The organism is Pseudomonas fluorescens, from assembly GCF_002022275.1.
In the GTDB taxonomy this organism is placed as follows: domain Bacteria; phylum Pseudomonadota; class Gammaproteobacteria; order Pseudomonadales; family Pseudomonadaceae; genus Aquipseudomonas; species Aquipseudomonas fluorescens_AJ.
On the sequence record NZ_MSDF01000027.1, the window covers coordinates 56,368 to 104,863 of the forward strand.

Here is a 48,496-nt window from a genome sequence, read left to right on the forward strand (position 1 = left end):
CGCTTCCACCAACGCCGGGATGAACTCGCCGAAGGTGAGCATCATCAAGGTAAAGCTGGCGTCCAGTTGGCCCAGCGCCTCGTCACCACCGTCCTGTTCCGCCTGATCCTGCAGCAGGTCTTCGAACTTCAGGCGCTTGACGGTCATCTTGTCGTCAAGCATGAAGGACAGCTTGTCCTGCCAGGCCAGCGACAGCTGAGTCACGACTTTGCCAGTGGTCAGGTGCAGCTGGATTTCTTCGCCGGTCAGGTCCTGGCGCTTGCAACGCACGATGCCGCCGTCTTCGTGGGTGTCACGCAGCTCGCACTCGTCGAGGACGAAGAAGTCATCGGCCGGTTTCTGGGTGGTGACCCAGTCGGTCATGATGGCGGTTGGCGCGGTTTTTACGGTGAGTGGGCGTACCGGCAAGGTGCCGATCACTTCACGCAGGGTGGAGAGCAGGTCTTCAGCGCGTTTCGGGCTGGCCGAGTTCACCAGGATCAGGCCCTGTTTCGGCGCGATGGCGGCGAAGGTCGAGGAGCGACGGATAAACGCGCGGGGCAGGAAGGCCTGGATGATTTCATCCTTGATCTGGTCGCGTTCTTTTTTATAGACCTTGCGCATTTGCTCGGCCTCAATCTCTTCGACTTTCTCTTTCAGTGCGTCACGCACCACGCTACCCGGCAGGATGCGTTCTTCCTTGCGCGCGGCGATCAGCAGGAAGTCGCCGCTGACGTGAACCAGGGGAGCGTCTTCACCTTTACCAAAAGGCGCGACGAAACCGTAAGTGGTCAACTCCTGGCTGGCACAAGGGCGCGCCAGTTTGGTGGCCATGGCCGCTTCCAACGCCTCGGCATCAACAGGCAGATCTTGGGTCAGGCGATAGATAAGCAGGTTCTTGAACCACATGGGGTGAGTCTCTCCTTTATACAAAGGGGGGCATTATTCTCTTGATCCGGGCTGAGGCCAACCCTGCCTAAGCCATTGGAAGGCCTCAAAAAAAAGATTTAAGAAAGTGCTTGCCAGACTTCAGGTCGCTCCGTAGAATGCGCGCCACACCGAAACGAAGGGTGATTAGCTCAGCTGGGAGAGCGTCTGCCTTACAAGCAGAATGTCGGCGGTTCGATCCCGTCATCACCCACCATTCGCTTCATGTGTTACGCGCAGCGGTAGTTCAGTCGGTTAGAATACCGGCCTGTCACGCCGGGGGTCGCGGGTTCGAGTCCCGTCCGCTGCGCCATATTCGGTAACCTGGAACACTGAACGCCAGGTCACCACAGAAAGCCCGCTCATCGAGCGGGCTTTTTTTCGTCTGCGATTTGTCGGTTTATCTTTTTCTTGCGGGGCTGGCGCGCCGCCAAGTGCTCGAAGCAGAACGAGGCGGTGCCGAACACGGCAATGATGGTCAGAACGAGCATGCCGAGCGTTGAACTCTCCACGGTGACTTCCTGCGCAGTGATGGGGTAGGCAGTCACGTTAGAGGCGGGGCGCAGGCCGCTCAATAGACCCGACGCGATCCTTACGGCGGCGGGTCTGTTTTTACGGACTCTTTATGGTGTGTTGCGGCTGTGCCGGTAATCGCTGACGGCTTCATACACGGCTTTGCGCAGCCGGTTGATGCCGCCAATCGGTCGATGCGCTTCCAGCCCGAACCAGGGGTTGAACGACTGGTTGTCGCACGCCAGGTTCAAGGCCGGGGTGTCGAAATCCTGGGCCGGAATTTTTACCTTGGCCACGGTTTCATACGGCGCATCGCTTTCCTTCCACTCAATGCTGGTGTCTTCGATCGGCATGAATTTTTGCGGGTTCTGGCGCTGAATCTGCAATACGAAACACGCCGGTACACGGTCAGTGGACAGTTGCTGGTTCAGGGCGCTGCGCAGGAAATTCGGCAGGTCTTCGTTCTGTTTGGGCAGCGCATATTCCGGGCAGCTCTGCGGGTCCGGGGCGACGCGGAACTTGGCGTTGGCCGTGCCGAACTTGTAGGGCGACACTGAGAAATAGGTCGTCTGCGTCGGACTGGCAGGGGCCGGTGCCAGGGTCGCCAGCGCAATAAACAAATGACGCACCTGCCAACTGCGCGGGTCAGCCTTGGGGAAGAACGCCAGGACTTTTTTGCCGTCTGCCTGTGCGCCAATGTTCTGCGCGTACTCCGCCACATCGCTGACAAAGAAGTTCGGATGGCTGAACATCACGAAGTCCTGCTCCGTGCGCGTCTGCTGGTCGGCCATTAGTTGCTTGTCCGGTACATCCAGCAGCTTGATCGCCATGCCGCGTGCATCGCGGATGCTGTCGAACTGCGGGTAGGCATTGCCGTTGGACAGCCGCATCATCGCCTGCCAGGTCTTGCCCGGCTCGGCGAACACGCCCTGGCGCAGAGCCGGGTCGAGGTCGGCCAGCACGCTGACCTCGGCTTTCACGCAGCCGTGGGCCTTGGCGTGGGCGTCGCGCAGGTAACGCGTGCCTTCACGGTGCTGATCGACGATGCGCACTGCCGTCTGGATGATGCCCTGGGTCATCGCCGATTCACCGGGCGGGATCTGTTCGTTCGGCGACACCGGGCCGCTGTGCTGCCAGGCGAACCACGCGCTGGCCGCGAGCCATCCCAGTAAACCCAGGCCTGCCAGCCACAGCAACGTCTTGCCGAGAAACTTGCCCAGGCCCAGCCAGAAGCGTGCGAGGAGGGAGCGTTCGTTGTATCGGGAACGGATAATCATGGCAGTTGTTGCTCCAGCGGGCCGCCCAGCACTTTGAGGTATTCCAGCAGCGCCCAGCGTTCCTGCGGCAGCAAGCTGCGGCCGATCACGCCATTGCCACGCTTGCCGGCACGGAATTCGTGGCCGCTGTTGTGGTTGCCGGTGATTGTGGTATCGAACAAAAAGGCGTTCTTGAACGCGACGCTCTGGAAGCCCAGGTGGCGCGGGTCGTAGTCGAAGGTGCCTTTGTAGAAGGTGGTGCTGCGCTCGTCTTGGGGCGAGAGCAGTTGGTAGAGTGTCGGCACCGAACCGTTGTGCAAGAACGGCGGAGTAGCCCAGATGCCGGCCAGTGGCCGCGCCTTATAGGCGCGCAGTTCGCGTACGCCGATGGGCAAGCCATAGCCGTCCAGGCGCGGACGTTCAGCCGGGGTGACGCCGGCGGCGCGGTAGGCGTGTTCTTCCACGAATGCGGTGACGTAAGCCAGGCCCTTGGCCACCGACATTTTCTTCAGGTCCAGAGGTTCGGTGGGCGTCGGGTGCAGTTCGACGTTGAGTTTGGCCAACTCGGCCGGGTCCCACTGCAGGGCGCTCAGGTCATAACGCTGGTCGGCGATGTTGCTGGCGGCATTGGGGTCGGTGCCGATGTAGTCCACCGGAAGCATTTTCAGTTGCTGCACCGGGCGGCCGTTTTCCTGGGTGACGCTGGGTACGTGGCAGCCGGCGCAGTTCTCGGCAAATAACGCGCGGCCTCTGGCGGCGAGGGGTTTATCGACGGCGCCGAACAGGTCTTCGGGCCAGGTCGGCGGTTTGAGGCGTTGCAGGGTTTCTTCGATCAGGTTGAGGTCACGCACGCGCACGCTGGACGGGTAGCGCGCGTCGCCTTGCAGGGGCTGGCCGGCGCTGTCGAAGAAGACCAGCGTGGCGCCGACGCCGAGGGCTTCGCCGATGTTGCGCGCCATGGGTTGCTGCGCCGAGCCGTTCCATTGCACCCAGTCGAAGGTCCAGATATCCCACAGCTGCGGGTAGTCCACCGGTGCATTGGCGACGCGATAATTGTCCGGGGAGATCGCGTCGCCGAAGCTGGCGTTGGCGATGCGGCCGAATGCGTCGGTGCGGCCCGGGCCTTCTTCGGTGGGGTAGAGGCCGCGGTGGGTGTCGTTCCAGGCGACTTTGAGGAATTGGTTCAGCGACTGCTTGAAGTCCTGGCGCAGTTGACTGTGTTCGGCATCGTAGCGATCGCCGAGGACCTCACGCGCGAAGCGCTCGAATTTCCACGGGTTGTAGTAGGTGGCGGCAAGGCTGGCGACTAACGCCTGGCCGAAACTGCCGCCGCGCAGCGTGGGCACGCTGGAAGGCAGCACATGCTGGGCCGAGCCGCCGTCGATGCGCAGGGCCTGACCTTTGAAATGCAACTCGCCGGTGTGGCAGGCGGCGCAGGTGATGTCGAGGTATTCGACCGGGCTGCCGGCATTCTGATGCCGTGCGAAACCTACGGGCAGGTTACCGGGGTTTTGCGTGGTGGGGACTTGCTTGGGATCGACCAGGAAACCGAAGCGTGCGAGGTATTCCGGCGTGGCGAAACGCTGCTCGGAAAACGGCAGCTCCAGGTTGGTAAACCAGTCGTAATGCAGGCCTTTTACCTGAGTGCCTTGGGGCGTGAAGTAATAGGTCTGGCGGTCGGCGGCACTCCATTGATCCTGGTAATGCACCTGCTCTACCGGTACGTAGTCCGGCAGCTTGGGGTTGAGGGTGTAATAGAGCACAACGGCCAGAAGCAGGCCCAGGGCTATGAGTATCAGCAGTAATACACGGGAAAAAATACGCAAGATGGCTATCCTTGTCTCGGCCTTGTCGAGTTGTTGCATTCTTATGCCATTGCGCCACAGGTGCGGCAAGTGGCCAGTAAGTGGGTGGTAAGAGGTCCCGCGATCCGTCGCGGGCCCCCATCATGAATGAAATTGCTTTTAAACACGTGAACTTATCAGAAGTTTCCCCCTCAGATGCCGGTAGCCATTGGTCGTGGCCGCCTGATAAGCTCGCGACTTTACTCGAATGCCCTTTTGGCGCACGAACAAGGAAATAGCATGAAACAGCATCGGTTGGCGGCGGCGGTGGCCCTGGTTAGCCTGGTACTTGCGGGTTGTGATTCGCAAACCAGCGTAGAGCTGAAAACCCCGGCGCAGAAAGCTTCCTACGGCATTGGCCTGAACATGGGCAAAAGCCTGGCTCAGGAAGGCATGGATGACCTGGACTCCAAAGCGGTAGCCCAAGGCATCGAAGATGCCGTCGGCAAGAAAGAACAGAAGCTGAAAGACGACGAGTTGGTTGAAGCGTTTGCCGCACTGCAGAAGCGTGCAGAAGAACGCATGACCAAAATGAGCGAAGAGTCGGCAACCGCCGGCAAGAAATTCCTCGAAGACAACGCCAAGAAAGACGGCGTAGTCACCACTGCTTCCGGTCTGCAGTACAAGATCGTGAAGAAAGCCGACGGCGCTCAGCCCAAGCCTACCGACGTAGTGACTGTTCACTACACCGGCAAGCTCACCAACGGCACCACCTTTGACAGCTCCGTGGATCGCGGTAGCCCGATTGACCTGCCGGTCAGCGGCGTGATTCCGGGTTGGGTCGAAGGCCTGCAACTGATGCACGTTGGCGAGAAGGTAGAGTTGTACATCCCGTCCGACCTGGCCTACGGCGCGCAGAGCCCGAGCCCGGCGATTCCAGCCAACTCCGTGCTGGTATTCGACCTGGAACTGCTGGCGATCAAGGACCCGGCCAAGGCTGAAGCCCCTGACGCACCGGCTGCACCTGCTGCCAAGAAGTAATCAGCGTCTGAACACACACACAACGCCCCGTTTCGACGGGGCGTTGTTGTTTCTGCATCTTTCAGATTGTGGCCTTGGCAAATCCGATCGAACATCCCCAGCCTGCCACAGTCTGATATAACACCTGAGTACGGGTAGCCGCACATCCACGCCAAGTCAATGAAATCTTGGGTTTTTTTTATGTGCGCAAAAAATGCCCGATCTGACTGCAAGCCTTGTAGTCCGTGGCTTTCAGCCATGAAAAAAGGCTCTGTTCACAAGGTTATCCACAATTTGTGTGGATAACCTTTCTGTCGTATGGAACTGGAGTGACGAATGAAACCACCCTTCAATTTCACCCGTTTCCTGCCCATGGCCGCGCGCTTGCTCGGCCGTGGCCGTTTGCCAACATTGTTGTTCGCCGTCGCTGCCAAAGGCTCAAGCCAGGGCAACCGCCTGGGCAAACTCAAGGATGATCTCAAATTGCTCCAGGCCCTGTGCCTGGCCTACTGGCGCGGAGAGTACCGGGCGATCAGTCCCAAGGCGTTGATTTCGGTAGTGGCGGGGCTCATGTACTTTCTGAGCCCGATCGACGCGATCCCGGACTTTATTCCCGTGTTCGGCATGCTCGATGACATCGCCGTACTGGCATGGGTCATGAAGACCCTGGACGGCGAGCTGAGCGCCTTTCGCGCCTGGCGCGACGCCCAACGCCCGGAAAAACTCGCAGTGGTTGAGCGGCTGCCAGCGACGCCTGCATTGCTGGCTGAGGAAAACCCGCAAAAAAACTGATCACACGTATATCCCCCTGCGACCTTTGTGGCTGTTAGGATTACACTTCTAAGGAAAGAACTTACTTAGTAAGTGTTGTTATCCTACGGGGCAGACATGGATATTCAGATCATTTCACGCGATGGCGAACCCGAGTACGCGGTGTTGCCATGGGACCAGTACCAGGCGCTACTAAAAGCAGCCGGTCAGCAGCAGCCCACTCTTGCACCTTCTCCCGCCGTCACTGCCGCCCCTGAACAAGGTTTGCGCCCGCTCGCAGACCTGCGCGGCCTGCGCGAGGCCAAGGGCCTGGCCATCGAGACCCTGGCCCGCACCGTGGGCATCAGCCCCTCGTATCTTGGATTGATCGAAAGTGGTGAGCGCCAGCCGGATGCCGCGATACGCCGCAGCCTGGCCTGGGAATTGGGCGTGGCAGGTTGGAGGGATGAATCTTGAGCCTACGTATCAGCCGTCAACATTGGGATGGGTTAATCAACGAATTGGACCAGGCGCGCCGCCAGCGCCATCTGCTGACCTACCGTGCGCTGCTGGAGCGCCTGCAATTTCCCACGCCGGCGATGCAGACCCTGGCCGCCGCGCTTGAACACTTGGCTGCGCTTGACGCCAAGGCCGAGCAGCCGTTGCGCAGCTCGCTGGTGATCAGCCAAGGCGCGAGCCGCTTGCCGCGTACCGGTTTTTTTGAGTGTGTGGAGCGCCTTGGGCGCTTCAGCGGGCCGTCCGATGGCGTGGCCGCCGCGTCCTGGCATGCTTCGGAAGTGGTGCGGGTGTTCGAATACGAGTACCCGGAATCAGCCGAGGCTTAAAGCGCCTGGGACAGCATGTCCATGCTGTCGATCACATGGATGCTATAGCCGGCGACGTCCTTGGCATGATGCTTGGCCTGCGAGGCCAATTCGGCCAGCTGGCTGGCGTCGAGTTGTCCACAGGCCTGTGGATATAAATGCACCACGCCAATCGACAGCGACAGCAGCGCAAACTCCTGACGCACGCCCTGGCGGTTCAACGCCACGAAACAGCCGGCATCGAGGTGTTCGGCGCGGTAGAAGCGTCGGCATTGGGTGTGGAAATCATCGAGTAACTGGTTGAGACGCTTGCGCCAGTCTTGCGGGCCGAGCACCAGTAAAAAGTCATCACCGCCGATGTGCCCGACGAAGTCGCGGCTGGGATCGACCCGATCGTTCAGGCACTGCGCCAGACACAGCAACACCTCATCCCCACGGCCATAGCCGTAGATATCGTTGAATGGCTTGAAGCTGTCGATATCCACATAGCAGATCACCGACTCGCGCTGTTGCTGCAACAACCGCGTCAGGCACTGCTGGATCGGCACGTTGCCCGGTAGCAAGGTCAGCGGATTGGCATAGCGCGCCTGTTGGATTTTCAGCTCGGTGATCAGCTTGAGCACGTCGATTACCCGGCCCAGTCCCAAATAATCGCCGTTGAGCGTAATGATGAAGTCTTCCTCGATCCGCTGCCGCGCCCGGCTGGTCAGCAGGCGACTGACTTGCTGCAGCGACTGGCTCAACTCCACGGCCAGGAAGTCATCACTCATCAAGCGGCTGATCGGCTTGCGCGCGAACAAATCCGTGGCAAATGGCTTGAGCAGCGCATCGGACAACGAATGCCGATGCACAATGCCCACGGGGTGGCCGCGCCTATCCAGCACCGCCAGCGAGTTGAGGTTGGCCTGGCGGCGAAACGATTCCAGCACCTGGGCGGTGGCAGTGTCCTGGTCCACCGCCGGTTGTTCGTTGAGCAGAGCGCTGAGGTCGCTGGCTTCTTCATTGAGGGCGATGTTGGCGTTGTCCGGTTTGGGCAGCATCAGGCGTGCTTCCTGCGGCGGCTGTTCCTGCGGGCGACACAGCAAGTAACCCTGAACCAGATCGACGCCCATCTCCGTCAACACCGCCAGCTCTTCCGGCAGTTCGATGCCCTCCGCAATCACCTGCGCCCGGGAGGCCTTGGCGATTTGCAGGATCGAGCCGACGAATTCGCGCTTGAGCGCATCCTGATGGATGCCATCGATAAAGTGTCGGTCGATCTTCACGTAATCCGGGCGTAGCTCCGACCATAACCGCAAGCTGGAATAACCGGCGCCCAAGTCGTCCAGTGCGATGGCGAAACCCATGTCGCGGTAGTGGTGCAGGGCTGTTTGCAGCAGGTCAAAATCATCGGTGGGGGTTTGCTCGGTGAGTTCGATCACCACCTGGCTCGGCGGAATGCCGAAGTCGCGCAGCAGTTGCAGGGTGCGCCCCGGTTGGTGCGCGGTCTCCATCAGGGATTCCGGCGAGATATTCAGAAAGAGTTTGCCCGGCAATTTCTGTTCGCTGAAGCGTCGGCATGCGCTCTCGCGGCAGGCCATTTCCAGCTCGCTGAGGCGCCCGGCGTGGCTGGCTACGGAAAACAGGGCGACGGGGGAGTGCAGCGGGCTGTTGGAGGGCCCACGGCTTAAGGCTTCGTAGCCGAGGATGCGCCGTTCGGACAGGCAAATGATCGGTTGGAACAGGCTGTGCAAACTGCCTTGAGCCAGGATTGAGCCCAATGCATTCAGCTGTTCGGTCATGGTCATGGCGATCTCGATCGAAAAAAAAGGACCGCAGGCGGTGAGCCTGCGGTCCTTCATTTCACGACAGAATGATGTCTATATGATGACACTCTGGGGAGTGATCACATTAAATTGCCATCATTTACTGCTTGGCCACCTGCTTGCTGATTTTCAGGTAGTCCAGCAGCGTGCGGCCTGTTTCAGCCAGGTAAGCGTCGTCTTCCGGTTTGACTTTTTCCGGTTCGGCCGCCAGTGCATCGTCGTCTTCTTTCTTCAGTTCCTTGAGTGGATCTTCGCCCTTGGCTTTGCGGCGAATATTTTCCAGCACCAGTTGCTGATTCTCGATATCGGCGTGCTGCTTACGGCGATCCGCTTCGTTGAGACTGACGGTTTTCTCTTCCATCAGCTTCTTGGCCAGGGCCAGCTTGTCGCGGATAAACACGAACTCGGCATCCTTGGCGGAGCGAGCATCATGGTCAGCCTTCAGCTGTGCCAGGAACGGCTTGAACGGATCCGACGCAGGCTTGATCGCAGGGCGGATGGTGTCCCACGGCATGGCTTCCGGCAGGGCGCTCTCGCCGATTTCCTTGGTGTCGATGATCGACGGGAAGTCGACATCCGGCAGCACGCCCTGGTGTTGGGTGCTCTGCCCGGAAACCCGATAGAACTTGGCGATGGTCAGCTTCAGTTCGCCATGGTTCAGCGGCTGAATGGTCTGCACGGTGCCTTTACCGAAGGTCTGGCCGCCGATGATCAACGCGCGGTGGTAGTCCTGCATGGCGCCGGCGAAAATCTCCGAGGCCGACGCCGAGAGGCGGTTGACCAGCAATGCCATTGGCCCTTTATAGAAAGCCCCCGGGTTTTCGTCTTCCAGCACGTCGACACGGCCGTCAGCGTTGCGTACCAACACGGTCGGGCCTTTGTCGATAAACAGGCTGGTCAGCTCGGTGGCTTCCTGCAGGGAACCGCCGCCGTTGTTGCGCAGGTCGATGACCACGCCGTCAACTTTGTCTTTCTGCAGCTCGGTCAGGATTTTCTTGACGTCACGGGTGGTGGACTTGTAGTCCGGATCACCGGCACGGAACGCCTTGAAGTCCAGATAGAAAGCCGGGATGACAACAACGCCCAGCTTGTAGTCCTTGCCATCCTGCTTGAGGTTGAGGATCTGCTTCTGCACGGCCTGATCTTCAAGCTTCACCGCTTCGCGAGTAATCGAAACGATTTTGCTGGTCTGATCGTTCGGTGCGTTGGTGTGCGGAATCACTTCCAGGCGCACCACACTGCCTTTCGGGCCGCGGATCAGCTTGACCACTTCGTCCAGGCGCCAGCCGACGACATCGACCATCTCTTTGTCGCCCTGGGCCACGCCGATGATCTTGTCAGCCGGAGCAACCTGCTTGGTCTTGTCTGCCGGACCTGCCGGCACCAGACGCACGATCTTCACCTGGTCGTTGTCGCTTTGCAGGACGGCACCGATGCCTTCCAGCGACAGACTCATGTTGATATCAAAGTTTTCCGCGTTATCCGGCGACAGATAATTGGTGTGCGGGTCGTAGGACATCGCGAAGGTGTTGATGTAAGCCTGGAAGATATCTTCGGCACGGGTCTGATCCAGACGTGCCAGCTGATTCTTGTAGCGCTTGGTCAGCAGTTCTTGAATGGCCTTCGGCTCTTTGCCGGCGATCTTCAAGCGCAGCACTTCGTCCTTGACGCGTTTGCGCCACAGGTCGTCGAGCGCGGCGGTGCTGGTCAGCCAAGGCGCGTCCTTGCGGTCCACCAGAAGGGTTTCCTTCTGGGTGAAGTCGAGCTTGTCGACGCCTTTGTCCAGCTCACCCAGGGCGAAGTCCAGACGCGCTTTGACGCGGTCCAGGTAACGCTTGTAGATGGTGAAAGCGGGCTGCAGGTCGCCGCTTTTAAGGAAGTCGTCGAACTGGGTCTTCCACTTGTCGAACTCAGCGATATCGCTGGCCAGGAAGTAGCTGCGCGACGGATCCAGCAGCTTGAGGTAGCTGTCGTAGATGATCACCGAGCGCGCGTCGTCCAGCGGCGGCTTGCTGTAGTGATGGCGCTTGAGCAACTCGACAACGTTAAGGCTGGCAATCACCTCATCGCGATCAGGCTGAAGGTTGTCCCAGCTGTTGGCTGCGAACGTATTGGTCGACGTCGACGCGAAGCCGAGACCAATGAAAAGAGCGAGGGCGGTGCTTGGGAACAAATGCTTCATGCTGATTCGACGCGGGGGCAATTGATAACGCATATTAGGCCGTCTTTGAGGGAGCCGGTTCCATATGGTCCGGTCGCATAATGCAAAAAGCCCGGCGCTACAGCTACGGGCTCAGTCCAGACTCACTATGGAGGCACTGTGAAAGCATTGCAAGGCGTTGACGGTCACGTGGAGTGGTTGGATGAAACCCGTCCTACCTGCGATGTAGGCCAAGTTCGCATTCGTGTGGCGGCAGCCGGCCTCAATCGCGCCGATTTATTGCAACGTTCGGGGCTCTATCCGCCACCGCCGGGCGCCAGCCAGGTGCTGGGGCTGGAGTGCTCGGGCGTGATCAGCGAGGTCGGCGCGGGTTCGTCCTGGCAAGTCGGCGATCGGGTCTGCGCGCTGCTCGCCGGTGGCGGCATGGCCGAAGAAGTGGTGGTGGACGCGCGCCACGTGCTGCCCGTGCCGGAAGGCTTGTCGCTGATTGAAGCGGCAGCATTGCCTGAGGTGTACAGCACCGCGTGGCTCAACCTGTTCCAACTGGCAGGTCTCAAACCCGGTGAGAAGGTGTTGCTGCATGCCGGCGCCAGCGGCGTCGGGTCGGCGGCGATCCAGTTGTGCAAGGCGTTTGGCAGCCCGTGCTGGGTCAGCGTCGGTTCGGCGGAACGCCTGGTGTACTGCGAAGCGCTGGGCGCGCAAGGCGGCGTGGTACGCACTGACGGCATCGAAGGGTTGCGCGATTTCGGCCCGTTCGATGTGATCCTCGACCCGGTGGGTGGCAACTACGCGGCCCTGGACCTCAAGCTGTTGGCCCTGGATGGACGCTGGGTGTTGATCGGTTTGATGGGCGGGCGCGATGCGCAACTGGATCTGGCGCAGGTGTTGGGCAAGCGCATTCAACTACTGGGTTCAACCCTGCGCAGCCGCAGTGATCAGTTCAAGGCGGACTTGTTCAGTGATCTGAGCCAGCATGTGTGGCCGCTGTTTGTCGAAGGACGCTTGAGCCCGCAATTGGCCAAGACCTTCCCGATCAAGGATGCCGAGGCAGCGTTTGCCGAGCTGGCGACCAACCAGATTTCCGGGAAGCTGGTGTTGGTGATTGACGAGAGCCTGGTCTGATCTCAAGTTGAAATGCAGTCAATGTGGGAGCTGGCTTGCCTGCGATGGCAGTGTATCAGTGAAGAATGTTTCATCTGAAACATCGCCATCGCAGGCAAGCCAGCTCCCACATTTTTGATCTCTGTTGAATCAGGTCCAGTGGTGGATCGGCCAACCGGCCTGTTCTGCGTGGGCACGCAGCACGGGATCGGGATTTACCACCTGCGGATGATCCACCTTCAGCAGCAACGGCAAATCATTGCGCGAATCCGAGTAGAAATACGCACCTTCCAGCGTTTCGACTTCCTGCTCCAGCCACGCCAGCAAGCGTGTGATCTTGCCTTCGCGATATGTCAGTACACCCACGGTATGCCCGCTGTATACGCCATGACTGACGTCCAGATCAATTCCCAGCACCTCATCGATACCGATGCGCGCCGCAATCGGCTTGACCAAATGTGTGCCCGACGCAGAAATCACCAGAATCCGGTCGCCGTTCGCGCGATGTCGGGCGATGGTTTTGGTCGCGTCGCTGTAGATCAGCGGCTCAATCACGTCCTCTACCCACGGTTCTACCAAGTGTTCGATTTCTTCCGGCGTACGGCCGATCATCGGCTCCAGGCTGAAGTCCATGAAGTCTTCCATGGCCAGCTTGCCCTGGCTGTAAGCCGCCATCAGCTCATCGTTCTTGCGCATGAAGGACTCGCCATCCACCCAGCCCAGGCGACCCATTTGCTCGCTCCACAGGGTGGCGCAGTCGCCGTGAATCAGGGTGTCGTCCAGATCAAAAATTACCAGTGCCATCAGTCATATGTCCTCTATATACACAGCGGCCTCAGGCTACTTCACACAGGGCGCTGGGGTCGATGGAAAGTGCCAGGCGTTGGCCGTCCGGGTGCAAATCGTCGGCCGAGCGGTTGAGCACATCGACCACCAGTTCCACGCCGCGTGCTTCGATGCGGTAGCGAATCACGTTGCCCAGCAGGCTGTGGCTGCGCACCACTGCGTCGAGGTCGCCGCTGCGGCTCAGTTCGATGGCTTCCGGGCGAATCGCGATACGCCCGCTGATCGGGCGTTGCAGCAGTTGAGTGGCCTTGTCGGCGTCGAGCAGGTTGTAGTTGCCGATAAAGCCCGCGGCAAACACATCCACCGGCGCGGTGTAGAGCGTTTCGGCATCGCCACTCTGCACGATCTTGCCCTGATTCATCAGGAAGATGCGGTCCGACATGGTCAGCGCTTCTTCCTGGTCATGGGTCACGAAAATCGTGGTCAGCCCCAGCTCGCGCTGGATCTGGCGGATCTGTTCGCGCAGGTGTTTGCGAATCCGTGCATCCAGCGCCGACAGCGGCTCATCGAGCAGCAACAGGCGCGGGCGGGTCACCAGGGAGCGGGCAAGCGCCACGCGCTGGCACTGGCCGCCGGACATCTGGTGCGGATAGCGCCCGGCCAGGTCCTTGAGTTCCACCAGTTGCAGCACTTCCTGCACGCGCTTGTGACTGTCGTCGGCATTGACCTTTTGCATGCGCAGGCCGAAGGCAACGTTCTGTTCAACGGTCATGTTGGGGAACAGCGCGTAGCTCTGGAACACCATGCCGATGTGACGCTTCTGCGGGCTCAGCGGGACAATGTCCTGCCCGTCCAGAAGAATTTTCCCACTGTCCACCGGCGTCAGGCCGGCGATGCAGCGCAGCAGCGTGGACTTGCCGCAACCGGACGGGCCGAGCAGGGTGACGAATTCGCCCTTGGCGATCTCGCAGTTGATGTCACTGAACACCGGGGTGCCGGCGTAGCCTTTTTGCAGGTGTTGGACGCTGACGAAGCTCATTGGCTTTTGTCCTTGTTCAAGATGTTGGCGGCCCAGGTCAGCACCAGCACAAAGAAGAAATAGGAAATCACGATGGCACTGGTGAAGTGGCCACTCGTGTTGCGCATGTTGTTGAGGTACACCTGCAGGGTTTCGTAGCGAGTGCCCACCAGGATGTTGGCGAATACAAACTCGCCGAACAGGAACGAGAACGACAGCAGCAGCGCCACCATCAGGCCTTTGCGCAGGTTGGGCAGCACCACGAAGATTGCCGCCTGCCAGGTACTGGCGCCGAGCAGCTGTGAGGCGTCCATCAAGTCACGCAGGTTGATGGCTTGCAGGTTGTTGGTGATCGCGCGGTACATGAACGGCAGCGCCACGGTGAAGTAGCAGCCGATCAAAATCCACGGCGTGCCCACCATCGCCAGTGGCCCGGAACCGTAGAGTTGCAGCAAACCCACCGACGACACCACCGGCGGCACCGCGAAGGGCAGCAGGATCAGAATGTTCATCAGCGCATCGAGCCGTGGGAAGTGGTAATGCACCACGAACAGCAGCGGCAGGATCAACACCACCGACAGGATCAGCGCACCCACGCACACCAGCAGCGATTGGCCGAACGCCGCGAGAAAACGCGGGTCGCTCCACAGCTGCACATACCATTTCACGGTAAACCCGGCTGGCAGCACAGTGGCCGACCAACTGCTGGCAATGGAGTAGACAAAGGTGCCGACCAGCGGCAATACCAAAATCGCAAACAACAGATACACCACTACCCGATGGTAGAGGGAGGCCGGGCCGGCTTCAGCGCGAGACATGGTAGCTCCTCTTGAGCAGCAGTTGATGGACCACGGTGACCACGGTCATCAGCGCCACCAGCACCACGGCCAGGGCACTGGCCATGTTCGGGTCCAGGGAAATGTCGCCGGAGACCATCGCCGCGATACGAATCGGCAGCACGTTGAAGTTGCCGGTCGTCAGCGCGTACACCGTGGCGTAGGCGCCGAGGGCGTTGGCCAGCAGGATGACGAAGGTGCCGAGCAGCGCAGGGGTGAGCACCGGCAGGCCGATGTGCCGCCAGAACTGCCAACCGTTGGCGCCGAGCAGCGAGGCCGATTCTCGCCAGTCTTCACGCAGCGCGTCGAAGGCGGGGTAGAGCAGCAGCACGCCCAACGGGATCTGGAAGTAGGTGTAGAGAATGATCAGGCCGGTCTTGGAGTACAGGTTGAAGTCCTGAATGATCCCGGCCTGCTTGAGCATGATCGTGATGCTGCCGTTGAAGCCCAGCAGGATGATGAATGCGAAGGCCAAAGGCACGCCGGCAAAGTTGCTGGTCATGTTGGCAAACGCGGTCACGAAATTGCGCAATCGCCCATCCACGCGGCGCAGCGAATAGCTGCCGAGCACCGAGATGATGATCCCGAACACGCTGGAATAGAAGCTGATCTCCAGGCTGTACTGGATGGCCTGCAAGTAGAACTTCGAGCTGAAGATCTTGGTGAAGTTGGCCACGCCCCAGCCGGCATCTTCCGATTGCAGGCTATTGATCAGCACCCACACCAGTGGGGCGATTTCAAACACGATAAAGAACAGCGCAAAGGGCACCAGGCACAAAATCGCCAGCCACTTGCCACGGGTTAAGGAATTCACTTCAACAGCTCCCGGCATACAGGTTTGTCGTGGGGCACACCGAGCAGTTCGCAGACGGTGCCGCACAGTTGGGTTTGCTCAGGTCTGGCAGAAGGATCGAAGCTGAAGGCCGAACCCAACACGAACAGCGGCACTTCGCGTTCTTCCGGCAGCACGCCGTTGTGCGAGCGATCGTTGTTCATGCCGTGGTCGGCGGTCACCAGCACCTGGTAACCGGCGTCGAGCCAGCCTTGCAGGTAGTCGGCGAGGATGATGTCGGCCGAACGCGCGCTGTTGCGGTATTGCGGCGTGTCGAGGCCATGCTTGTGGCCGGCGTCATCGATGTTCATCGGGTGCACCACCAGAAAATTCGGCGCGTGTTTGCGGCGCAGGCTTTCGGCGTCGGCAAACAGGTGGGAATCGGGGTAGTGGTCATTCCAGTAGAAATGCCCGTGCTGGATCGGCAGCGCCTTGTCGTCGGTATGACGATCTCGCGCGGCTATAAAGGGCGTGCGGTTATACAACTCGCTGACCCAGTGATAAGCCGCCGCCGCAGTGGTGAGACCTGCGTCGGTGGCGTAATGGAAAATGCTGCGCTGATTGGACAGGCGCGAGACATTGTTGTGGACGATGCCGCTGTCGATCGGTGGCACGCCGGTGAGGATGCATTCATACAAAGGCCGCGAGAGGGATGGCAGTTCACAGTCCAGTTTGTAAAGCGCTGCGCGTCCTGCGCCGATGTAGGCCTGGAGATGGCCCATGGCATGCCGGGCAACCTCGTAGTTCAGGCCGTCGAGCACCACAAGGATGACGTTGTGCTTCATAGGGGCTGGGGCTCCGCAGCAAATGGGCTTGACACATTTATTTGGTTGAAACGGGACCAACTGTGGGAGCTGGCTTGCCTGCGATAGCTGTGTAACAGAGACATATCTGTTGAATGTCAGACCGCTATCGCAGGCAAGCCAGCTCCCACACTGACCGCGTTCCACTTAAACAGGCGTGTTAAGCCTTACTGCATATTGATGATGACTTCTTCCTGCCACTTCTGCGGCAGCGCCTTGGAAGTCTTCTCCCAAGCATCGGCATCCTTGATCGGCGTTACTTTTTTGTACTGCTCGTTCGGCAGCAGCTTGGCCTGTACATCCGCCGGCAGGGTCAGGTGCTCGGCACGAATCGGACGGGCGTTGCCGCGCGCCAGGTTGGTCTGGCCAGCGTCGCTGAAGATGTATTCACGGGTCAGCTTGGCGGCGTTCGGGTGCTTGGCGTATTTGTTGATGATGGTGGTGTAACCGGAAATCACCGAACCGTCCGACGGGATCAGCACCACGTAGTCATCCGGGTTGGCCATCTTGGCTTTGTAGCTCAGACCGTTGAAGTCCCAGACCACGCCCACTTCGACTTCGCCTTTTTCCATGGTGGCGATGGTCGGGTTGGCCAGCGACAGGCGACCTTGTTTGGCGATCTCGGCAAACATCAGCAGCGCAGGCTGGATGTTTTTCTCGTCGCCACCGTTGGCGAGGGCAGCAGCCAGCACGCCGTTGGCGGCTTGGGCGGCGGTGCTCACGTCACCAATCGAGACTTTGTATTTGCCGGTTTTCAGGTCAGCCCAGCTTTTTGGGGCTTCGGAGCCGTGGAGCAGCTTTTTGTTGACGATGAAAGCGATGGTGCCGGTGTAGGCCAGGGCCCAGTTGCCTTCTTTGTCTTTCGCCCAATCCGGCACTTGTGCCCAGGTGGTCGGCTTGTACGGTTGGGCAACACCCTGTTTCACCGCAATCGGGCCGAAGGCTGCACCGACGTCACCGATGTCGGCGCTGGCATTATCTTTCTCGGCGGCGAACTTGGCGATTTCCTGCGCCGAGCTCATGTCGGTGTCGATGTGCTTGAGGCCGTAGGTCTTGGCCAGGTCATCCCAGGTGCCTTTCCAGTTGGCCCAGTCATCGGGCATGCCGACGCTGTTGACGGCGCCTTCCGCTTTCGCGGCGGCTTCCAGCGTTTTCAAATCGGTATCAGCGGCCATGGCGGCGGTGCACATGGCAATGGTCGAGCCTAACAGTGATGCCAGGAAAAGCTGTTTCATCCGAAGCTCCTTTGGGCGTTTTCAACGCTGCGTTTTTATCGACGATTGCGGTGGTGTTGGTCTAGGTCAGCAATACCTGAGCCAATTTAGGCCAGGTGGATGACAGTTTCATGTCGATGTCGTTTTTAAATCGCTTTTGTCGCTCAGTTCAGACTCAGCGTAGACCATGCCCAAGTGCCCGCAGCAACTGGACTTGGCCGATGTATTGCAGGGTGTGGTGAGCGGGGTGAAGAGGGACTGTCATCTGTCGGTCATCTGTAATGCCTAGGCTGGCATGTAGCAGCGGACGCCCAAATAGCGCGCGGTTTGTGCACCTGAACGGTGCTGGTCTAGTCCAGATAGGTAACGTTGATGCGGGATGAGGCAATCAAGGCGGTGACCTCCATCGGCCTGGCGCTGCAAGAGCAGATCGACCACGGCCTGTTGCCGCCTGCGAGTAAATTGCCCGCCGAGCGCAAGCTCAGCGAGTTGTTTGGTACCACTCGCATTACGGTGCGGGAAGCCTTGTTACAACTGGAGGCCCAGGGGCAGATTTATCGCGAAGAGCGCCGCGGCTGGTTTGTTTCGCCGCCACGGCTGGCCTACAACCTGATGCAGCGCAGCCATTTTCACGCGATGGTCAGCGAGCAGGGGCGGGTGGCCGTGACCGAGGTGATTTCTGCGCGGCTGCAACCAGCGTCAGCTGCCGTGTGTGCATGGTTGCAGTTGCCTGCGCTGTCGAGCGTGATTCAGATTTGCCGGGGCCGGCGCATTGATGGGCGATTGGTGCTGTATGTAGAGCACTACCTGAACCCGCAGTATTTCCCGGGGATTCTGGAGTGTGACCTGAACCAGTCAATCACCGAGCTGTATGCCCGCAAGTACGATCTGCATTACGGGCGGGTGCGCTTTGAAATTGTGCCGACGTCATTGCCGGTGGAAGCTGCCGCCGCGTTGCGCGTGTCGGTGGGCAGCCCGGGCTTGCGTATCGCTCGGGTCAATTATGACCAGCACCAGCGGTTGATCGACTGCGACCTGGAGTTCTGGCGGCACGATGCGATTCATGTCGGTGTGGATGTGGTGTGACAGGCGGGTATGGACACATTGAGCTGAAATTTACCGGATGTTACTCAATTCAAAATGTGGGAGCTGGCTTGCCTGCGATGCGGTCACCTCGGTTCATCAGGCATATCGAGGTGATGCCATCGCAGGCAAGCCAGCTCCCACATTTGCACAGCGCAACGCCTACAGAGTGAGTACCTTGATCACCTGATCCACATTGGTTTCCAGCTCTGTCACCGGGTCGGCGCCGTCGACATTCAACACCAACAACTTCGCACCACCTGCCGCCACCGCCGCTTTCACCGCATCACTCGGCTGACGATGATGCAGCACCACCGCCACGTCACTGTCTTTCAACTCGGCACTCAATGCCTGCAAGGCTTCGGGCGTCCAGTCGGCGTCCGGTCGTGCATCGGTGCTGACCACTTCCAGGTTCAAACTGCTGACCAGGTACGCGAAGTGATCGCTCAAGCTGACCACACTCAGGTTATCCGCCTTGGCCAGCCTTGCTTCGCTGTCGGCGGAGAGCTTGAGCAGGCGCTGCTTGAGAGCGGCGAGGTTGGCGTCGATCTTCGGTTTGGCAGCCGGTGCCAAGCGGCTCAGGTCTGCGGCCATCACGTCGGCCATGCGTCCCATATTGTTGCTGGACTGCCACGGCTGGCTGTTCAGGCCATCGGCCGTGCCGGGTTGCACGGCAATCCCCGGTAGGCCGCCGTCCACAGGGCGCGCGGCGTCCACTTCGACGATGCGAATATTCGCGCGGCGGGCAACGGGATACAGCGGATCATCGGCCCAGAGGGAGCGCAGGCCGATGGCTGCGTCGGCGTCCTGGGCAAGGGTATTCAGCGCAGGCGCACCGCGACCGGTGAAATAGGCCACCTGCCGCGAGCCGGGCAGATTCGCCGGTGCCGCGCGCTCAAGCTGTACGTCCGTGCCTTTGAGCAGCACTTCGGCCAGGCCGTAGGTGATTGGCAGTGAGGCCAGCACTTTGACCGATTTCGCTGAATGAACCGCTGGTTTTACGGCTTCAGCCGCTATTAACGGCGTCGTAACCAAACAGGCGATGGCCAGGGCGAGAGGATGAAGAACAGAACGCATTATCCAAGATTCCCTTTAAGACTGGGCACGGTACCGCGCGCGATGGCGGCGCAGGCGAAGGCGATACCGGCCATCAGAATGATCGCGGCGCCGGACGGGATGGGCAGGTCGAACATGATCGGCAGCAAAATGCCGCACAGGGTGCTGACGGTGGCGATCACCACCGAGACCCAGAAGAACCCTTTGAGCGACTGGCTCAGCAAGCGCGCCGCCGCCGCTGGAATTACCAGCAACGCCCCCACCAGAATCGCGCCAATCACCTTGACCGCCGCGACGGTGATCAACGTCACCAGAATCACGAACAGGTAATCCAGGGTTTTCACCGCCACACCGCGCACCGCCGCCAGTTGCGGGTTGAAGCTGGCAAGCATGATGCGGTTGTACAGCGGCAGCGCGAGGGCCATCACCAGTGAACCGACAATCGCCAGCACCAGCAGGTCATTGCCGTTCACCGTCAGCACCGAGCCGAACAGTACGTTCTCCAGAATGTGCACGTTGATCTTGCCCGCCAGAATCAACAGCAGGCTTGCGCCCAACGCCAAAGACACCGAGAGAAACACGCCGATCAACGTATCCGGCGCCAACCCGGTGCGGTTGCGCAGGTAGTTGAGCAGGATGCCGAACAGCAGGCAGTAACCGAACAATGCGCCGTACGGCCCGGTGTAGGGTTCACCGAGCAAAATACCCACGGCCACACCGGTGAGCGCCGCGTGGCCGACCGCTTCAGAGAAAAATGCAAAGCGCTTGACCACCACCAGCGTGCCCAGCCCGCCCAGCACCGGGCCGATCAGCAGCCCGGCAAGCAAAGCGTTGACCACAAAACCATAGGCCAGCGCTTCCGGCAGGTACCCGGAAGACGCCCAACCCTGGACCATCAGTCGAAAGGCTTCATAACTCATTGCGCCGCGCTCCGAGGGTGGGTGGAGAACAGGGTCAGCAGGCGATCCGGGGTCAGCGCTTCTTTGGGCATGGCGTCGAACAGCACACGACGGTTCAGGCCGGTGACGCGATCCGCCAGACGACCCACGGCTTCCAGGTCGTGCTCGATCCACAGCACGGTGATACCGGCCAGGCGCCAGTCATTCAGCAAGCGTTCGAATACTTGAATGCCCGCTTCATCGAGGGCTGACATCGGTTCATCCAGCACCAGCAGTTGCGGTGCGGGAATCAAGCCTTGGGCGAGCAGCACACGCTGACGCTCACCCCCCGACAGCGCGCCCATGCGCCGCTTGCGTTTGTCCTGCATGCCGACGCGCTCGAGGGCCTCGCCAATCGCGGCGGCGTAATGTTTGGACAACCCGAGAAACGCCGGGCGCCGCTGACACATGGCGGCCATGAAATCGTCGACGGTCATCGGCAAGCCCCGGTCGAATTCCAGTGCCTGGGGCACATAACCGACGGTGCCCACAGCGTTCGGCCAGTGCAGGCGCAGTTGCCCCTGGTGCGGGGTTTGCCCCAGCAGAGTCTTGATCAGCGAGCTTTTGCCGCCGCCGTTCGGGCCGACCAGTGCGTGGATGGTGCCCGGCTGCACGTTGAAGCTCACGTTATCCAGAATCACCGTGCGGCCCAGGGTCAGCGAGACCTTGTCGAAGTCGAGGGTGGGGCCGAAGCAGGCGACTTTCAGTTGTTCGGCTGCCGTCATGCGCCCGACTCCTGTATCGCTCGCACCACCGTGTTGAGGTTGCCGGTCATTTCCACTTCGTATTTTTCAGGGGTGTATTCGCCATAGGAAATATGCGACAGCGGATACAGCTTGACCCCGGACTCACGCTGAATGGTCTCGACATAGGTCGAGGGGAAGTCCATCTCCGAGAAGATCACTTTCACATCCAGAGCGCGTAACTCGTCGATGGTCTTTTTCAACTGGCTAGGGCTGGGTTCGATGCCATGAGCGGGTTCGACCACGGCCGTCACTTCCAGGCCGAATTCGCGCAGCAGGTAGTCGTAAGCCGCGTGCACGGTGGCCACGCGCAGGTCCGGGTTGGGTGCGCTGGTCAGCTTGGCCAGGGCGTCGGCGCGCATCTGGCGCAGGCGTTTGCCGTAGGCGCGGGCGTTCTGGGTGTAGGTCTTGGCGTTGTCCGGGTCGAGCTTGCCCAGCTCGCGGGCGATGTTGTTGACCTGGGCAATCGATGCGCTGATCGACAGGAAGGTGTGCGGGTTGACCACCTTGCCCGCACCGCGCGCGGCGTTGCCGGTGGCGGCGAGCAGCGGCACGTTGGCATTCGCCTCGATCACCGGAATGTCCGGGCGCTCGCTGGTGGCGATCATGCGGTCGGCAAAATCGTCATGGCCGACGCCATTGAGCACGATCACGTCCAGGGTGCCGATGCGCTTGATGTCTTCGGCGCGCGGCTCATAGGCGTGGGGGTTGAAACCGGCGGGAATCAGCGGCACCACCTCGGCTTTGTCGCCGACGATATTGGCGACGTAGCTGTAATAAGGGTGCAGGGTGATGCCGATGCGCAGGCGTTTAGCCGCCTCGGCGTTCGCCAAGGGGGCGAGCATCAGGCTGAACAGGCTGACCAGTAACAGGCGCAACAGGGGAGATGAAATAGACATGGGCAATCGGTCTTCTCGTTCAGTGACGGTGCTGGCGGGTCACGCCGGCATCGAATTGCGTGACCACCTGCTGCCAACCGGCTGCGATCAGCGCCGGGTCAGTCAGGTCGGAAGGCGGCGCGAGGTTGGCCTGACGGTTGAGCCAGATGTCCGGCTCGGCACCGTGCACACGCATCAGCAGCGAGCCGCTGGTCGCCGGCGTCTGGCTCAAGCCCAGGTAGGCCGAAGGCTCGAGCACCTGCCAGCGGTGGTCGCCACGGCTGACTGAACTCGCGTCCTGAGCAAATGGCGCGAAGCCTTCTTCGGCGAGTTGTTCAGACGTTGGCAGGGTGGTTTGCTCCTGCTGCAACAGCTGGATTTCATCCAGTGTCACGCGCAAATCGGCGTAGATGCCTTGCTCGGCGGCGCTCAGGTCGCGGCGCGCATCCAGTTGATGGCTGGGCACGGCGGCAACTTCCTGGGTTTCACCGTGCAAGGCCACCACCGTGCCAGCCACCGCAAGGATGATCAGGCACAGCAGCAGGACGTAAAGGGTTTCATGGCCGGCACCGGCGGGGCGTACAACCTGTGTGGTAGTCATTGAGGCTGGATATCCGCTTGGTCGATTTCCACCACGTGGCCGGGGCCTGCATCAAACAGCACGTAGAACTCGGCGGACGGCTTCTTGAAGGTCAACTTCGAATCCTCGCCGAGCTTGCCCGGCAGCAGGATGGTTTCGTCGTAGCCGATCACATCCAGGGTTACACCGGGAGCGCCGCTGCCGTCGGAAAAACCGCCGGTGCACTGGATCTGTTCACCCGCGATCTCTTTGCATTCGCACATCGGGTTGTGGGCCAGGGCCACTGAACTGAAACCGCTACACAGCAACAGTGCAGCACCGGCGCGGGTCAGGCGCGTCAACGTCATGGTTTAACTCCTTGCGTGTTCAGCCAGGCAATGGTGGCAGGCGAGGCCTGGCTCAGCGGGATGGAACCCTGGTGCATGCTGCCGTCCCAGCCTTCCATGGTGATCCACAGTTCGGCGTCGGCAGGCGTGCGTTCCGGGACGGGTAACGCGGCGCCCATGCGGTACGGTGTACCAAAGAAGATCACCCCGGCGGCCCGCAGGCTGCGCGGTTTGCCGATGCGCAGGTAAGTGGCCTTGACCTGTTCGGCACAGGTGTCGCACAGGGCGGCGTTGAAGAATTTCATCGGTCCGGCCGGGTCCGGGCGCGGGCCTTCGTTGCGGAACTCGGCGAGTTTCAGGCTCCAAGGCCCGACCTGCACGTCGCCAACAACGCGCTCGCCGATGCCGGTATCACCGCGAAACAGCGCGGCGTCGGCAAAGTACTTGGGCATGAACCCCAGTGGCACCAGCAACAACAGCACATTGATATGAAAGCGCCATTTCAGCCAAAAGGCCCGCAACGGCGTAGGGGGTACAGCAGCAGCCTTGCTCATTATTTGGCCTCCGACGTTTCAGCCTGCAACGCCTGGATGGCAGCGGGCTGGCGCTGCGTCTTGGCTTCACGCTTGAGCGCATTGAGGGTGGCCAGCGCGGTCCGTTTGGTCCAGATCAACAGGCCGCTCAGCACCATCATGCTCAGCACCAGGCCGAAGAAGGCCCAGATGAGTTTGATCCAGATCCCGCCAAAATCGCCGGTGTGCAACGGGCGCATGGATTCGGTGACAAACTCCAGTTTGGAGCGATCGGACAGCAGGTGCGACGAGGCGATTTCACCGTCATACGGGTTGATTTGTGCGGTCTGGAACATCAGCGGGTACCAGCCCCGGCCAGCGATCTGCAGGTGGCTGTAGGCATTGAGCGGCAGGCTGACAAAACTCGCTTCCAGCCCCGGGATACGCTGGGTGGCGATCTCGATGGCCTCGTCCACGGGAATCATCGGCGCCGGTACACCGGGCGCCGACGTGGGGACTTTCTCCCGCGCAATCACCGGCACGATGGGCTCGCTGGAGATGGAAATCTGGTTGTCGCCCAGGATCGCCTGGATCAGGAACCAGGTGCCGGTGATGGAAATCACCGCGATAAACCAGATCGACCAGATACCGCTCAGGCGGTGGAAGTCGCCCCAGAAGATCCGCGCGCCGTGGCGAATACGCAGGGTCGGCCTGAAAAAGCCCTTCCAGAAACGCTTGTACACCACCAGCCCGGTGACCAGCGACGCCAGCAACGGCAGGCCGAGCAGCGACACCAGATACCAGCCCCAACTGAAGCCATTGGTGAAGGGCACCAGCCACCAGCCGTGCAGCGCGCGGGTGAACTGGCGGAAATTGAACGCGGGGCTGATGCCCTGGATCGCCCCGGTGTACGGGTTGACGTAGACCTCCACCGAACGGCCGTCGGGGTAGCTGAGGTCGACACTCAGGGCAAAGTGCGACTCATCCGGACGGCTGAGGGACTGCACGATCACCTGGGGTTCGGCGCGCTTGATGGCGCTTATCACCTGGTCATAGCTCAGCGGTTCGGCGTCATCCGAGGGTTTGCTGGCGCGGATATCCGGGTTGGCCAGCCAGACGATTTCCTGGCTGACCACCGCCAGGGTGCCGGTGACGCAGACGATCAGTACAAAAAACCAGATGGGCAATGCCAGCCAGCTGTGTACGAGAAACCAGAGTTTTGAGCGAGACTTCTTCGACATGTGAATGCGGGTCTTGATCGGGAAAGGGCGCAGGAAGCCCGGGAAAAGGCCAGTCGTAGCTTTTGCTGACGCGACGGGCTGTATCTAAGTTAAGACGGATGAGGTTCACAAATCCCCAAGCCGGATATGAAAGAAAATGTTTCGAGTTCACATTCGCGCGGTTTTAAAGCCGGGATCGAACACGAAACATGTTCCAAGCCATCACCCGGGCGCCATTGATGGGGCCGGGTGGCTGCGTAGGATGGAGCCATATCGTGAAGTGAGCCCTAAAAAAAATGACTGCCAGAACCCTCTACGACAAGCACATCGATTCCCACACCGTGTGCCCCCTGGACGACCAGGGCCATGTCCTGCTGTATATCGACCGCCAAGTGATCAACGAATACACCAGCCCCCAGGCGTTCAGCGGCCTGCGTGAAGCCGGGCGAAGCGTGTGGCGCCCCGGCACGGCGTTGGCGGTGGTTGACCATGTCAATCCGACTACGCCTAAACGCATCGCGACCATGCCTGACGCGGGCGGCGCGCGGCAGGTGTCATACCTGGCGGAAAACTGCCGGGACTTCGGCATCGAGCTGCTGGATATCCTCGACAAGCGCCAAGGCATCGAACACGTGATCGCCCCCGAGCAGGGCTTTATCCTGCCGGGCATGGTGATTGCCGCCGGGGACAGCCACACCACCACCTACGGTGCCCTGGGCGCTTTTGGTTTCGGCATCGGCACTTCGGAAATCGAGCACCTGCTGGCTTCGCAGACCCTGGTGTACAAGCGTCTTAAAAGCATGCGCGTGAGCGTCGATGGCGAGTTGGCTCCGGGCTTGACCTCCAAAGACGTGATCATGGCGTTGATCGGCAAGATCGGCGCGTCAGGTGCCACCGGCTATGCCATCGAATTCCGGGGTTCGACCATTGATGCGCTGAGCGTCGAAGCGCGCATGACCATCTGCAACATGGCCGTGGAAGCGGGCGCACGCGGTGCCTTTATGGCGCCGGACGAAAAAGTCTTCACCTACCTCAAAGGCAAACCGCGCGCGCCGCAAGGCGAGCTGTGGGAACAGGCACTGGCAGGCTGGCGCCACCTGCATTCGGACGCCGATGCGGTGTTTGACCAGGAAGTGCAACTCGACGCCAGCACGCTGGAACCCATGGTCACCTGGGGCACCAGCCCCGACCAGGCCGCGCCCATCGGCGGCCGCGTGCCCGACCCGCAAGACGTCAGCGACCTTATTCTGCGTCAGGACATGCGCCGCGCCCTCAACTACATGGGCCTGGAAGCCGGCATGCCGCTGAGTGATATCGTCATCAGCCACGCGTTTATCGGTTCTTGCACCAACGCGCGCATCGAAGACCTGCGCGACGCGGCCAGCGTGGTGCGTGGCAAACACGTGGCAGAGCATGTGCGGGCGATGATTGTGCCCGGTTCTACCGAAGTACGAGACAAGGCCGAAGCCGAAGGGCTGGCGGCGATCTTTATCGACGCCGGTTTTGAGTGGCGCCAGTCGGGTTGCTCGATGTGCCTGGCGATGAACGACGACGTGCTGGCCCCCGGCGACCGCTGCGCCTCCAGCACCAACCGCAACTTCGAGGGCCGCCAGGGCGCGGGCGCACGCACCCACCTGATGAGCCCGGCGATGGTCGCTGCGGCTGCGATCACCGGCCGCCTCACTGATATTCGCCACTTTGGAGACCGCGCATGAGCCTGCAACCTTTCACCCTGGTCACCGGCAAGGCCGCACCGATGCTGGCGGCGAATATCGACACTGACGTGATCATGCCCAAGCAGTTTCTCAAGGGCATCGACCGCAGCGGCCTCGACCGCGGGCTGTTCTTCGACCTGCGCTTTCTGGCGTCCGGCGAGCTGAACCCTGAATTCGTGCTGAACCAGCCGGCCTGGCAGGGCGCGAGCTTCATGGTGGTGGGGCCGAACTTCGGCTGTGGTTCCAGCCGCGAACACGCGGTGTGGGGCTTGAAGCAGACCGGTATCCGTGCGCTGATCGGCAGCAGTTTTGCCGGGATTTTTTACGATAACTGCCAGCGTAACGGGGTGTTATTGATCACGCTGGAAGAGGCTGTGTTGCAGAAGCTGGGGCAGACCGTAAGTCAGCCCGAGCAGGCGCAGATCAGCGTGGATCTGGAGGCGCAGGAAATTCACTTGGCGGATGGGCAGGTGATCCCGTTCCAGATTGATACGTTGCGCAAGACGGCATTGTTGCTGGGGTTGGATGCGATTGGCAGTACGTTGCAGCGCAGTGAAGAGATCAAGGCCTTCGAACAGCGACACCTCGCGGCCAACCCCTGGCTCAACTGACACACTCGGGTTCAACCTGTGGGAGCTGGCTTGCCTGCGATAGCGGTGTATCAGTAACAGAAATGTGAGCTGACCCACCGCAATCGCAGGCAAGCCAGCTCCCACAGGTGATCGGGTTTACACATCTAGATAGACAGCCCCTTGAAGTGCTCCTGCAAAAACTCCACACACGCTCTTAACTTGCCGGAATACGCCAACCGCGTCGGGTACACCGCCCACACATTCGCGCTCTGGGTATAGTCGTGCAGCACCTGCACCAGCTTGCCTTGCTCCAGCAGCGGCTTCACATCCCACATCGAGCGCAGCAAAACCCCGCGCCCATCCAACGCCCACTGCAACACAATCTCGCCGTTGTTCGATGACAACGGCCCGCGCACGCGCACGCTTTCGGGGGTGCCGTCGCGTTCCAGGTTCCAGATGCCAAAGGCGTTGTCGCGTTCCTTGAGCACCAGGCAGTCGTGCTGTTCCAGGTCGCTCAGCTGTTGCGGCGTGCCCCGGCGCTCGAGGTAAGTGGGCGCGGCGCACAGCACGCGGCGGTTGCTCACCAGCCGGCGGCCGATGTGCTGGCCGGGAATGTCATCGCCCACGCGAATCTCCAGGTCGAAACCTTCGCTGACGATGTCCACCACGCGGTCGAACAGGTCGAGGCGGATTTCCAGGTCCGGATACTGTTCCGCCAGCAATGACAGGGCTGGCGCCACATGGTTACGGCCGAAACCGAAGCTGCTGCACAAGTGCAGGTGGCCGCGCGGGCTGTCATGGGCGTCGGAAAGTTCGTCGGAGAGTTGCTGGAAATCTTCCAGGATGCGCACGGCCCAGCGCTGCACGCGTTCGCCGTCTTCGGTCAGGGCGATGCGGCGGCTGGTGCGGTGCAGCAGGCGGGTGGCGAGGGTAGTTTCAAGGATCTGGATGCGTTTGCTGACGTAGGCCGGTGACAAGCCCAGCTCATCGGCGGCGGCAGCGAAGCCCGCCTTGCGGATCACGGTCAGGAACACCCGCAGGTCTTCGGGTAAGGGCACGGTATCTTTCTTATGAGTCATCAGAAACAGACGTGGCGGCATGAGCCGCCAGAATAGCACCGGTTGGGGGTGCCTTCCGGCACACCCCGGCGTATTCGTTTACTCGGTGGCGATCTTCGCCTTGGCGGCAGCCCGCGCATGGCGGCCATGCTTGAGGGCGATCGGGGCCATTTTTTCGCGGTCCAGTTCACCTTCCCAGGCTGCCACCACCAGCGCAGCCACGGCATTGCCGATGATATTGGTCAGCGAGCGGCATTCGGCCATGAAGCGGTCGACCCCCAGAATCAACACCATCGCCGCCACCGGCACCGTCGGCACCACCGCCAGGCTTGCGGCCAGTGCCACAAAGCCCGCACCGACTACCGCACCGGCGCCTTTGGAGGTGAGCATCGCCACCGCCAACAACGTCAGCTGTTGTTCCAGCGGCAAGTGAGTATTGGTCGCTTGTGCCAGGAACAGCACCGCCAGGGTCATATAGATGTTGGTGCCGTCGAGGTTAAAGGTGTAACCGGTCGGCACCACGATGCCCACCACGCCTTTGGAGGCGCCGAGGCTTTCCAGCTTCTGGATCAATTGCGGCAGTGCCGACTCCGAGGAACTGGTGCCCAACACGATCAGCAGTTCGGACTTGATATAGCCCATCAACTTGAAAATGCTGAAACCCGCGTAGCGCGCGATGCTGCCCAGCACCACGGCGACAAAGAAAAATGCGGTGATATAGAAGGTGCCCACCAGCTTCAGCAGCGGCAGCAACGAGCCCACGCCGTATTTACCGATGGTGAAGGCAATCGCACCAAAGGCTCCGATCGGCGCCACCCGGCTGATCATGCCGACGATACGGAAGAACACTTCACTCGCCTGGTTGATCACGCCCACCAGTGGCCGCGCCTTTTCGCCGACCATGACCAGCCCGAGGCCGAACAGCACGGAAATAAACAGCACGGGCAGGATTTCACCCTTGGCGAACGCATCGAAAAAGGTGCCGGGGATGATGTTAAGCAGGAAACCGGTCACGCCTTCACTGTGCTGCGCCTGGCCGACAAAACCGGCGATGGCCGAGCCGTCGAGGGTCTTTACATCGATGTTGAAGCCCACGCCCGGGTGCAGCAGGTGCGCGGAGAGAATGCCGATCAGCAAAGCGATGGTGGAGACGATCTCGAAGTACAGCAGCGCCTTGCCGCCCACCCGGCCCACCTGCTTCACGTCGTGCATGCTGGTGATGCCGGACACCACCGTGCAGAAGATGATCGGGCCGATGATCATCTTGATCAGTTTGATAAACCCGTCGCCCAACGGCTTGAGGTCAATGCCGACTTGCGGCCACTCATGGCCGATCAACACACCCAGCGCGATAGCGATGAGCACCTGCACATACAGGGTTCCCAGCAGTTTTCTGATTGTCATTGTTATTATCTCAATCGTTTTTTGGGGCCAAGCAAACCCGTCGCAGGCCGTTGGCAGCCTGCGAGGCGAGTCCATCAGGTCACGGGGTTACAGCATTCAGCGAAGGAAGGTCAGGACTTCGCCGAGCAACAACTCTGGGGCTTCTTCAGCGATGTAATGGCCGGCCGGCAGGGCCTTGCCACGTACGTCGGTGGCGACTTTCTGCCACTCCTTGAGCGGCTCGAAACAGCGGCCGACAGTGCCTTCGGCGCCCCACATCACCAACAACGGCAGGTTGAGGTAGTTGCCTGCGTCGATATCTTTCTGGTCATGCTCAAGGTCGATACCGGCGGCAGCACGGTAATCCTCGCAAATGCCGGTGGCGGTGCCTGGCAGTGACAGGCAGCGCAGGTATTCGGCGAAGGCCTCGTCGGTGAAGGGTTTGAGCCCGGCACTGCGGCTGCCCATCACACTGCGCAGGTACAGCTCGGGTTTGCTTTCGATCAGCGCTTCGGGCAATGGCGCCGGACGGATCAGGAAGAACCAGTGCCAGTAGGCGCGGGCGAAAGCTTCGTCGGTCTGGGCGTACATCGACAGGGTAGGCGCGACGTCCAGCAGGACCATACGTTGCACGGCTTGCGGGTGGTCCAGCGCCAGGCGATGGGCCACGCGGGCACCACGGTCGTGGGCGAGCACCGAGAAGGTGTCGAAGCCCAGGGCGTGCATCAGCTCGACGCCGTCGCGGGCCATTTCGCGTTTTGAATAGCTTGTATGGTTTTCATTGGCCGGTGGCTTGCTGCTGTCGCCGTAGCCGCGCAGGTCGGCGGCGACCACGGTGAAATGCTCGGCCAGCTGTTCGGCGATTTTGTGCCAGATGACATGGGTTTGCGGGTGCCCGTGCAGCAGGAGCAGACCGGGACCTGTACCGCCTTTGCGGTAGCTGATGTCCACGCCATTGACGTGGCACCTGTCTTTTTGGAAACCGGCGAACATGGGATGACTCCTCTTTATTAGTGCTTGCATCCTGGAATCACACGGCGTTCGGGGCAAGGGGGAAAGCGTGGAGGGGTTGTTCATGAAGTGTGTAGGAGCGCGGTCTCACCAATCAATGAGCATTTCTGTGGGAGCTGGCTTGTGTGGGAGCTGGCTTGCCTGCGATAGCGGTGCAACTGACACACCGCGGTGCCTGCATCGCAGGCAGCCAGCTCCCACAAGGGACCTCAGCCTTGTTGGAACATCTCCATGGCACGCTGACGAATCTGCTCTTCGGTCAAATCCTCCTTGTGCGTGGCCAAAAACCACACATGGCCGAACGGATCCTTCAACGTGCCGGTACGGTCGCCATAGAACTGGTCCTTCGGTTCGGATATCGGCGTGCCGCCGGCGGCGATCGCTTGCGTGTATTGGGCATCAACATCGTTCACATACAAATGAATGCCCACGCTGGTGTGGCCGTCACGCGGGCTGCCGAACGGGCTTTCGTCGCACGGCGAACCGAGCATGATCGGCGAGTCGCCAATACGCAGTTCGGCGTGGCCGACCTTGCCGTCGGGCATGTCCAGGCGCATGACTTGGGTGGCGTTGAAGGCTTTTTTGTAGAACTCGATGGCTTCGGCAGCTTTGTCGACGCCCAGGTAAGGCGTGAGGCTGTGAAAACCTTCTGGAATGGGTTTGACGCTCATGGCGTTCTCCTTGTTTGAGGTGATGGAGGCACGGCCTTTTCACTATAGGCCGCGTTCCGTCCGGGCTGCGGGCAGCCGACGAGGTGTTCGCCAGGCAACAGTGAACCGGCAGATTGCTGCGCAACAAGCGGGTTTGGATCCATTTTTATCGCCAAACCGCCGGTTTCAGGCCCCGGCACAGAAGCTGCAATGCCCCTGGCAAACCATTCGCCCGAGAGCGTTGTATGTCTGTACCTTCTGTATCTGCCGATTACCCGATTCACACGCCCCATGCCGATTTGATTCGCGACGAAGCCCAGGCGATTGCCGCTGCCCACCGTGTTGCAGCGGTTCTGCTGGAGCAGGATGCCGAGCGTGACCGCGCCCGCCATGTGCCCGCTGAGGTGGTGGACCTGTATTCCAACAGTGGCCTATGGGGCATCAGCGTGCCGCGCGAGTTTGGTGGGGCGCAGGTGTCTTACGCGGTGCTGGCCCAAGTGATTGCGATTATCTCGGCGGCCGATCCCTCCCTGGGGCAGATCCCGCAGAACCACTATTGCCTGCTGGAAGATATCCGCCTGCAAGGCACGCCGGAGCAACAGGCGCATTTCTTCGGCCTGGCGTTGCAGGGTCATCGATTTGCCAATGCGCTGTCGGAAACCGGCGGGAAGAATGTGCAGGACATCCAGGCGACCATCCGCCGCGAAGGCGACGGCTATGTGATCAACGGCCGCAAGGGCTATTGCACCGGTTCGCTGTACGCCCACTGGCTGGCCGTGCTGGCGCTGGATGAGCAGCAAAATGCGCAGTTGGCCTTCGTGAAGCGTGGCACCCAAGGATTGGTGGTGGTGGATGACTGGGACAGCATGGGCCAGCGCACCACGTCCAGCGGCACGGTGCTGGCAGAGAACCTTCGGGTGCCAGCGTTCAACCTGTTTCCTACGCACAAATCCTACGATTCGCCGACCCTGGCCGGCCCTTTCGCACAGCTGACCACCGCCGCCATCGACGCCGGTATCGCCCGCGCCGCGCTGCGTGACACCGTGCAATTCGTGCAGCAATTTGCGCGGCCGTGGATTGATGCCGGAGTTGAAAAAGCCAGCGAAGACCCGCTGACCATTATTCAAGTCGGTGCTCTGGACATTCGTCTGGAAGCCGCCGAGGCCTTGCTCGAGCGTGCCGGTTTGGCGCTGGATGCCGCGCGCCCGGCGCCGAATGAAGACACCGTCGCCCACGCTTCGCTGGCCGTGGCCCGGGCCAAGGTGCTGACCACCGAAATCGCCATCGACGCCAGCAACAAGCTCTTCGAACTCGGCGGCACTCGCTCGACCCTCAAGAAACACAACTTAGACCGCCACTGGCGCAACGCCCGGGTGCACACCCTGCACGACCCGGTGCGCTGGAAATACCACGTGGTGGGCAACTGGTTGCTCAATGGCACCAAGCCGCCACGTCACGATTGGTCTTAAGCCATGGCCGAGTGGTTTAAACATATCTACTGGGCCGACATCGGCCAAGCGTGCCTTGAAACCCTGAGCATGCTCGCCGCTGCCCTGGGTTTTACCGTACTGCTGGGATTACCGCTGGGCGTGCTGTTGTTTCTCACAGGCAAGCGTCAGTTGCACGAGGCGTTGGTGGTGTATCGGCTGCTCTCGGTGGTGGTCAACGTGCTGCGGTCGCTGCCGTTCATCATCTTGCTGATTGTGTTGATCCCGCTGACCACCTTGCTGGTGGGCACTTCCCTGGGCGTACCGGGCACCATCCCGCCGTTGGTGGTGGGGTGCACGCCGTTTTTTGCGCGGCTGGTGGAAACCGCGCTGCGCGAAGTCGACCGCGGCGTGGTGGAGGCCACCCAATCCATGGGCGCCAGTACCTGGCAGGTAATTCGTCACACGCTGTTGCCGGAGGCCCGCGGTGGGCTGTTGGCGGCGGTGACCGTCACCGCGATTGTGTTGGTGGATTACACCGCCATGGCCGGGGTGATTGGTGGCGGTGGCCTCGGTGACCTGGCGATTCGTTATGGCTACCAGCGGTTCCAGACCGACGTGATGGTGGTCACCGTTCTGCTGTTGCTGGTGCTGGTGCAGGCCCTGCAGATGACCGGTGACCGTTTGGTGGCGCGTTATAGCCGCCGTTAATTCTTATAAAGCTACTCTCGGAGCATTCATGAAAAAGTCCCTGGCCGTTTTGGCCGCTGTCCTGTCGTTCAACGCGTTTGCCAACGAAACATTGGTAGTCGGCGCCACGCCCGTGCCCCATGCGGAAATCCTCGAGTTTGTGAAGCCAGTACTGGCCAAGGAGGGTGTGGACCTGCAGATCAAGGTTTTCACTGACTTCATCCAGCCCAACCAACAGCTGGCGTTGAAAAACATCGACGCCAACTATTACCAGTACCGCCCGTTCCTTGACGACTACAACAAGACCCGCCACACCGACCTGGTGCCGGTGGTGGGCGTGCATATCGAACCCTTCGGGGCGTATTCGACGCGTATCAAGAACCTCTCGGAACTGAAGGATGGCGCTACCGTGTCGATCCCCAACGACCCGGTCAACACCGGCCGCGCGCTGGTGCTGCTGGATGAAGCGGGGCTGATCAAACTCAAGGACCCGAGCAATACCCTCAGCACGCCACGGGAAATCGTCGAAAACCCCAAGCACCTGAAAATCCGTGAGCTGGAAGGCGCTTTGCTGGCTCGCTCGGTAAGCCAGGTGGATTTGGCCTTCGTGTTTGCCAACTACGCGCTGGAAGCGGGGATTGACACCAACAGCGCGTTGATCGTGGAGAAGGGCAAATCGCTGTATGTGGAGTACCTGGTAGCGCGGCCGGATAACATCAACGACCCGCGCATTCAGAAGCTGGCCAAGGCGTTGAATTCCGATGAAGTGCGCCAGTTCATTCTGACGCGCTACAAGGGCCAGATTGCGCCTGGTTTCTGAATTCAACAAACATCAACTGTGGGAGCTGGCTTGCCTGCGATAGCATCACCTCGGTGTTGTAGAAAGACCGAGTTGTCTGCATCGCAGGCAAGCCTGCTCCCACATGAACAGCATTGTCAGTTCAGGATTGTGTGGTGGGCTCCAGAAGCTGAGCCCCGGGCCCATGCTCACCCAATTGATCATCCTGATTACGCAACGGGCACGCCTCCAGCGACAAACACCCACACCCGATACAGCCACTGAGCTTGTCGCGCAGCAGCATCAGCTTGCTGATGCGCTCATCCAGGTCTTCGCGCCACAGCGCCGATAAACGCTCCCAATCTGCAGTCGTCGGTGTGCGCCCATCGGGCAATGTCTGCAACGCTTGCCCAATCGTCGCCAGCGGAATCCCCAAACGCTGCGCGATCTTGATCACCACCACCCGGCGCAACACATCCCGTGGATAGCGGCGCTGGTTGCCGGCGTTACGGTTGCTTTTGATCAACCCTTTGGATTCGTAGAAATGCAGCGCGGTGACCGCGACGCCACTGCGCGCAGCCAGTTGGCCGACGGTGAGTTCCTTGTTGAGCATAAACACTCCAAACAGCGCTTGACCTTGACTTAACTAGAGGTTTTACCCTGCGTGGCATCGAATCGCAAGATTTTGCCTACAAAGAGAGGGGAGTGTTCATGCAGGTATCAGAGAAGAATCGCAGCTTCACTCAATTGATCGAATTCCAGATTGAGCCCCAGCAGCAAGTCGCCCTGGTGGCGGCCCTGTCCATCCAAAGCGAGCGCCTGGCACAGGGCCATGGCGGTTTTCTGAGTGCCAGCGTGCAGGTCAGCGATGACGGGCGGCGCGTGCTCAATTACCTGCAATGGCAATCGCGTGAGGATGGCGAGGCGGCATTCCAGCGCTTTGAGAGAGGCGAGGATGATTTCTGGACGCTGATTCGCGCCCATCAGGCTACGGCCGTGAGCTTCGGTTCGTTTCAGGTGCTGCGCAGTTTTGAGCGCAGCCATGACGATGCGCTGCACTGTCGCCTAAATGGATAGATGCAGCATGCGTTCGCCCTGCACGTTTTCCCCTGGGCGGCGCTTGTTCACCGCCAGCTCGCCGATCTTGATCAGGCGCGTACGCGTGACGTTGCGGCTCAAGCCCAGCAGGTTGGCGGTGTGCACCTGGTTGTAATGGCTGAAGCGGTAGGCGGCGCGCAATAACGCGTCCTCGACTTTTTCATGCAGGGCGCCGGCCTGTTCCTCGAACAGCTTTTGAAACGCCCGCGCCAGCAGGGCTTCGGCGCTGTTGTCGGTACCGTGCTGGCTGTCGTCCTGACGCTCGATGCGCATGTTCGACAGGCGCAAATCATCGCGCTCGATCACGCCGTTACGGCAGATCAGCAGGGTGTGGTGGATCACGTTTTCCAGCTCGCGGATATTGCCCGGCCAGCTGTAGCTCTTGAGTTTGTGCTCGGCGTCGCGGCTGATGGTGATCGAGCCGTAACCGAGGCGCTGGCTGTAGGCTTCGATAAAGTGGCGGGTCAGCGGCAGGATATCGCCCGGCCGGTCGCGCAGCGGGCTGAGCTCCAAACTGACCACGTCGAGGCGGTAGTAGAGGTCTTCGCGAAAATGCCCGGCGTTGATGGCTTTTTCCAGCTGCACATTGGTCGCGGCGAGTACCCGCACATCAATCGGAATGCTTTTGCGCGAGCCGAGGCGTACTACTTCGCGTTCCTGCAGGACGCGCAGCAGTTTGACCTGAATGGCCATCGGCAGATCGCCGATTTCGTCGAGGAACAAGGTGCCACCGTCGGCCTCCTCGAACCAGCCAGCCTTGGCGCTGAGGGCGCCGGTGAAGGCGCCTTTTTCATGGCCAAACAGTTCGGCTTCCACCAGCGATTCAGAGAACGCGCCGCAGTTCACCGCCACGAACGGCCGGTTGCGCCGTGCGCTGAGGTTGTGGATATGCCGCGCCACCAGCTCTTTGCCGGTACCGGTTTCGCCGATGATCAGCACGCTGGCTTCGCTGGGTGCGACTTGCTGGATGTGGTCGAGCAGCGCTTGGGATTTGGGGTCTTCGAAGACCTGGGCCGTGGCGCGAATCGAAGTCGCAAGGGCGGGCGAGGGCGGTAGGGTCAAAAGCTGCATGGGCACCTCTCTCAGGAGTAGAACGTAGGAATGGGCAGGGATTGGTTCAACGCCCAGTCCCCCAGTTCGTGGAGCTTGTAGTCCACCGGGTCGTGCAGGGTTTGTGTGCGCAGGTTGCGCCAGTGGCGGTCCAGGCGCAGCGAGGCGTGGGTGGAGCGCGCGCCGGTGACTTCAAACAGGCGGCTGCACAGGTCCAGGCCCTGCCGGGTGGCGGCAACCTTGGCGGTCGCGATGGCAATGGCCAGTTGGCCGCGTTCGTGTTCGGTCAGCTTGGGGCCTTTGGCCCACGCCTGATCGAGTAATTCCGCGGCGTGTTCAACCAGTAAGCGCACGCCTTCGAGCGCGACCCAGAATTCGCCGTAGTGGTGCAGCACGTACGGGTCTTGGCGCACGTCCCCAGTCGTGGACTTATGCCACGCACGGGTTTCGGTGAGGGTGTAATTGCGCGCTTCTTCAAAGGCGCCTTCGGCAATCCCGAGGAACATATGCGTGAACGTCAGCTGGGCGATCAGCGGGCGCAAGCAAGCGAAAGGCGTGCTCAGCGGGCCGGGGTCGAGCAGCAATTCCGACTCTTCGACGCGCACCCGCTCGAAGCTGGCGCTGCCGCTGTCGGTCTGGCGCTGGCCGATATTGTTCCAGTCGTTATGTAACGTGATACCGCTGCGCCCGCTCGGGATGGCGGCGATCAGCAGCTTGCCGCCGGCGCTTTCATCCACGGCCGAGGCGATCAGCATTTCCGAGTCGCTGGCACCGGAGCAGAAGCTTTTTTTGCCGGAGAACTCACGCCAGCCGCCGAAATCCTTGACCACCGTGCGCGTGTCCAGCGGGTTGAGGGCGTTGCCCCAGAACCAGTTTTTGCGCGCGGTTTGTTCAAACCAGGGCTGCCATTGGTCCGGTCGCGAAAACAGACGCACGGTGGCGAGCATCAAGTGGTGGAAGCCGAAGACGTGGGCGATGGAGCTGTCGACCTTGGCGAACTCGCGCACGATGCTCAGGGTTTCACTCCAGTGCGCGCCGAGGCCGCCGTATTGCGTGGGAATGCTCAGGGCCAGCAGGCCGCTGCGGCGCAAGGCGTCACGTTCGGTTTTTGGCGTGCCACCGCGCTCATCGCGTTCAACGGCGGTGAGGGCGAATTCGGCGGCCAGCAGTTTGGCGGTCTGCAGGGGGGAGGGCAGGACGCTGTGGGGTTTGGCTGTCACACGGGGTTCCTCAATAAGGTCAAACGCCGAGCGCTATCTATCTGGCGATGCGGTTCAAATGTGGGAGCTGGCTTGCCTGCGATAGCATCACCTCGGGGTAACTGATACCCCTCAGCGCCTGCATCGCGGGCAAGCCCGGCTCCCACAGAAAAGCAATGTCCGCACCCAGCAGATCGCATCACTTTCAGGCCTTTGTTTTAGGCAACACATCATTGGCAATCATTTCGCCAAACGGCCCCGTGAGGTTGGTGACGCCGCGCCCGGCGAGGCTTGCGTAGGGTTCCGGCAGCAACGGGAACACCAGCTCGGCAAACCGATAGGCCTCTTCCAGGTGCGGGTAGCCGGAGAAAATGAAGCTCTCGATGCCAAGGTCCGCGTATTCCTTGATGCGTTCGGCCACTTGCTGCGGGTTGCCCACCAGCGCAGTACCGGCGCCACCACGCACCAGGCCGACACCGGCCCACAGGTTGGGGGCAATTTCCAGGTTGTCACGGCGCCCGTCATGCAAGGCAGCCATACGGCGCTGACCTTCGGAATCAAAGCGCGAGAAGGATTTTTGCGCAGCGGCGATGGTTTCGTCGCTGATGTGCTCAATCAGTTTGTCGGCGGCTTTCCAGGCCTCCTCTTCGGTTTCGCGCACAATCACATGCAAGCGAATGCCGAATTTCACCGTGCGGCCGTGGCGTGCGGCGCGCTCACGCACGTCTGCGAGTTTTTCCGCGACAGCAGCAGGCGGCTCGCCCCAGGTCAGGTACACATCGACTTGTTCAGCGGCGAGGTCGTGGGCGGCGTCCGAGGAACCACCGAAATACAGCGGTGGATAAGGCTTCTGCACCGGTGGGTAAAGTGCCTTGGCGTTTTGTACGCGCAGGTGTTTGCCTTCGAAATTTACCGATTCGCCCTGCAGCACGCGACGCCAGATTTGCAGGAATTCGTCGGAAACTTCATAGCGTTCACTGTGATCGAGGAAGCTGCCGTCGCCACGGTTTTCGTCGGGGTCGCCGCCGGTTACCACGTTGATCAGCAGGCGGCCGTTGGAAAGGCGATCCAGGGTCGCCGCCATGCGTGCGGAAACCGTGGGCGAAATAATGCCGGGGCGAATCGCTACCAGATAGCGCAGGCGCTCGGTCAGCGGCACCAGTGCCGAAGCGATCACCCAGGAGTCTTCGCACGAGCGTCCGGTAGGAATCAACACGCCGTGGTAACCCAGGCTGTCAGCCGCTTGGGCAACTTGCTTCAGGTAATTGAGCGTGACCGGCCGTGCACCCTGAGTGGTGCCCAGGTAATGACCGTCGCCGTGGGTGGGCAGAAACCAGAAAACATCCATGACAAATCCTTACGCGATTTTCAGCAGAGAAGGGGAGTGCGCGGCAAACAAGGGCGCCGCGCGTTCTGCGGCCAGTTGAATTCGGGCTTTTAATAAGTCGCTGGTGATTTGGTAATCGGTGAAGTCGGCTTCGGTGGCGTACACGCCGATTGGCAAGGTCAGTGCCTGGAAGAAGCTGAACAGCGGGCGCAACTGGTGATCGAGGACCAGCGCGTGACGTTCGCTGCCGCCAGTCGCCGCGAGCAGGATCGGCGTGTTGACCAGCGCGTTGAGGCCGATCAGATCAAACAGATGCTTGAGCAGGCCCGGGTATGAGCCGCGATAGACCGGTGCGGCAACAACCAGTAAATCGGCCTGTTCGATGGCCAACAGTTGGGATTCGACCTCGGCGGGCAATTCATCACGGGACAGCGCGCCGCCCAGGGGCCGGGCAATGTCGCCCAGTTCAATCAGGGTGGTCTCGATCGGCAGCAGGGTGGCCAGTTCGGCCAGCACGGCTTGAGTCAGCACCAGGGTACGGGACGGGCGCCAGGTTCCGCCGGAGAGGGCAACGACATTCAGGGGACGGGTCATGAACAGTTCCTTATTCAACAGTGGTTCATAGCAAGTGAAGTAACCCGACTTGAGCAAGAGCTGTACCAACGGCTGAAAGCCTTGGTGGACAAGGCCTGCGGGCCATCTGCTGAAAAATTAAGCTGTTGGGTACCTGGTGTTTTGTTGAATGGCTGTTGCCCTGGCAACAGTTGCGTGGCGAACAGTGTTGATTCGGTGTGCAGCCATTTATAGAAGGTTACTTTTATTCCGTAAACGAACGTATTTCCATATTTATAGGTCTTTTAGGAATATGAGGGGTGGCTATCGAAGGTGCCTGAACGGTTGATAGCGACTATCACGGACGATGATTTTTCGATGTGAAGGGGCGGGAGTAGCCTGTGTTCATTGACTTGAAACCTCCTTCGCAGGGCCACCGCCATGAACCGTTTTCTCGCTGTTTCGCTGTTGATTGTCAGCTCCGTCCTCGCCGGGTGTGCGACTCATCCCTCTCCAGAGTTGCGCCCTTACACGGCCGAAGAAACCAAACAGCTGGCGCTGGAAGCGTTGAGCCGTCGTGGGTTGTCGTTCGATGAGTATCAACAGCAACGTGCTGCACTGATTGGCCAGCCACAGAAGCCCTTCGGTTTTGATCGCCAGGGCGAAATGAACGCCGAACGCAGCGTGGTCCTGCATGGCCGTCCCAGTTGAGCTGGCGCCGAATGGCAAAAAGCCCGAGATTTCCACAAGGAATCTCGGGCTTTTTGTTTGCCATGGCGCCACTTCAGCCTGTTAAGCTGAAATTCAGGAGCGTTCCTACGCACATTTACATAAAGTGGCCCTTCTTTAATGGCATTCGACTGGTTAAACCTGACAACCTCTGTCCCGGTCGATGCCCCTGAGACGCCTTTCTCGGGAACACGCTCTGCGAGTCTTTAACGTTATGAATAAACGTCCGTTGTATTTCGATTACGCCGCCACCACGCCAGTGGATGAGCGGGTCATCCAGGTGATGGTCGAGTGTTTGGGCTTCAATGCCAATTTCGGTAACCCGGCGTCCAGTTCCCATGCGTTCGGCCAAGCGGCTCGGCAAACGGTTGAGCAGGCGCGTGCTCAAGTGGCTGCACTCGTCGGTGCGAGCCCCGAGCAGATCGTCTGGACTTCCGGCGCTACCGAGTCCAACAACCTTGCGATTAAGGGCGTCGCCCAGGCGCGTGGTGTGGCGGGCGGGCATATCATCACCAGCCAGATCGAGCACAAGGCCACGCTGGATACCGCGCGGCAGTTGCAGGAAACCGGAGTGGCGGTGACCTATCTGGTGCCGGATGCCGAAGGCTTGATCAGCGCCGAGGCGGTCAGTGAAGCCTTGCGTGAAGACACTTTTCTGGTGTCGTTGATGCTGGTGAATAACGAACTGGGCACCCTGAACGACATCCCCGCCATTGGCGCGCGGGTGCGCGAGCATGGCGCGTTGCTGCATGTGGACGCTGCGCAAGGCGCGGGCAAGGTGGCGATCAATCTGGCTGAGTGGCCAGTGGATTTGATGTCGTTTTCCGCGCACAAGCTGTACGGGCCCAAAGGTATCGGTGCGCTGTACGTCGGCCCACGGGCGCAGCAGAAAGTGTTGGCGCAGATTCACGGCGGCGGTCATGAAGGCGGCCTGCGCTCCGGCACGCTGGCGACTCATCAGATCGCGGGCATGGGCACCGCATTTGCGCTGGCGGCAGAATCCTTTGTTGAAGAGAAGGCGAAGATTGCGAGTTTGCGTCAGCGCCTGCTGGATCAACTGATGTCGGTTGCGGGTGTGCGTCTGAATGGCAGCCTTACGCAGCGTATTCCCCATACCCTGAGCCTGACGTTTGGCGAGGGCGAATTCAATTCCGCCGCGCTGAGCGCCGGTATCGCATTTTCAGCGACCTCTGCCTGCAACTCGGCAAGCAATGCGCCGTCCCACGTGCTTCTGGCCTTGGGCCATGATGCTCGCAGCGCCGGTCGCACCATTCGCCTGAGCCTGGGCCGGTTTACCACCGAGCAGGATATCGACGAGGCCGTGCGCCTGATCAAGGCGGCATCTGCCAGCGCTCCGGCGTTCTGGGCGGTCTGATTTTTCATTTGCAGCACATAACAATTATTAGTGGTTAGCAGGAGACACAATGAGTACGCAGCCTTTGACCCATGGAACGGTTCCCCAGCGCCTGGCGCATACCCGCGAACTGATGAGCCGCGAGGGCATTCATGCCCTGCTGGTGCCGTCGGCCGACCCGCATTTGTCCGAGTACTTGCCGGGTTACTGGCAGGGGCGGCAATGGTTGTCGGGGTTTCACGGGTCGGTGGGTACGCTGATTGTCACTGCGGATTTCGCTGGTGTGTGGGCCGACAGCCGTTACTGGGAACAGGCGACCAAGGAACTCAAAGGCAGCGGTATCGAACTGGTGAAATTGCAGCCTGGCCAACCCGGCCCGCTGGAATGGCTGGCCGAGCAAACGCCGCAAGGCGCTGTGGTGGCAGTGGATGGCGCGGTGATGGCTGTGGCTTCGGCGCGTACCCTCGGCGCCAAGCTGGAAGAACGCGGCGCACGTCTGCGTACCGATATCGACCTGCTCAATGAAGTCTGGCAAGACCGCCCGACGCTACCGAACCAGCCGATCTATCAACACTTGCCGCCACAGGCGACTGTCAGCCGTGGCGACAAACTCGCCGCACTGCGCGCCAGCCTGAAAGAGAAGGGCGCCGACTGGCATTTCATCGCCACCCTGGATGACATCGCCTGGTTGTTTAACCTGCGCGGCGGTGACGTGTCGTTCAACCCGGTGTTTGTGTCCTTCGCGCTGATCAATCAACAGCAGGCCACTTTGTTTGTGGCACTGAGCAAGGTCCATGCAGAGCTGGCTGCTGTGCTGGAACAAGACGGCGTGACCTTGCGCGATTACAGCGAAGTGGCGGATGCGCTGCGTGCCGTGCCGTCGGGCGCCAGCGTGCAAATCGATCCGGCTCGCGTCACGGCGGGCCTGCTGGAAAACCTCGATGCGGGCGTCAAGCTGATCGAAGGGCTGAACCCGACCACGTTGGCCAAATCGCGCAAAAGCCTGGCGGACGCCGAGCATATTCGCAAAGCCATGGAGCAGGATGGCGCGGCCTTGTGCGAGTTCTTCGCCTGGCTGGACAGCGCTCTGGGCCGCGAACGCATTACCGAGCTGACCATCGACGAGCATTTGACCGCAGCGCGTACCCGCCGCCCTGATTATGTGTCGCTGAGTTTCAACACGATCGCGGCGTTTAATGCCAACGGTGCGATGCCGCATTACCACGCCACCGAAGAAGAGCACGCGCTGATCGAAGGCGATGGCTTGCTGCTGATCGACTCGGGTGGCCAGTACCTGGGTGGTACCACGGATATCACGCGGATGGTGCCGATTGGTACGCCGAGTGAGGAGCAAAAACGCGACTGCACACGCGTGCTCAAGGGTGTGATTGCCTTGTCCCGCGCGCACTTCCCCAAAGGCATTCTGTCGCCGCTGCTGGATTCGATTGCCCGCGCGCCGATCTGGGCTGAAGGCGTGGACTACGGCCACGGGACCGGTCACGGTGTAGGTTATTTCCTGAATGTGCATGAAGGCCCGCAGGTGATTGCCTACCAGGCGGCCGCTGCACCGCAGACGGCAATGCAGCCGGGGATGATTACCTCGATCGAGCCGGGGACCTATCGCCCGGGGCGTTGGGGGGTGCGTATCGAGAACCTGGTGCTGAACCGTGAAGCGGGCAAGACCGAGTTTGGTGAGTTCCTCAAGTTCGAAACCCTGACCTTGTGCCCAATCGACACCCGTTGCCTGGAGGTCTCGTTGCTGACGACGGACGAGCGCGAGTGGTTCAACGCTTATCACGCGGAGGTGCGCGAGCGCCTGAGCCCGCTGCTCGATGGCGCCGCGCTGGAATGGCTGCAGGTGCGCACGGCGGCTATCTGATCGGCTGCAGTTCGGGGGCCTGGGCCAGGGCGTCGGCCATATAGTCGACGAACGCTTTGACCCGGGCCGACTGGCGGCGGTTGGGCGCTGACACCGCGTGGATGGGCAGGGACAGTGGCGTGTAATCCTGCAACAGCGCGACCACGCGGCCGGCTTTCAAGTCTTCAGCGAACAACCATAGGGGCGACAGCGCAATGCCGAGCCCCGTCAATACCATCTCGCGCACCGCCTCGGAGTTGTTGCTCTGAGCGTTGCCGGTGATGCGTACCGTGTGGCGTTTGCCCTCCTTGTCGTAAATCCACTGGTTCTGGCTGCTCAGCAGATTAAAGAGCAGGCAATTGTGTTGCGCGAGGTCTTGCGGAGTGTGCGGGGCGGGGTGCGCGGCAAGGTAAGCCGGGCTGGCCAGAGTGATGCGATGAGTGATCCCGATTTGCCGGGCGATCAGGCCGCTGTCGCGCAACTCTCCAATGCGCAGGGTCACGTCCAGGCCTTCGCTGACCATGTCCTGCAATTGATCATTGAGTTGCAGGTCTACCTGGACCTCGGGGAATTGCTGAAGGAACCCGCTCAGCCGCGGGGCGATATGCAGGCGCCCGAAACTTACCGAAGAACCAATACGCAGGGGGCCGGCGATGGTCTCTTTGCCGGTTTGGAAGCTGTGCTCCGCCGTATCCACGGCCGCGAGGATTTCTCTGCAATGCTGGTAGTACCGCTGACCTTCGTCCGTCAGAGATAGGTGGCGCGTGCTGCGCGCAATCAGTTTGCCGCCCAGTTCGGTTTCCAGGGCGCGCAGCACTTTGCTGATGGTCGGTTGGGTTGTCTGCATTTCTCGGGCGACGGCGGAAAAACTGCCGCGTTCGATCACTCGAACGAAAACCGCCATTGCATTGAGTTTGTCCATGGTTTACCCGATTCATGCCATATGCGCATGGGCACTATAGCGTTTTAGCGTCTTATCGGCATGAGTGTGCAAGCGGATGATTGGCTTCATCTTCAACGAACCGAGATCGCCGACATGACCTATATGAATGCTCTGATGGTGGACACCGTGGGCGCTCCCTTTCGCTTGGCCAAGATTGCCAAGCCGACTGCCGGCGCCGGCCAGGTGCTGGTGAAAGTTCGCGCCAGCGGCCTTAACCCACTGGACGGGAAAATTCGTGCCGGCCAGGCGGCGCATGCCAATCAGCCGTTGCCAGCAGTCATTGGTATGGACCTGGCGGGGACTATCGAAGCGGTTGGCCCTATGGCGGGTGAGTGGAAAGTGGGCGACGAGGTGTACGCACTCGGCACTGGCATCGGGGGTGTACAGGGATCGCTGGCCGAATACGCAGTGGTCGACGCGCGGTTGCTGGCGAGCAAGCCTGCCACGTTGAGCATGCGCGAAGCTGCCGTGTTGCCATTGGTGCTGATCACTGCGTGGGAGGGGTTGGTGGATCGTGCGCATGTAGGCCCTGGGCACACAGTCTTGATTCAAGGTGGCGCAGGCGGTGTAGGGCATATCGCGGTGCAGTTGGCCCTCGCCTTTGGCGCGAAGGTCTATGCCACCGGTTCCGCCAAACATCGGGCGGCCATTGAGCGCTTGGGGGCGACCTTTATCGACTACGGGCAACACGCAGTCGAAGACTATGTGACATTGCACACCGCAGGCGAAGGTTTCGACATTGTGTACGACACCGTGGGTGGTCAGACGCTGGACGCGTCCTTTCGGGCTGCAAAGACTTATAGCGGCCACGTGGTGAGCTGCCTGGGCTGGGGGCAACATAGCCTGGCACCGCTGTCGTTTCGAGGGGCGACTTATTCAGGCGTGTTCACACTGTTGCCGTTGTTGACAGGCAAGGGCCGTGAACACCACGGGCAGATCCTCGCCGACGCGGCTGCGTTGATTGATGCGGGCAAGCTCAAGCCGATCATGAACCCGCATCAATTTGATTTACAGACAGCAAACGCCGCATACGATTTGCTCGCTGGCGGCGCTCAAGGACGCTTGGTGATCGACATCTAACTGAGGGCTTCGCGCACAAACTCCAGACGGTCCTGACCGAAGAACAGCTGGTTTCCTACAAACATGCTGGGCGCACCGAACACGCCGCGTTGAATGGCCTGTTCGGTTTTGTCTTTGAGGGCGGTTTTTACCGCTTCATCGTTGGCCAGGGCCAAGACGTACTCTGGGTCAAAGCCTTGTTCGGCGAGCACGCTGGCGACGATGGCCAGATCGCCCAAGTGACGGCCTTCTACCCAAAGGGCATGAAACAGGCAGTCGATAAATGCCTGGAAACGCTCGGGCTGATGCATCTGGATGCCCGTGACGGCGCGCATCAGCACCAGTGTATTGATGGGGAAGTGGGGGTTGAACTTGAGCACCACGTTGTAGCGTTCGGCGTAGCGCGCGAGGTCGTCAAACAGGTAGCGGCCCTTGGCCGGAACGGTGATTGGCGAGGCATTGCCGGTGGCTTTGAACACGCCACCCAACAGCATGGGTTGATACACAAGCTGTGTGCCGGTTTCTGCGCACAGGGTCGGCAGTTGGGTGTACGCCAGATAGGTTGCCGGGCTGCCGAGGTCGAAGAAGAATTCCAGGGTTTTACTCATGGTCGATGCTCGCTGCTTATTGTTAGGGAGGGGCTTACCAGGGTTCATTCCAGGGGCGCAGGTCCAGTTCGAAAGTCCAGGCGTCGCGTGGCTGGCTGTGCAGGTACCAATAGTTGTCGGCGATGTGGTCCGGGTTGAGAATGCCGTCCTGGTCCTTCTGGGCATATTTTTGCGGGAAATTGTCGCGAATGAAGTCGGTATCGATGGCGCCGTCGACCACCACATGGGCGACGTGGATATTTCTGGGGCCCAATTCCCGCGCCATGCTTTGCGCAAGCGCACGGATGCCATGCTTGGCACCGGCGAACGCGGCAAACCCGGCGCCACCGCGCAAGCCAGCAGTGGCGCCGGTGAACAAGATGGTGCCACGGTTGCGAGTGACCATGCGCTTGGCCACTTCGCGAGCATTCAGGAAACCCGAGAAGCAGGCCATCTCCCAGATCTTGAAGTACTTGCGTGCGGTTTCTTCGAGGATGCTGCATGGCACGTTGGCGCCAATGTTGAAGACAAATGCTTCGATGGGCCCCAGTTCGGTCTCAATCTGCTCGATCAACGCGATGACGTCTTCTTCTTTACGCGCATCGCAAGCAAACCCATGGGCTTCGCCACCTGCCGACTGGATGTTGTCTACCAGAGGCTGCAATTTGTCGGCGCTGCGACGGGTAACGCAGGCAACGTAACCCTCGCGGGCAAAACGTTTGGCAATGGCGCCGCCGGTTGCATCACCGGCACCCACTACCAATACGATTTTCTTGTTGTGTGTCATGGGAACTCCGTTGGCTCAAGGGTCGAGCAGGAGTCTAGACGCAGCGTCACGAAGGAGAGAGTGGTGTCAGGAATTTAATGAGCAGTCGCAGGTGACTGCTCGGGGCGTCATTTACAGATGACGATCATGCTGCGGCTGGTGTAGCCGGCAGGGTTGAGGCCGAAGGGGTAATCCCCTGGCTCCTCGGAGTTGTCACCGGATTTTGCGATGACCCGGTAGCCCTTGGCGCCACATGAGTTGGCCGCACTGGTGTAGCACTGGTCCCAGGAGGAGGACAGGCCGGAACAGTTGATATGCAGCCCTTTTTTGCCCCGTTTAACTTCTGTCTTGGTGGTCGCGGCACAGCCAGCAATGGCTACGACCATTAACAGTATCAAAATTCGTTTCATTCCTATCCTTAATAGCCGCTTCGCAAAAAGGCCCGAAGCAGGCTTCACTCGCTCTCGATTGTAGCGTTCAGCTGTCCTTGTCGAAATTCTCCATGAATGGCATTCGTTCGCGGCCTAAACATGGCCTAAATGAGCGGCAAATACCAGAGCTACCTTAAAGATGATCAATCGGCGGGCACCAGCGGTTTGGATTCGTTGCGCATTGTAAGTGTGGCGCCCACGGAGGCCAGGATGATGCAGGTGATGGCCAACCATTGTGCGAGTGACAAATGCTCCTGCAGGAAAAACAGGCCGGATAGGGCTCCGAATGCGGGCTCGATACTCATCAAGGTCCCAAACGTGCGTGCGGGCAGGCGCGTGAGTGCGACCATTTCGAGGGTGTAGGGCAGGGCAGTGGAGAGTATGGCTACTCCAATGGCGATCGGAATAAGCGCAGGCGTCAACAGTGCGGCGCCTGCGTGGACGATACCGATGGGCGCTACGAACAACGCGGCGATCATCACGCCGAGGGCAGCAGTTTGCACGCCATTGTCGTTGCCGGCTTTCTGGCCAAACAGAATATAGAGCGCCCAGCAGACACCTGCGCCCAGTGCATAGGCCGCCCCGGTCAAGTCGATGCCGCTGCTGGCTTCCCCCATAGGGATGAGTAACAGCAGGCCGGCGATCGCCAGTGCAATCCACAGGAAGTCCACCGCACGGCGCGAAGCGTAGAGGGCGACGGCGAGTGGGCCTGTAAATTCGAGTGCGACTGCAATGCCCAATGGAACGGTGCGCAATGACATATAGAAGAGGAAGTTCATGCCGCCCAATGCCATGCCGTAAATGACCACCGTGCGCAGGGACTTGGCCGTCAGCTTGGCGCGCCATGGGCGTAATAGAAGCAGCATGATCACGCTGGCGAAAACCAGGCGCAGCGTTGTCGTGCCTTGGGCGCCGACGATGGGGAACATGCTTTTGGCCAGCGACGCGCCGGACTGGATGGACGCCATGGCGATCAACAGCAGGCCGACAGGAAACAATGCCTAAGCCAGGCTGCGGGGTGGGGTGGTCATTGGGGGTGTTCGTCCGAGGTCATGGTAAAGAAGCAGAGACGATATGATGCTCAAGTGTTTCGGTTTGAGCAATATATTGCTCATTTGTTTCGGCGTTGCTCTCTATATAGGCAGGAATTGGGGCATTTCAGTCTGTTTGATAGAAAATCCAAATTAAGGGTTGACGGCAGATTCTGGAAGTCTATAATTCGCCCCACTTCCGGCGCAGTCGAAACGGAAAACTCCTTGGTAAACAAAGAGTTACGCGAGATTCGACAGCGAGTTGCTTCAGTTCATCGAAGCC

The 48,496-nt window shown here is 60.4% G+C and carries 50 protein-coding genes and 2 tRNA genes (1 of these 52 cut by a window edge); 18 read left to right on the forward strand and 34 right to left on the reverse strand.

Features of this window, described 5'->3' with window-relative positions; genetic code table 11:
* Positions 1–888, reverse strand: partial view of a recombination-associated protein RdgC gene (rdgC, locus tag BFW87_RS21155; protein WP_078741664.1) — the 5' portion only. It extends 33 nt beyond the left edge of the window; only the first 888 of its 921 coding nucleotides appear in the window; the start codon lies at positions 886–888; the stop codon falls past the left edge of the window.
* A gap of 159 nt (positions 889–1,047) precedes the next feature.
* Between rdgC and BFW87_RS21160 the strand changes: the two genes are divergently transcribed.
* Together BFW87_RS21160 and BFW87_RS21165 are read left to right on the forward strand one after the other, a co-directional pair.
* Positions 1,048–1,123 (forward strand) — tRNA-Val (locus BFW87_RS21160).
* 19 nt (positions 1,124–1,142) lie between these two features.
* Positions 1,143–1,219, forward strand: a tRNA-Asp gene (locus BFW87_RS21165).
* A gap of 49 nt (positions 1,220–1,268) precedes the next feature.
* On the opposite strand, the gene BFW87_RS32025 is transcribed toward BFW87_RS21165, so the two are convergent.
* From BFW87_RS32025 to BFW87_RS21180, 3 genes are all read right to left on the reverse strand, one after another.
* Complete coding sequence (locus BFW87_RS32025; RefSeq protein WP_176159796.1) at positions 1,269–1,418, reverse strand: hypothetical protein; 150 nt, start codon at positions 1,416–1,418, stop codon at positions 1,269–1,271.
* Positions 1,419–1,529: 111 nt separating this feature from the next.
* A complete protein-coding gene (locus tag BFW87_RS21175; RefSeq protein WP_078741666.1) occupies positions 1,530–2,696 on the reverse strand; it encodes a catalase family protein in 1,167 nt (388 codons plus the stop codon).
* Positions 2,693–4,501 carry a di-heme-cytochrome C peroxidase gene (locus BFW87_RS21180; RefSeq protein ID WP_078741667.1) on the reverse strand — a complete coding sequence of 603 codons (1,809 nt, stop codon included), beginning with the start codon at positions 4,499–4,501 and terminating at the stop codon, positions 2,693–2,695. The genes BFW87_RS21175 and BFW87_RS21180 overlap by 4 nt, the downstream gene beginning before the upstream one ends.
* Positions 4,502–4,759: 258 nt before the next feature.
* Between BFW87_RS21180 and BFW87_RS21185 the strand changes: the two genes are divergently transcribed.
* From BFW87_RS21185 to BFW87_RS21200, 4 genes are all read left to right on the forward strand, one after another.
* Entirely contained in the window at positions 4,760–5,500 is a 741-nt protein-coding gene (locus tag BFW87_RS21185; protein WP_078741668.1) for an FKBP-type peptidyl-prolyl cis-trans isomerase, read from the forward strand.
* A 315-nt stretch (positions 5,501–5,815) separates the two neighbouring features.
* Complete coding sequence (locus BFW87_RS21190) at positions 5,816–6,271, forward strand: YkvA family protein (RefSeq protein WP_058420139.1); 456 nt, start codon at positions 5,816–5,818, stop codon at positions 6,269–6,271.
* A gap of 96 nt (positions 6,272–6,367) precedes the next feature.
* On the forward strand, positions 6,368–6,706 hold the full coding sequence (locus BFW87_RS21195; RefSeq protein ID WP_078741669.1) for a helix-turn-helix domain-containing protein: 339 nt from the start codon (positions 6,368–6,370) through the stop codon (positions 6,704–6,706).
* The gene (locus tag BFW87_RS21200; protein WP_003190138.1) at positions 6,703–7,074 is read left to right on the forward strand and encodes a hypothetical protein; all 372 of its coding nucleotides are present in this window, start codon (positions 6,703–6,705) and stop codon (positions 7,072–7,074) included. The genes BFW87_RS21195 and BFW87_RS21200 overlap by 4 nt, the downstream gene beginning before the upstream one ends.
* Here the strand turns inward: BFW87_RS21200 and BFW87_RS21205 are convergent.
* A complete protein-coding gene (locus tag BFW87_RS21205; protein ID WP_078741707.1) occupies positions 7,071–8,840 on the reverse strand; it encodes a bifunctional diguanylate cyclase/phosphodiesterase in 1,770 nt (589 codons plus the stop codon). The genes BFW87_RS21200 and BFW87_RS21205 overlap by 4 nt on opposite strands.
* Positions 8,841–8,958: 118 nt before the next feature.
* Entirely contained in the window at positions 8,959–11,040 is a 2,082-nt protein-coding gene (locus tag BFW87_RS21210; RefSeq protein WP_176159797.1) for a carboxy terminal-processing peptidase, read from the reverse strand.
* A 138-nt stretch (positions 11,041–11,178) separates the two neighbouring features.
* Here BFW87_RS21210 and BFW87_RS21215 point away from each other — a divergent pair, with 138 nt between their 5' ends.
* Positions 11,179–12,141, forward strand: coding sequence for a zinc-binding dehydrogenase (locus BFW87_RS21215; RefSeq protein WP_078741671.1), 963 nt, complete (start codon positions 11,179–11,181; stop codon positions 12,139–12,141).
* Between the two features lie 129 nt (positions 12,142–12,270).
* Here the strand turns inward: BFW87_RS21215 and BFW87_RS21220 are convergent, their stop codons facing one another.
* The 6 genes from BFW87_RS21220 to BFW87_RS21245 all read right to left on the reverse strand — a co-directional run bounded on the left by BFW87_RS21220 (position 12,271) and on the right by BFW87_RS21245 (position 17,630).
* A complete protein-coding gene (locus BFW87_RS21220; protein WP_078741672.1) occupies positions 12,271–12,924 on the reverse strand; it encodes an HAD family hydrolase in 654 nt (217 codons plus the stop codon).
* Positions 12,925–12,955: 31 nt separating this feature from the next.
* Positions 12,956–13,945, reverse strand: coding sequence for an ABC transporter ATP-binding protein (locus BFW87_RS21225; protein ID WP_078741673.1), 990 nt, complete (start codon positions 13,943–13,945; stop codon positions 12,956–12,958).
* The gene (locus tag BFW87_RS21230) at positions 13,942–14,742 is read right to left on the reverse strand and encodes an ABC transporter permease (protein WP_078741674.1); all 801 of its coding nucleotides are present in this window, start codon (positions 14,740–14,742) and stop codon (positions 13,942–13,944) included. The genes BFW87_RS21225 and BFW87_RS21230 overlap by 4 nt, the downstream gene beginning before the upstream one ends.
* Positions 14,729–15,592, reverse strand: coding sequence for an ABC transporter permease (locus tag BFW87_RS21235; protein ID WP_176159798.1), 864 nt, complete (start codon positions 15,590–15,592; stop codon positions 14,729–14,731). The genes BFW87_RS21230 and BFW87_RS21235 overlap by 14 nt, the downstream gene beginning before the upstream one ends.
* Positions 15,571–16,377 (reverse strand): alkaline phosphatase family protein, encoded by an 807-nt coding sequence (locus tag BFW87_RS21240; RefSeq protein ID WP_078741676.1) that lies wholly within the window; start codon positions 16,375–16,377, stop codon positions 15,571–15,573. Before BFW87_RS21240 ends, BFW87_RS21235 begins: the two co-directional genes overlap by 22 nt.
* A 185-nt stretch (positions 16,378–16,562) precedes the next feature.
* Positions 16,563–17,630, reverse strand: coding sequence for an ABC transporter substrate-binding protein (locus BFW87_RS21245; protein WP_078741677.1), 1,068 nt, complete (start codon positions 17,628–17,630; stop codon positions 16,563–16,565).
* A 351-nt stretch (positions 17,631–17,981) separates the two neighbouring features.
* Between BFW87_RS21245 and BFW87_RS21250 the strand changes: the two genes are divergently transcribed.
* The gene (locus BFW87_RS21250) at positions 17,982–18,695 is read left to right on the forward strand and encodes a UTRA domain-containing protein (protein WP_078741678.1); all 714 of its coding nucleotides are present in this window, start codon (positions 17,982–17,984) and stop codon (positions 18,693–18,695) included.
* Between the two features lie 159 nt (positions 18,696–18,854).
* Here BFW87_RS21250 and BFW87_RS21255 read toward each other — a convergent pair whose 3' ends face one another.
* Genes BFW87_RS21255 through BFW87_RS21290 form a run of 8 tightly spaced genes read right to left on the reverse strand, consistent with a single transcriptional unit; the run spans position 18,855 to position 24,966 of the window.
* Positions 18,855–19,769 (reverse strand): metal ABC transporter solute-binding protein, Zn/Mn family, encoded by a 915-nt coding sequence (locus BFW87_RS21255; RefSeq protein WP_078741679.1) that lies wholly within the window; start codon positions 19,767–19,769, stop codon positions 18,855–18,857.
* Positions 19,769–20,668 (reverse strand): metal ABC transporter permease, encoded by a 900-nt coding sequence (locus tag BFW87_RS21260; protein WP_078741680.1) that lies wholly within the window; start codon positions 20,666–20,668, stop codon positions 19,769–19,771. Before BFW87_RS21260 ends, BFW87_RS21255 begins: the two co-directional genes overlap by 1 nt.
* Positions 20,665–21,411, reverse strand: coding sequence for a metal ABC transporter ATP-binding protein (locus tag BFW87_RS21265; RefSeq protein WP_078741681.1), 747 nt, complete (start codon positions 21,409–21,411; stop codon positions 20,665–20,667). Before BFW87_RS21265 ends, BFW87_RS21260 begins: the two co-directional genes overlap by 4 nt.
* On the reverse strand, positions 21,408–22,328 hold the full coding sequence (locus BFW87_RS21270; protein WP_078741682.1) for a metal ABC transporter substrate-binding protein: 921 nt from the start codon (positions 22,326–22,328) through the stop codon (positions 21,408–21,410). The genes BFW87_RS21265 and BFW87_RS21270 overlap by 4 nt, the downstream gene beginning before the upstream one ends.
* 19 nt (positions 22,329–22,347) lie before the next feature.
* Positions 22,348–22,908 (reverse strand): DUF6162 family protein, encoded by a 561-nt coding sequence (locus BFW87_RS21275; protein WP_078741683.1) that lies wholly within the window; start codon positions 22,906–22,908, stop codon positions 22,348–22,350.
* Positions 22,905–23,234, reverse strand: coding sequence for a hypothetical protein (locus BFW87_RS21280; RefSeq protein ID WP_078741684.1), 330 nt, complete (start codon positions 23,232–23,234; stop codon positions 22,905–22,907). Before BFW87_RS21280 ends, BFW87_RS21275 begins: the two co-directional genes overlap by 4 nt.
* Positions 23,231–23,767, reverse strand: coding sequence for a thiamine pyrophosphate-binding protein (locus BFW87_RS21285; protein WP_078741685.1), 537 nt, complete (start codon positions 23,765–23,767; stop codon positions 23,231–23,233). Before BFW87_RS21285 ends, BFW87_RS21280 begins: the two co-directional genes overlap by 4 nt.
* Positions 23,767–24,966 carry a PepSY-associated TM helix domain-containing protein gene (locus BFW87_RS21290; RefSeq protein WP_078741686.1) on the reverse strand — a complete coding sequence of 400 codons (1,200 nt, stop codon included), beginning with the start codon at positions 24,964–24,966 and terminating at the stop codon, positions 23,767–23,769. Before BFW87_RS21290 ends, BFW87_RS21285 begins: the two co-directional genes overlap by 1 nt.
* A gap of 275 nt (positions 24,967–25,241) precedes the next feature.
* Between BFW87_RS21290 and leuC the strand changes: the two genes are divergently transcribed.
* Together leuC and leuD are read left to right on the forward strand one after the other, a co-directional pair.
* On the forward strand, positions 25,242–26,660 hold the full coding sequence (gene leuC, locus BFW87_RS21295) for a 3-isopropylmalate dehydratase large subunit (RefSeq protein ID WP_078741687.1): 1,419 nt from the start codon (positions 25,242–25,244) through the stop codon (positions 26,658–26,660).
* Positions 26,657–27,271, forward strand: coding sequence for a 3-isopropylmalate dehydratase small subunit (leuD, locus tag BFW87_RS21300; RefSeq protein WP_078741688.1), 615 nt, complete (start codon positions 26,657–26,659; stop codon positions 27,269–27,271). Before leuC ends, leuD begins: the two co-directional genes overlap by 4 nt.
* Before the next feature lie 125 nt (positions 27,272–27,396).
* Here the strand turns inward: leuD and BFW87_RS21305 are convergent, their stop codons facing one another.
* The 4 genes from BFW87_RS21305 to BFW87_RS21320 all read right to left on the reverse strand — a co-directional run bounded on the left by BFW87_RS21305 (position 27,397) and on the right by BFW87_RS21320 (position 31,355).
* A complete protein-coding gene (locus BFW87_RS21305; RefSeq protein ID WP_217699419.1) occupies positions 27,397–28,311 on the reverse strand; it encodes a LysR substrate-binding domain-containing protein in 915 nt (304 codons plus the stop codon).
* Between the two features lie 78 nt (positions 28,312–28,389).
* On the reverse strand, positions 28,390–29,694 hold the full coding sequence (locus tag BFW87_RS21310; RefSeq protein WP_078741690.1) for a dicarboxylate/amino acid:cation symporter: 1,305 nt from the start codon (positions 29,692–29,694) through the stop codon (positions 28,390–28,392).
* Between the two features lie 96 nt (positions 29,695–29,790).
* Positions 29,791–30,666: an alpha/beta fold hydrolase gene (locus BFW87_RS21315; RefSeq protein WP_078741691.1), complete on the reverse strand. Its 876-nt coding sequence runs from the start codon at positions 30,664–30,666 to the stop codon at positions 29,791–29,793.
* Positions 30,667–30,893: 227 nt separating this feature from the next.
* Positions 30,894–31,355: a VOC family protein gene (locus BFW87_RS21320; protein WP_078741692.1), complete on the reverse strand. Its 462-nt coding sequence runs from the start codon at positions 31,353–31,355 to the stop codon at positions 30,894–30,896.
* A gap of 224 nt (positions 31,356–31,579) precedes the next feature.
* Here BFW87_RS21320 and BFW87_RS21325 point away from each other — a divergent pair, with 224 nt between their 5' ends.
* The 3 genes from BFW87_RS21325 to BFW87_RS21335 are packed head-to-tail and all read left to right on the forward strand — an operon-like array spanning position 31,580 to position 34,271.
* Positions 31,580–32,803, forward strand: coding sequence for an SfnB family sulfur acquisition oxidoreductase (locus BFW87_RS21325; RefSeq protein WP_078741693.1), 1,224 nt, complete (start codon positions 31,580–31,582; stop codon positions 32,801–32,803).
* Positions 32,804–32,806: 3 nt separating this feature from the next.
* Complete coding sequence (locus BFW87_RS21330) at positions 32,807–33,472, forward strand: methionine ABC transporter permease (protein WP_078741694.1); 666 nt, start codon at positions 32,807–32,809, stop codon at positions 33,470–33,472.
* A 28-nt stretch (positions 33,473–33,500) separates the two neighbouring features.
* The gene (locus BFW87_RS21335) at positions 33,501–34,271 is read left to right on the forward strand and encodes a MetQ/NlpA family ABC transporter substrate-binding protein (RefSeq protein ID WP_078741695.1); all 771 of its coding nucleotides are present in this window, start codon (positions 33,501–33,503) and stop codon (positions 34,269–34,271) included.
* Between the two features lie 121 nt (positions 34,272–34,392).
* Here BFW87_RS21335 and soxR read toward each other — a convergent pair whose 3' ends face one another.
* Positions 34,393–34,842 (reverse strand): redox-sensitive transcriptional activator SoxR, encoded by a 450-nt coding sequence (soxR, locus tag BFW87_RS21340; protein WP_078741696.1) that lies wholly within the window; start codon positions 34,840–34,842, stop codon positions 34,393–34,395.
* Between the two features lie 98 nt (positions 34,843–34,940).
* Here soxR and BFW87_RS21345 point away from each other — a divergent pair, with 98 nt between their 5' ends.
* Positions 34,941–35,306: an antibiotic biosynthesis monooxygenase gene (locus BFW87_RS21345; protein WP_078741708.1), complete on the forward strand. Its 366-nt coding sequence runs from the start codon at positions 34,941–34,943 to the stop codon at positions 35,304–35,306.
* Here the strand turns inward: BFW87_RS21345 and BFW87_RS21350 are convergent.
* From BFW87_RS21350 to msuE, 4 genes are all read right to left on the reverse strand, one after another.
* Positions 35,295–36,398: a sigma-54 interaction domain-containing protein gene (locus BFW87_RS21350; protein WP_078741697.1), complete on the reverse strand. Its 1,104-nt coding sequence runs from the start codon at positions 36,396–36,398 to the stop codon at positions 35,295–35,297. The genes BFW87_RS21345 and BFW87_RS21350 overlap by 12 nt on opposite strands.
* An 11-nt stretch (positions 36,399–36,409) precedes the next feature.
* Positions 36,410–37,597 carry an acyl-CoA dehydrogenase family protein gene (locus BFW87_RS21355; RefSeq protein WP_078741698.1) on the reverse strand — a complete coding sequence of 396 codons (1,188 nt, stop codon included), beginning with the start codon at positions 37,595–37,597 and terminating at the stop codon, positions 36,410–36,412.
* Positions 37,598–37,781: 184 nt separating this feature from the next.
* A complete protein-coding gene (ssuD, locus tag BFW87_RS21360) occupies positions 37,782–38,924 on the reverse strand; it encodes an FMNH2-dependent alkanesulfonate monooxygenase (protein ID WP_078741699.1) in 1,143 nt (380 codons plus the stop codon).
* Positions 38,925–38,933: 9 nt separating this feature from the next.
* The gene (gene msuE / locus BFW87_RS21365) at positions 38,934–39,497 is read right to left on the reverse strand and encodes an FMN reductase (protein ID WP_078741709.1); all 564 of its coding nucleotides are present in this window, start codon (positions 39,495–39,497) and stop codon (positions 38,934–38,936) included.
* Positions 39,498–39,896: 399 nt separating this feature from the next.
* On the opposite strand from msuE, the gene BFW87_RS21370 reads away from it, so the two are divergent.
* From BFW87_RS21370 to BFW87_RS21380, 3 genes are all read left to right on the forward strand, one after another.
* Complete coding sequence (locus BFW87_RS21370) at positions 39,897–40,166, forward strand: hypothetical protein (protein WP_078741700.1); 270 nt, start codon at positions 39,897–39,899, stop codon at positions 40,164–40,166.
* Between the two features lie 232 nt (positions 40,167–40,398).
* A complete protein-coding gene (locus tag BFW87_RS21375; protein ID WP_078741701.1) occupies positions 40,399–41,559 on the forward strand; it encodes a cysteine desulfurase family protein in 1,161 nt (386 codons plus the stop codon).
* 49 nt (positions 41,560–41,608) lie between these two features.
* The gene (locus tag BFW87_RS21380) at positions 41,609–43,417 is read left to right on the forward strand and encodes an aminopeptidase P family protein (protein WP_078741702.1); all 1,809 of its coding nucleotides are present in this window, start codon (positions 41,609–41,611) and stop codon (positions 43,415–43,417) included.
* Here BFW87_RS21380 and BFW87_RS21385 read toward each other — a convergent pair.
* The gene (locus BFW87_RS21385; protein ID WP_078741703.1) at positions 43,410–44,318 is read right to left on the reverse strand and encodes a LysR family transcriptional regulator; all 909 of its coding nucleotides are present in this window, start codon (positions 44,316–44,318) and stop codon (positions 43,410–43,412) included. The genes BFW87_RS21380 and BFW87_RS21385 overlap by 8 nt on opposite strands.
* A gap of 123 nt (positions 44,319–44,441) precedes the next feature.
* Here BFW87_RS21385 and BFW87_RS21390 point away from each other — a divergent pair, with 123 nt between their 5' ends.
* Positions 44,442–45,419: a zinc-dependent alcohol dehydrogenase family protein gene (locus tag BFW87_RS21390; protein ID WP_078741710.1), complete on the forward strand. Its 978-nt coding sequence runs from the start codon at positions 44,442–44,444 to the stop codon at positions 45,417–45,419.
* On the opposite strand, the gene BFW87_RS21395 is transcribed toward BFW87_RS21390, so the two are convergent.
* From BFW87_RS21395 to rhtA, 4 genes are all read right to left on the reverse strand, one after another.
* On the reverse strand, positions 45,416–46,006 hold the full coding sequence (locus BFW87_RS21395; protein ID WP_078741704.1) for a 2-hydroxychromene-2-carboxylate isomerase: 591 nt from the start codon (positions 46,004–46,006) through the stop codon (positions 45,416–45,418). The two genes, BFW87_RS21390 and BFW87_RS21395, sit on opposite strands and share 4 nt — an antisense overlap.
* A gap of 34 nt (positions 46,007–46,040) precedes the next feature.
* On the reverse strand, positions 46,041–46,772 hold the full coding sequence (locus BFW87_RS21400; protein WP_078741705.1) for an SDR family oxidoreductase: 732 nt from the start codon (positions 46,770–46,772) through the stop codon (positions 46,041–46,043).
* A gap of 107 nt (positions 46,773–46,879) precedes the next feature.
* Positions 46,880–47,161 (reverse strand): hypothetical protein, encoded by a 282-nt coding sequence (locus tag BFW87_RS21405; protein ID WP_016969010.1) that lies wholly within the window; start codon positions 47,159–47,161, stop codon positions 46,880–46,882.
* A 164-nt stretch (positions 47,162–47,325) separates the two neighbouring features.
* Positions 47,326–48,180, reverse strand: a complete 855-nt coding sequence (gene rhtA / locus BFW87_RS21410; RefSeq protein WP_254865922.1) for a threonine/homoserine exporter RhtA — start codon at positions 48,178–48,180, stop codon at positions 47,326–47,328.
* Positions 48,181–48,496 lie beyond the last annotated feature (316 nt).

Excerpts from the sequence above, each read along its gene's own strand:
- BFW87_RS21175 (WP_078741666.1), bottom strand. The coding sequence starts at position 2,696 with ATGATTATCCGTTCCCGATACAACGAACGCTCCCTCCTCGCACGCTTC.
- BFW87_RS21185 (WP_078741668.1), top strand. The coding sequence starts at position 4,760 with ATGAAACAGCATCGGTTGGCGGCGGCGGTGGCCCTGGTTAGCCTGGTA.
- BFW87_RS21190 (WP_058420139.1), top strand. The coding sequence starts at position 5,816 with ATGAAACCACCCTTCAATTTCACCCGTTTCCTGCCCATGGCCGCGCGC.
- BFW87_RS21195 (WP_078741669.1), top strand. The coding sequence starts at position 6,368 with ATGGATATTCAGATCATTTCACGCGATGGCGAACCCGAGTACGCGGTG.
- BFW87_RS21205 (WP_078741707.1), bottom strand. The coding sequence starts at position 8,840 with ATGACCATGACCGAACAGCTGAATGCATTGGGCTCAATCCTGGCTCAA.
- BFW87_RS21210 (WP_176159797.1), bottom strand. The coding sequence starts at position 11,040 with ATGAAGCATTTGTTCCCAAGCACCGCCCTCGCTCTTTTCATTGGTCTC.
- BFW87_RS21220 (WP_078741672.1), bottom strand. The coding sequence starts at position 12,924 with ATGGCACTGGTAATTTTTGATCTGGACGACACCCTGATTCACGGCGAC.
- BFW87_RS21225 (WP_078741673.1), bottom strand. The coding sequence starts at position 13,945 with ATGAGCTTCGTCAGCGTCCAACACCTGCAAAAAGGCTACGCCGGCACC.
- BFW87_RS21230 (WP_078741674.1), bottom strand. The coding sequence starts at position 14,742 with ATGTCTCGCGCTGAAGCCGGCCCGGCCTCCCTCTACCATCGGGTAGTG.
- BFW87_RS21235 (WP_176159798.1), bottom strand. The coding sequence starts at position 15,592 with ATGCCGGGAGCTGTTGAAGTGAATTCCTTAACCCGTGGCAAGTGGCTG.
- BFW87_RS21240 (WP_078741676.1), bottom strand. The coding sequence starts at position 16,377 with ATGAAGCACAACGTCATCCTTGTGGTGCTCGACGGCCTGAACTACGAG.
- BFW87_RS21245 (WP_078741677.1), bottom strand. The coding sequence starts at position 17,630 with ATGAAACAGCTTTTCCTGGCATCACTGTTAGGCTCGACCATTGCCATG.
- BFW87_RS21250 (WP_078741678.1), top strand. The coding sequence starts at position 17,982 with ATGCGGGATGAGGCAATCAAGGCGGTGACCTCCATCGGCCTGGCGCTG.
- BFW87_RS21255 (WP_078741679.1), bottom strand. The coding sequence starts at position 19,769 with ATGCGTTCTGTTCTTCATCCTCTCGCCCTGGCCATCGCCTGTTTGGTT.
- BFW87_RS21260 (WP_078741680.1), bottom strand. The coding sequence starts at position 20,668 with ATGAGTTATGAAGCCTTTCGACTGATGGTCCAGGGTTGGGCGTCTTCC.
- BFW87_RS21265 (WP_078741681.1), bottom strand. The coding sequence starts at position 21,411 with ATGACGGCAGCCGAACAACTGAAAGTCGCCTGCTTCGGCCCCACCCTC.
- BFW87_RS21270 (WP_078741682.1), bottom strand. The coding sequence starts at position 22,328 with ATGTCTATTTCATCTCCCCTGTTGCGCCTGTTACTGGTCAGCCTGTTC.
- BFW87_RS21275 (WP_078741683.1), bottom strand. The coding sequence starts at position 22,908 with ATGACTACCACACAGGTTGTACGCCCCGCCGGTGCCGGCCATGAAACC.
- BFW87_RS21280 (WP_078741684.1), bottom strand. The coding sequence starts at position 23,234 with ATGACGTTGACGCGCCTGACCCGCGCCGGTGCTGCACTGTTGCTGTGT.
- BFW87_RS21285 (WP_078741685.1), bottom strand. The coding sequence starts at position 23,767 with ATGAGCAAGGCTGCTGCTGTACCCCCTACGCCGTTGCGGGCCTTTTGG.
- BFW87_RS21290 (WP_078741686.1), bottom strand. The coding sequence starts at position 24,966 with ATGTCGAAGAAGTCTCGCTCAAAACTCTGGTTTCTCGTACACAGCTGG.
- leuC (WP_078741687.1), top strand. The coding sequence starts at position 25,242 with ATGACTGCCAGAACCCTCTACGACAAGCACATCGATTCCCACACCGTG.
- leuD (WP_078741688.1), top strand. The coding sequence starts at position 26,657 with ATGAGCCTGCAACCTTTCACCCTGGTCACCGGCAAGGCCGCACCGATG.
- BFW87_RS21305 (WP_217699419.1), bottom strand. The coding sequence starts at position 28,311 with ATGACTCATAAGAAAGATACCGTGCCCTTACCCGAAGACCTGCGGGTG.
- BFW87_RS21310 (WP_078741690.1), bottom strand. The coding sequence starts at position 29,694 with ATGACAATCAGAAAACTGCTGGGAACCCTGTATGTGCAGGTGCTCATC.
- BFW87_RS21315 (WP_078741691.1), bottom strand. The coding sequence starts at position 30,666 with ATGTTCGCCGGTTTCCAAAAAGACAGGTGCCACGTCAATGGCGTGGAC.
- BFW87_RS21320 (WP_078741692.1), bottom strand. The coding sequence starts at position 31,355 with ATGAGCGTCAAACCCATTCCAGAAGGTTTTCACAGCCTCACGCCTTAC.
- BFW87_RS21325 (WP_078741693.1), top strand. The coding sequence starts at position 31,580 with ATGTCTGTACCTTCTGTATCTGCCGATTACCCGATTCACACGCCCCAT.
- BFW87_RS21330 (WP_078741694.1), top strand. The coding sequence starts at position 32,807 with ATGGCCGAGTGGTTTAAACATATCTACTGGGCCGACATCGGCCAAGCG.
- BFW87_RS21335 (WP_078741695.1), top strand. The coding sequence starts at position 33,501 with ATGAAAAAGTCCCTGGCCGTTTTGGCCGCTGTCCTGTCGTTCAACGCG.
- soxR (WP_078741696.1), bottom strand. The coding sequence starts at position 34,842 with ATGCTCAACAAGGAACTCACCGTCGGCCAACTGGCTGCGCGCAGTGGC.
- BFW87_RS21345 (WP_078741708.1), top strand. The coding sequence starts at position 34,941 with ATGCAGGTATCAGAGAAGAATCGCAGCTTCACTCAATTGATCGAATTC.
- BFW87_RS21350 (WP_078741697.1), bottom strand. The coding sequence starts at position 36,398 with ATGCAGCTTTTGACCCTACCGCCCTCGCCCGCCCTTGCGACTTCGATT.
- ssuD (WP_078741699.1), bottom strand. The coding sequence starts at position 38,924 with ATGGATGTTTTCTGGTTTCTGCCCACCCACGGCGACGGTCATTACCTG.
- msuE (WP_078741709.1), bottom strand. The coding sequence starts at position 39,497 with ATGACCCGTCCCCTGAATGTCGTTGCCCTCTCCGGCGGAACCTGGCGC.
- BFW87_RS21370 (WP_078741700.1), top strand. The coding sequence starts at position 39,897 with ATGAACCGTTTTCTCGCTGTTTCGCTGTTGATTGTCAGCTCCGTCCTC.
- BFW87_RS21375 (WP_078741701.1), top strand. The coding sequence starts at position 40,399 with ATGAATAAACGTCCGTTGTATTTCGATTACGCCGCCACCACGCCAGTG.
- BFW87_RS21380 (WP_078741702.1), top strand. The coding sequence starts at position 41,609 with ATGAGTACGCAGCCTTTGACCCATGGAACGGTTCCCCAGCGCCTGGCG.
- BFW87_RS21385 (WP_078741703.1), bottom strand. The coding sequence starts at position 44,318 with ATGGACAAACTCAATGCAATGGCGGTTTTCGTTCGAGTGATCGAACGC.
- BFW87_RS21390 (WP_078741710.1), top strand. The coding sequence starts at position 44,442 with ATGAATGCTCTGATGGTGGACACCGTGGGCGCTCCCTTTCGCTTGGCC.
- BFW87_RS21395 (WP_078741704.1), bottom strand. The coding sequence starts at position 46,006 with ATGAGTAAAACCCTGGAATTCTTCTTCGACCTCGGCAGCCCGGCAACC.
- BFW87_RS21400 (WP_078741705.1), bottom strand. The coding sequence starts at position 46,772 with ATGACACACAACAAGAAAATCGTATTGGTAGTGGGTGCCGGTGATGCA.
- BFW87_RS21405 (WP_016969010.1), bottom strand. The coding sequence starts at position 47,161 with ATGAAACGAATTTTGATACTGTTAATGGTCGTAGCCATTGCTGGCTGT.